At 72.7% G+C, this 56,290-nt stretch carries 54 protein-coding genes (1 of these 54 cut by a window edge); 33 read left to right on the top strand and 21 right to left on the bottom strand.

From position 1 onward, the window contains the following. Both IF20_RS38270 and IF20_RS29700 read right to left on the bottom strand, forming a co-directional pair. A partial coding sequence (locus IF20_RS38270; protein ID WP_234426870.1) for an NAD(P)-binding domain-containing protein occupies positions 1-106 on the bottom strand: 106 nt, incomplete at its 3' end. Between the two features lie 26 nt (positions 107-132). Next, entirely contained in the window at positions 133-978 is an 846-nt protein-coding gene (locus IF20_RS29700) for a TIM barrel protein (protein WP_052868467.1), read from the bottom strand. 135 nt (positions 979-1,113) lie between these two features. On the opposite strand from IF20_RS29700, the gene IF20_RS29705 reads away from it, so the two are divergent. From IF20_RS29705 to IF20_RS29745, 9 genes are all read left to right on the top strand, one after another. Next, complete coding sequence (locus tag IF20_RS29705) at positions 1,114-1,392, top strand: hypothetical protein (RefSeq protein ID WP_052868468.1); 279 nt, start codon at positions 1,114-1,116, stop codon at positions 1,390-1,392. Continuing rightward, positions 1,389-1,769: a helix-turn-helix domain-containing protein gene (locus IF20_RS29710; RefSeq protein WP_052868469.1), complete on the top strand. Its 381-nt coding sequence runs from the start codon at positions 1,389-1,391 to the stop codon at positions 1,767-1,769. Before IF20_RS29705 ends, IF20_RS29710 begins: the two co-directional genes overlap by 4 nt. A 175-nt stretch (positions 1,770-1,944) precedes the next feature. After that, complete coding sequence (gene uraD / locus IF20_RS29715; protein ID WP_052868470.1) at positions 1,945-2,457, top strand: 2-oxo-4-hydroxy-4-carboxy-5-ureidoimidazoline decarboxylase; 513 nt, start codon at positions 1,945-1,947, stop codon at positions 2,455-2,457. Continuing rightward, positions 2,454-2,870 (top strand): hydroxyisourate hydrolase, encoded by a 417-nt coding sequence (uraH, locus tag IF20_RS29720; protein WP_030613383.1) that lies wholly within the window; start codon positions 2,454-2,456, stop codon positions 2,868-2,870. The genes uraD and uraH overlap by 4 nt, the downstream gene beginning before the upstream one ends. 7 nt (positions 2,871-2,877) lie before the next feature. Beyond that, complete coding sequence (pucL, locus tag IF20_RS29725; RefSeq protein WP_052868471.1) at positions 2,878-3,825, top strand: factor-independent urate hydroxylase; 948 nt, start codon at positions 2,878-2,880, stop codon at positions 3,823-3,825. An 89-nt stretch (positions 3,826-3,914) separates the two neighbouring features. Then, positions 3,915-5,324, top strand: coding sequence for a nucleobase:cation symporter-2 family protein (locus IF20_RS29730; protein ID WP_052868472.1), 1,410 nt, complete (start codon positions 3,915-3,917; stop codon positions 5,322-5,324). A 39-nt stretch (positions 5,325-5,363) separates the two neighbouring features. Next, positions 5,364-6,764, top strand: coding sequence for an 8-oxoguanine deaminase (locus tag IF20_RS29735; RefSeq protein ID WP_052868473.1), 1,401 nt, complete (start codon positions 5,364-5,366; stop codon positions 6,762-6,764). 429 nt (positions 6,765-7,193) lie between these two features. Beyond that, entirely contained in the window at positions 7,194-8,549 is a 1,356-nt protein-coding gene (locus tag IF20_RS29740) for a nucleobase:cation symporter-2 family protein (RefSeq protein ID WP_234426871.1), read from the top strand. Positions 8,550-8,695: 146 nt separating this feature from the next. Beyond that, positions 8,696-10,096 carry a nucleobase:cation symporter-2 family protein gene (locus IF20_RS29745; protein ID WP_052868475.1) on the top strand — a complete coding sequence of 467 codons (1,401 nt, stop codon included), beginning with the start codon at positions 8,696-8,698 and terminating at the stop codon, positions 10,094-10,096. Between the two features lie 81 nt (positions 10,097-10,177). On the opposite strand, the gene IF20_RS29750 is transcribed toward IF20_RS29745, so the two are convergent. The 3 genes from IF20_RS29750 to IF20_RS29760 all read right to left on the bottom strand — a co-directional run bounded on the left by IF20_RS29750 (position 10,178) and on the right by IF20_RS29760 (position 13,788). Then, positions 10,178-11,059: a chitosanase gene (locus IF20_RS29750; RefSeq protein WP_052868476.1), complete on the bottom strand. Its 882-nt coding sequence runs from the start codon at positions 11,057-11,059 to the stop codon at positions 10,178-10,180. 187 nt (positions 11,060-11,246) lie between these two features. Next, on the bottom strand, positions 11,247-12,875 hold the full coding sequence (gene aceB, locus IF20_RS29755; RefSeq protein ID WP_052868477.1) for a malate synthase A: 1,629 nt from the start codon (positions 12,873-12,875) through the stop codon (positions 11,247-11,249). A gap of 226 nt (positions 12,876-13,101) precedes the next feature. Then, positions 13,102-13,788: a nucleotidyltransferase family protein gene (locus IF20_RS29760; RefSeq protein ID WP_110944661.1), complete on the bottom strand. Its 687-nt coding sequence runs from the start codon at positions 13,786-13,788 to the stop codon at positions 13,102-13,104. Positions 13,789-14,184: 396 nt separating this feature from the next. Between IF20_RS29760 and IF20_RS29765 the strand changes: the two genes are divergently transcribed. Next, entirely contained in the window at positions 14,185-14,505 is a 321-nt protein-coding gene (locus tag IF20_RS29765; protein WP_052868478.1) for a DUF5955 family protein, read from the top strand. Positions 14,506-14,823: 318 nt separating this feature from the next. On the opposite strand, the gene IF20_RS29770 is transcribed toward IF20_RS29765, so the two are convergent. Beyond that, positions 14,824-15,624 carry an IclR family transcriptional regulator gene (locus tag IF20_RS29770; protein ID WP_052868479.1) on the bottom strand — a complete coding sequence of 267 codons (801 nt, stop codon included), beginning with the start codon at positions 15,622-15,624 and terminating at the stop codon, positions 14,824-14,826. Between the two features lie 363 nt (positions 15,625-15,987). Between IF20_RS29770 and IF20_RS29775 the strand changes: the two genes are divergently transcribed. From IF20_RS29775 to allB, 3 genes are all read left to right on the top strand, one after another. Then, the gene (locus IF20_RS29775; protein ID WP_052868480.1) at positions 15,988-16,773 is read left to right on the top strand and encodes an aspartate/glutamate racemase family protein; all 786 of its coding nucleotides are present in this window, start codon (positions 15,988-15,990) and stop codon (positions 16,771-16,773) included. Positions 16,774-16,885: 112 nt separating this feature from the next. Continuing rightward, positions 16,886-18,418, top strand: coding sequence for an NCS1 family nucleobase:cation symporter-1 (locus IF20_RS29780; protein WP_052868481.1), 1,533 nt, complete (start codon positions 16,886-16,888; stop codon positions 18,416-18,418). 136 nt (positions 18,419-18,554) lie between these two features. Beyond that, entirely contained in the window at positions 18,555-19,889 is a 1,335-nt protein-coding gene (allB, locus tag IF20_RS29785; RefSeq protein WP_052868549.1) for an allantoinase AllB, read from the top strand. A gap of 59 nt (positions 19,890-19,948) precedes the next feature. On the opposite strand, the gene IF20_RS29790 is transcribed toward allB, so the two are convergent. Next, positions 19,949-20,440: a MarR family winged helix-turn-helix transcriptional regulator gene (locus tag IF20_RS29790; protein ID WP_052868482.1), complete on the bottom strand. Its 492-nt coding sequence runs from the start codon at positions 20,438-20,440 to the stop codon at positions 19,949-19,951. 105 nt (positions 20,441-20,545) lie between these two features. Between IF20_RS29790 and IF20_RS29795 the strand changes: the two genes are divergently transcribed. Next, on the top strand, positions 20,546-20,920 hold the full coding sequence (locus IF20_RS29795) for a cupin domain-containing protein (RefSeq protein ID WP_052868483.1): 375 nt from the start codon (positions 20,546-20,548) through the stop codon (positions 20,918-20,920). A 24-nt stretch (positions 20,921-20,944) separates the two neighbouring features. On the opposite strand, the gene IF20_RS29800 is transcribed toward IF20_RS29795, so the two are convergent. After that, on the bottom strand, positions 20,945-21,604 hold the full coding sequence (locus IF20_RS29800; RefSeq protein WP_052868484.1) for a thiaminase II/PqqC family protein: 660 nt from the start codon (positions 21,602-21,604) through the stop codon (positions 20,945-20,947). Positions 21,605-22,117: 513 nt separating this feature from the next. Between IF20_RS29800 and IF20_RS29805 the strand changes: the two genes are divergently transcribed. Then, the gene (locus tag IF20_RS29805) at positions 22,118-24,499 is read left to right on the top strand and encodes a glycosyltransferase (RefSeq protein ID WP_110944662.1); all 2,382 of its coding nucleotides are present in this window, start codon (positions 22,118-22,120) and stop codon (positions 24,497-24,499) included. Next, entirely contained in the window at positions 24,496-25,707 is a 1,212-nt protein-coding gene (locus IF20_RS29810) for an acyltransferase family protein (protein ID WP_052868485.1), read from the top strand. Before IF20_RS29805 ends, IF20_RS29810 begins: the two co-directional genes overlap by 4 nt. 7 nt (positions 25,708-25,714) lie before the next feature. On the opposite strand, the gene IF20_RS39360 is transcribed toward IF20_RS29810, so the two are convergent. Together IF20_RS39360 and IF20_RS29815 are read right to left on the bottom strand one after the other, a co-directional pair. Further along, positions 25,715-25,885, bottom strand: a complete 171-nt coding sequence (locus IF20_RS39360; RefSeq protein WP_199896788.1) for a DUF6126 family protein — start codon at positions 25,883-25,885, stop codon at positions 25,715-25,717. A gap of 42 nt (positions 25,886-25,927) precedes the next feature. Further along, on the bottom strand, positions 25,928-26,557 hold the full coding sequence (locus IF20_RS29815; RefSeq protein WP_052868486.1) for a helix-turn-helix domain-containing protein: 630 nt from the start codon (positions 26,555-26,557) through the stop codon (positions 25,928-25,930). 172 nt (positions 26,558-26,729) lie between these two features. On the opposite strand from IF20_RS29815, the gene IF20_RS29820 reads away from it, so the two are divergent. Further along, entirely contained in the window at positions 26,730-27,161 is a 432-nt protein-coding gene (locus IF20_RS29820; protein ID WP_052868551.1) for a ribonuclease domain-containing protein, read from the top strand. A 363-nt stretch (positions 27,162-27,524) separates the two neighbouring features. Further along, complete coding sequence (locus IF20_RS29825; protein ID WP_052868487.1) at positions 27,525-28,196, top strand: bifunctional 4-hydroxy-2-oxoglutarate aldolase/2-dehydro-3-deoxy-phosphogluconate aldolase; 672 nt, start codon at positions 27,525-27,527, stop codon at positions 28,194-28,196. 24 nt (positions 28,197-28,220) lie between these two features. Here the strand turns inward: IF20_RS29825 and IF20_RS29830 are convergent, their stop codons facing one another. Continuing rightward, positions 28,221-28,946, bottom strand: a complete 726-nt coding sequence (locus tag IF20_RS29830) for an IclR family transcriptional regulator (protein ID WP_052868488.1) — start codon at positions 28,944-28,946, stop codon at positions 28,221-28,223. Positions 28,947-29,084: 138 nt separating this feature from the next. On the opposite strand from IF20_RS29830, the gene IF20_RS29835 reads away from it, so the two are divergent. Genes IF20_RS29835 through dmpG form a run of 3 tightly spaced genes read left to right on the top strand, consistent with a single transcriptional unit; the run spans position 29,085 to position 31,974 of the window. Further along, positions 29,085-29,963 (top strand): 2-keto-4-pentenoate hydratase, encoded by an 879-nt coding sequence (locus tag IF20_RS29835; protein WP_052868489.1) that lies wholly within the window; start codon positions 29,085-29,087, stop codon positions 29,961-29,963. After that, positions 29,960-30,946 (top strand): acetaldehyde dehydrogenase (acetylating), encoded by a 987-nt coding sequence (locus IF20_RS29840; RefSeq protein WP_052868490.1) that lies wholly within the window; start codon positions 29,960-29,962, stop codon positions 30,944-30,946. Before IF20_RS29835 ends, IF20_RS29840 begins: the two co-directional genes overlap by 4 nt. Then, positions 30,943-31,974, top strand: coding sequence for a 4-hydroxy-2-oxovalerate aldolase (gene dmpG / locus IF20_RS29845; protein ID WP_052868491.1), 1,032 nt, complete (start codon positions 30,943-30,945; stop codon positions 31,972-31,974). The genes IF20_RS29840 and dmpG overlap by 4 nt, the downstream gene beginning before the upstream one ends. 74 nt (positions 31,975-32,048) lie before the next feature. On the opposite strand, the gene IF20_RS29850 is transcribed toward dmpG, so the two are convergent. From IF20_RS29850 to IF20_RS29860, 3 genes are all read right to left on the bottom strand, one after another. Continuing rightward, positions 32,049-32,294, bottom strand: a complete 246-nt coding sequence (locus IF20_RS29850; RefSeq protein ID WP_052868492.1) for a type II toxin-antitoxin system RelE family toxin — start codon at positions 32,292-32,294, stop codon at positions 32,049-32,051. Continuing rightward, on the bottom strand, positions 32,291-32,551 hold the full coding sequence (locus IF20_RS29855) for a type II toxin-antitoxin system Phd/YefM family antitoxin (protein ID WP_052868493.1): 261 nt from the start codon (positions 32,549-32,551) through the stop codon (positions 32,291-32,293). Before IF20_RS29855 ends, IF20_RS29850 begins: the two co-directional genes overlap by 4 nt. Before the next feature lie 112 nt (positions 32,552-32,663). Further along, on the bottom strand, positions 32,664-33,881 hold the full coding sequence (locus tag IF20_RS29860) for a macrolide family glycosyltransferase (RefSeq protein WP_324605597.1): 1,218 nt from the start codon (positions 33,879-33,881) through the stop codon (positions 32,664-32,666). A gap of 210 nt (positions 33,882-34,091) precedes the next feature. Between IF20_RS29860 and IF20_RS29865 the strand changes: the two genes are divergently transcribed. Both IF20_RS29865 and IF20_RS29870 read left to right on the top strand, forming a co-directional pair. Then, a complete protein-coding gene (locus tag IF20_RS29865; RefSeq protein WP_110944663.1) occupies positions 34,092-35,288 on the top strand; it encodes a cytochrome P450 family protein in 1,197 nt (398 codons plus the stop codon). 203 nt (positions 35,289-35,491) lie between these two features. Further along, entirely contained in the window at positions 35,492-36,364 is an 873-nt protein-coding gene (locus IF20_RS29870; RefSeq protein WP_052868495.1) for a transporter substrate-binding domain-containing protein, read from the top strand. 28 nt (positions 36,365-36,392) lie between these two features. Here the strand turns inward: IF20_RS29870 and IF20_RS29875 are convergent, their stop codons facing one another. The 4 genes from IF20_RS29875 to IF20_RS39365 form a co-directional block, all read right to left on the bottom strand. Next, positions 36,393-40,220 carry an ATP-binding protein gene (locus tag IF20_RS29875; protein WP_052868496.1) on the bottom strand — a complete coding sequence of 1,276 codons (3,828 nt, stop codon included), beginning with the start codon at positions 40,218-40,220 and terminating at the stop codon, positions 36,393-36,395. Between the two features lie 4 nt (positions 40,221-40,224). After that, entirely contained in the window at positions 40,225-41,127 is a 903-nt protein-coding gene (locus IF20_RS29880; protein ID WP_052868553.1) for an AAA family ATPase, read from the bottom strand. 153 nt (positions 41,128-41,280) lie between these two features. Further along, positions 41,281-43,635 (bottom strand): VMAP-C domain-containing protein, encoded by a 2,355-nt coding sequence (locus tag IF20_RS29885; RefSeq protein WP_052868497.1) that lies wholly within the window; start codon positions 43,633-43,635, stop codon positions 41,281-41,283. A gap of 2 nt (positions 43,636-43,637) precedes the next feature. Then, entirely contained in the window at positions 43,638-44,030 is a 393-nt protein-coding gene (locus tag IF20_RS39365; protein WP_052868498.1) for a CU044_2847 family protein, read from the bottom strand. 217 nt (positions 44,031-44,247) lie between these two features. On the opposite strand from IF20_RS39365, the gene IF20_RS29895 reads away from it, so the two are divergent. From IF20_RS29895 to IF20_RS29920, 6 genes are all read left to right on the top strand, one after another. Beyond that, positions 44,248-45,021 carry a GntR family transcriptional regulator gene (locus tag IF20_RS29895; protein WP_052868499.1) on the top strand — a complete coding sequence of 258 codons (774 nt, stop codon included), beginning with the start codon at positions 44,248-44,250 and terminating at the stop codon, positions 45,019-45,021. A gap of 140 nt (positions 45,022-45,161) precedes the next feature. Next, on the top strand, positions 45,162-46,178 hold the full coding sequence (locus IF20_RS29900; protein ID WP_052868500.1) for a sugar ABC transporter substrate-binding protein: 1,017 nt from the start codon (positions 45,162-45,164) through the stop codon (positions 46,176-46,178). Between the two features lie 131 nt (positions 46,179-46,309). Continuing rightward, positions 46,310-47,323, top strand: coding sequence for a sugar ABC transporter substrate-binding protein (locus IF20_RS29905; protein ID WP_110944665.1), 1,014 nt, complete (start codon positions 46,310-46,312; stop codon positions 47,321-47,323). Further along, complete coding sequence (locus IF20_RS29910; RefSeq protein ID WP_052868501.1) at positions 47,320-48,390, top strand: ABC transporter permease; 1,071 nt, start codon at positions 47,320-47,322, stop codon at positions 48,388-48,390. The genes IF20_RS29905 and IF20_RS29910 overlap by 4 nt, the downstream gene beginning before the upstream one ends. Next, on the top strand, positions 48,387-49,235 hold the full coding sequence (locus tag IF20_RS29915; RefSeq protein WP_052868502.1) for an ATP-binding cassette domain-containing protein: 849 nt from the start codon (positions 48,387-48,389) through the stop codon (positions 49,233-49,235). The genes IF20_RS29910 and IF20_RS29915 overlap by 4 nt, the downstream gene beginning before the upstream one ends. A 184-nt stretch (positions 49,236-49,419) precedes the next feature. Then, the gene (locus IF20_RS29920) at positions 49,420-50,403 is read left to right on the top strand and encodes an NADP-dependent oxidoreductase (protein ID WP_234426865.1); all 984 of its coding nucleotides are present in this window, start codon (positions 49,420-49,422) and stop codon (positions 50,401-50,403) included. 32 nt (positions 50,404-50,435) lie between these two features. On the opposite strand, the gene IF20_RS29925 is transcribed toward IF20_RS29920, so the two are convergent. Together IF20_RS29925 and IF20_RS29930 are read right to left on the bottom strand one after the other, a co-directional pair. Further along, the gene (locus IF20_RS29925; RefSeq protein WP_052868503.1) at positions 50,436-51,197 is read right to left on the bottom strand and encodes an MBL fold metallo-hydrolase; all 762 of its coding nucleotides are present in this window, start codon (positions 51,195-51,197) and stop codon (positions 50,436-50,438) included. A 94-nt stretch (positions 51,198-51,291) separates the two neighbouring features. Next, entirely contained in the window at positions 51,292-52,266 is a 975-nt protein-coding gene (locus IF20_RS29930; RefSeq protein ID WP_052868504.1) for an NAD(P)/FAD-dependent oxidoreductase, read from the bottom strand. Between the two features lie 91 nt (positions 52,267-52,357). Here IF20_RS29930 and IF20_RS29935 point away from each other — a divergent pair, with 91 nt between their 5' ends. Beyond that, positions 52,358-53,005 (top strand): maleylpyruvate isomerase N-terminal domain-containing protein, encoded by a 648-nt coding sequence (locus IF20_RS29935; RefSeq protein ID WP_052868505.1) that lies wholly within the window; start codon positions 52,358-52,360, stop codon positions 53,003-53,005. A gap of 110 nt (positions 53,006-53,115) precedes the next feature. Here the strand turns inward: IF20_RS29935 and IF20_RS29940 are convergent, their stop codons facing one another. Continuing rightward, the gene (locus IF20_RS29940; protein WP_052868506.1) at positions 53,116-53,349 is read right to left on the bottom strand and encodes a chaplin; all 234 of its coding nucleotides are present in this window, start codon (positions 53,347-53,349) and stop codon (positions 53,116-53,118) included. A 300-nt stretch (positions 53,350-53,649) separates the two neighbouring features. Here IF20_RS29940 and IF20_RS29945 point away from each other — a divergent pair, with 300 nt between their 5' ends. The 3 genes from IF20_RS29945 to IF20_RS29955 form a co-directional block, all read left to right on the top strand. Continuing rightward, positions 53,650-54,090, top strand: coding sequence for an RrF2 family transcriptional regulator (locus IF20_RS29945; protein WP_052868507.1), 441 nt, complete (start codon positions 53,650-53,652; stop codon positions 54,088-54,090). 94 nt (positions 54,091-54,184) lie between these two features. Next, the gene (locus IF20_RS29950; RefSeq protein ID WP_052868508.1) at positions 54,185-55,375 is read left to right on the top strand and encodes a globin domain-containing protein; all 1,191 of its coding nucleotides are present in this window, start codon (positions 54,185-54,187) and stop codon (positions 55,373-55,375) included. 229 nt (positions 55,376-55,604) lie between these two features. After that, positions 55,605-56,290, top strand: partial view of an ROK family glucokinase gene (locus IF20_RS29955; protein ID WP_052868509.1) — the 5' portion only. The gene runs 436 nt beyond the window's last position; only the first 686 of its 1,122 coding nucleotides appear in the window; its start codon is at positions 55,605-55,607; its stop codon lies off the right edge, out of view.

A 56,290-nucleotide genomic window follows, 5' to 3' on the forward strand; every position in this document is an offset into this window, starting at 1 on the left:
CCAGGGTGTAGCCGGTGACGGAGTAGCCGGCCTTGATCAGGTTCTCCGCCATCGGGGAGCCCATGATGCCCAGACCGATCCACGCAACCTTGGGAAGAGTACTCACGGGAGGGTGCCTTTCGTCGGTCGGGATCAGTGCTGGTCGGCGGCGCGCAGCGGGGCGGGCAGCCACTCGAAGGCGCCGGCGCTCGGGCGGTCGCCGGGCTTGTACTCCAGACCGACCCAGCCGTCGTAACCCGCCTTCCGCAGGCGGTTGAGCAGGTCGGCGAAGTCCAGGTGGCCGGTGCCGGGCGCGCCGCGGCCGGGGTTGTCGGCGATCTGCACGTGCCCGGTCTTGTCGGTGTACTTCTCGATGACCTCGCCCAGGTCCTCGCCGTTCATGGCCAGGTGGTACAGGTCCATCAGGAACTTCGCGTTGCCCAGTCCGGTGGCCGTGTTGACCTTGTCGACGACCTCGATGGCCTTGGGCGCGGAGACGATCGGGCAGAGCGGCGACTCGGGCTGGTTGAGCGCCTCGATCAGCAGCGTCGCGCCGATGGAGTCGGCGGCGCGGGCGGCATAGGTGAGGTTGGCGAGGGCCACCTCGTCCTGCAGGGCCGGGTCGACGCCCTCGATACGGTTGCCGTAGAGCGCGTTGAGCGCCGTGCAGCCCATCGTGCGGGCGAACTCCACCGCGACCGGCACGTTGGCGCGGAACTTCTCGGACTCCTCGCCCGGCAGGGAGAGGGCGCCGCGGTCCGGGCCCGGCAGCCGGCCGGCGTAGAAGTTCAGCCCGACCAGCTGCGTGCCGGCCTCGTTCAGCGCGTCCCGCAGGGCGTCCAGCTCGGACTGCGCGGGCACCGGCGCGTCGACCCACGGCCACCACAGCTCGACCGCGGTGAAGCCGGCGGCGGCAGCCGCGGCGGGCCGCTCCAGCAGCGGGAGCTCGGTGAAGAGGATCGACAGATTGACGTCGTAGCGCGTGTCGGTGAAGCCCATGCGGGGTAGGAGCCTTCCGTATTACGAAACTTTCTTTCTGCTTATTGGAAGACTGCCCGCGGGGAGGGGAGCTGTCAAGGGGTCCCCGGCGGCCGATTGTGGTGGCCGGCCCGAGGTCGGCAGTAGGTTGACGGTGTGCGATTGAGAGTTGAGTTCACAACGGAACCGTTCGATCTGGACGAGGCTCCGGACCACGCCGTGGTGGCCCGTGAGGTGGTCACGGGGGCCGAGCTGGACGCCGTCGATGTCGGCCCCTTCGGCAACACCGCCGAAGGCGAGGCGGAGCGGGTGCTCACCGCGGTGGACGCGCTGCTGCGGCAGTCCCTGGCGGCCGGCGCCACCCGCGTCTCGCTCCAGGTCAACGTCGTCCCCGGCGGCGCGGCCGGCGACGGCAGCGGGGAGGCGGAGCGGTGACCGAGCCTGCCGACCACCCCTTCGTCCAGGCGGTGAAGCCGCTGGTGGACGCGATGGGTGGGGAGATGGTCGCGCCCGAGCTGGCGCAGGGGGACGACGTCGTGCTGACCTGGGAGGGCGCCGACCGTGTGGCCGTCCGGCTGCCGCACCTCTCCGACTCCCTCGACCACCTGCTGGCCGACCTGGAGCGCCGGCACGGCTGCCCCCTCTCGGAGCTGGACCGCAAGACCAAACAGTCGGTCGTGCGCATCCTGGAGACCCGTGGGGCCTTCTCCGTACGGCACGGCGTGGAGACCGTCGCGAGCGCGCTCGGGGTCTCCAGGTTCACCGTTTACAACTACCTGAACAGGGAGAATGCGGCCAAGGCCGAGAGCTGACGGGCTCCCGCCGCTTACCTCGCTGCAAACCGTCACAAGCCGCCGCTCCGGGTTTCCGGAGCGGCGGCTTTTGTGTTGCCGAGTTTTCAACAAAGTGTTGACGTGGTGTTGCCGGGGGACTTAGCTATGGCCAGCCCGTTCAACGCACAGCACGACGCAGCCACGGAGGCTTCCCGTGTCTTCGAGTCCGACTCCGGGGCTTTCCCGGTTCAACGCCGCCGACGTCAGCGAGGCCAAGGCCGCGCTGCACGAGGTGTGTGCCAGCGAGGCGTGGGGGAGCAAGATCCTCGCGCAGCGCCCGTACGCCGACGCCGACGCCCTCTTCGCCGCCAGCGACGCCGCCATGGCCGAGCTGACGGCGGACGATCTGGCGGAGGCGATGGCGGGGCACCCGCCGATCGGCCGCCCCAAGCCGGGGGATCCCACCTCCTCCCGCGAACAGCGCGGGATGGCGGGGGCTTCCGAAGAGCTGAAGGCCGAAATGCTCGAACTGAACCTGGCCTACCAGGAGCGCTTCGGGCACGTCTTCCTCATCTGCGCCACCGGCCTGACGGCCGAGCAGATGCGGGACGCCGTCCGTAACCGGATCGACAACGCGCCGGAACACGAACGAGAGATCGTGCGTGGGGAGCTCGTCAAGATCAACCGCATCCGCCTGACCCGCCTCGCAGAAGGAGACGCAGCATGAGCAGCGACACGGCTGCCGACCGGACGTCGGTGTCCACGCACATCCTGGACACCAGCGTCGGCCGCCCCGCCGAGGGCGTGGCCCTCACGCTCTCGGTGCGCTCCGGCTTCGAGGGGGCGTGGACCGCACACGGCGCGTCCAAGACGGACGCGGACGGGCGCTGCAAGGACCTGCCGGCCCTGCCGGAAGGCACCACCCACGTACGCCTCGACTTCGAGACCGAGGCGTACTTCTCTGCCCACCAGCAGAGTTCGAACAAGCAAGCCGAGGAACAGCAGGACGCCCCCGCGCTACGGGACAGCGGAGCCTTCTTCCCGGAGGTGGCAATCACCTTTGCCGTCAAGCCGGGCGAGCACTACCACGTACCGCTGCTGCTCAACCCGTTCGGCTACTCCGTATACCGAGGGAGCTAGCACCGACATGCCCACGATTCTCGGCCAGAACCAGTACGGCAAGGCGGAAAACCGGGTCGTCAAGATCACCCGGGACGGCGACACCCACCACATCAAGGACGTCAACGTCTCGGTCGCCCTCTCCGGCGACCTGGAGGAGGTCCACCTCTCCGGCTCCAACGCCAACTGCCTGCCGACGGACACGACGAAGAACACCTGCTTCGCGTTCGCCAAGGAATACGGCATCGAGTCCATCGAGCAGTACGGCATCCACCTCGCCCGGCACTTCGTCGACAGCCAGCCGTCCATCCACCGGGCGCGCATCCGCCTGGAGGAGTACGCCTGGGAGCGCATCGCCGGCTCCGACGCCAACTCCAAGTTCATCGGCGCCGACGAGGTCAAGCACTCCTTCGTCCGCAAGGGCCAGGAGATCCGCCTCGCGCAGATCACCTACTCCGCCGAAGGTGACGGGGGGCCGAAGTTCGAGGTCCTCTCGGGCCTGAAGGACCTGACCGTGATGAACTCCACGAACTCCGAGTTCTGGGGCTACATCAAGGACAAGTACACGACGCTGCAGGAGGACTACGACCGTATCCTCGCGACGTCGCTGTCCACCTGGTGGCGCCACAACTGGACGTCGGACGACGAGCGGATGCCCAACTGGGAGCGGTCCTACGAGCAGGCCAAGAAGCACATCCTGCAGGCCTTCGTGGAGACCTACTCGCTCTCGCTGCAGCAGACGCTGTACCAAATGGGTTCGCGGGTCATCAACAACCGCAGCGAGATAGACGAGATCCGCTTCTCGGCCCCGAACAAGCACCACTTCCGCCAGGACCTCTCGCCCTTCGGTCTCGACAACGAGGCCAAGGACGGGGCCGTCTACTACGCGGCGGACCGCCCGTACGGGCTCATCGAAGCCACCATCCTGCGCGACGGCGTCGACGCCCGCATCCCGGTGGACATGACCAACCTCTGACGGCTCTCCCACGCCGCGAAGTGCCTCGTATCCCCCTCCCGTGATCCCGCACGGCGGGAGGGGGCCGCGAATCCTGAGGGGAACGACCCATGGCACAGCAAGCGCACGTAGAGAAACACCCCGTACCACCCGTTCCCGTCCACCCCGTGGACGAGAAGTTGGGTCCCAAGCGGCTCGTCCCCGCCGCCCTGCAGCACATCGCCGCCATGTACGCCGGTGTGGTCACCCCTCCACTCATCATCGGCCAGGCCGCCCACCTGGACTCCGCCGGGCAGACCCGGCTGATCGCCGCGAGCCTCCTCATCGCCGGGCTCGCCACGCTCCTGCAGACCCTCGGCATCCGGAAGTTCGCCGGAAACCGGCTGCCCTTCGTGAACGCCGCCTCCTCGGCCGGCATCACCCCCATGCTCGCCATCGCCGAGACCACCGCCAAAGGGCACCAACTGCCCGCGATCTACGGCGCGGTCATGGTCGCCGGCGTCTTCTGCCTCGCCGTCGGCCCGTTCTTCGGCAAGCTGCTGAGGTTCTTCCCGCCGCTGGTCACCGGTGTCGTGATCACCCTCATCGGGGTGACGCTGATGCCCGTACCGGTCGGCTGGGCCCAGGGCGGCGACAAGCAGGCCGCCGACTACGGCGACATGAAGCACCTGGCCCTCGCCGGCTTCACGCTCGTCGTCATCCTGCTGATCCAGCGCTTCACCCAAGGCTTCCTCAAGCAGATCGCGCTCCTCCTCGGCCTGGTCATCGGCACGCTCGCCGCGATCCCGTTCGGCATGGCGGACTTCTCCTCGCTGCGCGAGGCGCCCGTCGCCGCGCTGCCCACGCCCTTCGCCTTCGGCCCGCCGGAGTTCCAGCCCGCCGCGATCCTCTCGCTGTGCATCGTCATGCTCGTCCTGATGACCGAGTCCTCGGCCGGGATGCTGGCCCTCGGCGAGATCTGCGACCGCGAGTGCACCAGCCGGACCATCACCCGCGGCCTGCGCACGGACGGCATCGCCACGCTCATCGGACCGATCTTCGGCGGCTTTCCCACCAGCGCCTTCGCGCAGAACGTGGGCGTCGTGTCGCTGACGAAGGTACGCAGCCGCTACGTCGTCGCCGTCGCGGGCGGCGCCCTCATCGTGCTCGGTGCCTTCCCCGTCCTCGGCGCGGTCGTCAACCTCGTGCCCATGCCCGTCCTCGGCGGTGCCGGCATCGTCCTCTTCGGCTCCATAGCGGTCAGCGGCATCCGCACGCTCTCCGAGGCCGGCCTGGACGACAGCTCCAACATCATCCTCGTGGCCGTGTCGCTCGGCGCCGGCATCATCCCGCTCGCGGCGCCGACCTTCTACGCGGACTTCCCCGCCTGGGCGCAGACCGTGCTCGGCTCCGGGATCAGCGCCGGCGCGCTCGTCGCGGTCCTGCTCAACCTGTTCTTCCATCATCTCGGCACCCGGAGCACCACACGGGCGGCAGTACTGTCAGCTGCCTCGCCCGGTTCCGGCACTCACATCCCCTAGGGCCATGCCGTGCCCACCGCCCAGATCGAAGGAACCGCCATGGCAGCATCGGCATCCCCTGACAGCGGGATCGCGCGCCTCGTCATCGAGAACTGCGCGATCGCGACCGTCGACGCCGACGACACGGAGTACGCCTCCGGCCACGTCGTCGTCGCCGGCAACCGGATCGAGTCGGTGGGCGCGGGGCCCGCACCCGAGGGCCTGGACGGTGTCGCCCGCCGGATCGACGGCACCGGGCACCTGCTCACCCCCGGCCTGGTCAACACCCATCACCACTTCTACCAGTGGCTCACCCGCGGCCTCGCGACCGACCACAACCTCTTCAACTGGCTGGTCGCGCTGTACCCCACCTGGGCCCGCATCGACGAGCCGATGGCGGCCGCGGCGGCGCGGGGCTCGCTGGCGATGATGGCCCGCGGCGGTGTCACCACCGCCATGGACCACCACTACGTCTACCCGCGCGGTGCCGGCGACCTGTCGGGGGCCATCATCCGGGCCGCGTCCGACCTGGGCGTACGCTTCACGCTCGCGCGCGGCTCGATGGACCGCGGGGAGTCCGACGGCGGGCTGCCGCCGGACTTCGCGGTGGAGACCCTGAAGGGTGCGCTCGCCGCCACCGAGGAGACCATCGACAAGTACCACGACGCCTCCTTCGACGCGATGACGCAGGTCGCCGTCGCGCCCTGCTCGCCGTTCTCCGTCTCCACCGACCTGCTGCGACAGGGCGCCGAACTGGCCCGCCACAAGGGCGTACGCCTCCACACCCACGGCAGCGAGACCGTGGAGGAGGAGAAGTTCTGCCACGAGCTGTTCGGCATGGGCCCGACCGAGTACTTCGAGTCCACCGGCTGGCTCGGCGAGGACGTGTGGATGGCGCACTGCGTCCACATGAACGACTCCGACATCGACGCCTTCGCCCGCACCGGCACCGGCGTCGCGCACTGCCCGTCCTCCAACGCCCGGCTCGCGGCCGGCATCGCCCGGGTACCGGACATGCTCGCGGCGGGCGTCCCGGTCGGCCTCGGCGTGGACGGCACCGCCTCCAACGAGTCCGGCGAGCTGCACACCGAACTCCGCAACGCGCTGCTCATCAACCGCCTCGGCCCGCACCGCGAGGCCGCCCTGACCGCCCGTCAGGCGCTCCGCCTGGGCACGTACGGCGGCGCGCGGGTGCTCGGCCGGGCCGACCGGATCGGCTCGGTCGAGGCGGGCAAGCTCGCCGACCTGGTGCTGTGGAAGCTGGACGGTCTGGGCCACTCCACCATCGCCGATCCGGTCACCGCGCTGGTCTTAGGCGCGGCGGCCCCGGTGACCCTCTCGCTCGTCAACGGCAGGCCGGTGGTGGCGGACAACCGCCTCACCACCGTCGACGAGGACGAGATCGCCCACACCGCACGCGCCGAGGCGCAGCGGCTCGCCCGCATCGCCGCCGAGGGCTGACCTCGGCGCCACGAAGAACCCGTACGGCACGGCCCGTACGGCACACCTGAAGACTCGGCCGGGGGGGACGGCCCCCGGCTGAGCTTGTGGATCCGAGCGGGATCCACAAGCGCCGTACCCGGGGACGCGGGCACACCCGCGTCCCCGGGCCGGTTCCTTCCGCGTACCGCGTACCACGCATCTCCGCTCCGTACGTTCCGTGGCACCCCGCACAGCCCCCCACGCGCGCCAAGAGCGCCCACTCGCAGCCGCACCTGCACCGCATCCGCACTCGCACGGCAACACCAGGCAGAACCTCCGTGACAGGCTCGTGCCACCGGCCTCCGGTGGCACAGAAATCGAAGGAGGCCCGCAGTGGCCGCAACTCCCGGGCAGCACGTGGAGAGGGACCGGAAACACCCGGTCGACGAGACCCTTCCGCCCTTCAAAATGTTCACCAGTGGCCTGCAGCACGTGGCCGCGATGTACGCGGGCGTGGTGGCCCCGCCGATGATCGTCGGGCCGGCCTGCGGGCTGAGCGCCACCGAGACCGCGTTCCTCATGGGCGCCAGCCTCTTCACCGCCGGCATCGCGACCCTCCTGCAGACGCTCGGCTTCTGGAAGGTCGGCGCCAAGCTCCCGTTCGTCAACGGCGTCTCGTTCGCCGGCGTCACCCCGATGGTCGCCATCGGCAAGGCGCAGAGCCCCGAGAACGCGCTGCCGATCATCTTCGGCGCGGTGATCGTCGCGGGCGTGCTGGGGTTCCTCCTCGCCCCGTACTTCTCCAAACTGGTCCGCTTCTTCCCGCCGGTCGTCACCGGCACCGTGATCACCCTGATCGGCGTCTCGCTGCTCCCGGTGGCCTTCAACTGGTCCCAGGGCGGCAACGCGGCGGCACCCGACTACGGTTCGCTGACCAACATCGGCATGGCGGCTCTGACGTTCGTCATCGTGCTGGTGCTGCGGCGCACGCTGCGCGGCTTCCTGCAGCAGATATCCATCCTGCTCGGCCTGATCGCCGGCACCCTGATCGCGATACCCGTCGGCATCACCGACTTCGGTGTGATCACCAAGGCGGACGTCATCGGCTTCCCGACGCCGTTCCACTTCGGTGCCCCGCAGTTCGACATCGCCGCGATCATCTCGATGTGCATCGTGATGCTGGTCTGCATGACCGAGTCGACCGCCGACATGCTGGCGCTCGGGAAGATCGTCGGGCGGCCCGCCGACGAGCGGACCATCGAGGGCGGCCTGCGCGCCGACACCCTCGGCACGGCCATCAGCCCGCTCTTCAACGGCTTCGCCAACAGCGCGTTCGCGCAGAACATCGGCCTGGTCGCGATGACCAAGGTACGCAGCCGCTTCGTCGTCGCCACCGGCGGCCTGATCCTGATCGTCCTCGGCCTCTGCCCGATCGCCGCCTCCGTCATCTCCCTCGTCCCGCTGCCGGTCCTCGGCGGCGCGGGCATCGTCCTCTTCGGCTCGGTCGCGGCGAGCGGCATCCAGACGCTCTCCACCGCGGCGCTGGAGAAGGGCGAGAACGCGCTGATCGTCGCGGCGGCCGTCGGCATCGGCCTGATACCGATCGCGGCGCCCGACTTCTACCACAACTTCCCGAAGGACCTGTTGGTCGTCCTGGACTCCGGCATCTCCACCGGCTGCCTCGTCGCCATCGTCCTCAACCTCCTCTTCAACCACCTTCGCGCAGGTCGTGAAGGTGAACAGGAGACGTCGGCAGGGCTTCTGGAGGATGGCATCCCGTCGCAGCGACCGGCAGAAGGGTCTTCCGCTGCCGGGGTGCACTGACGTAACGTCGTGCCGCCCAGCGCAGACGGAAGTTACTTTCCAGTCTTGAGGCCGGTCCGCCCCGGGCTCCCCGTACGCATGCCGTACGCAGGTGGAGCCCGGAGGCGGCCGGCCGCATCCCGTACGAGACGGAAGAAGCGCCACCCATGAGTTCTGCCCGCGTCCCGTCCGACGCCCCCGCACCTCCCGCGGACGCCACCGCCGCCGTTCACCCCGTCGACGAGGTGCTGCCGGCCGGCCGCATGCTCGTCGCGAGCCTCCAGCACGTCGCCTCGATGTATGCCGGCGCCGTCTCCGTACCGCTCGTCGTCGCGGTCGCGGCCAAGATGTCCGCCGCCGACACCGCCGTCCTGATGGGCGGCAGCCTCCTGATGGCCGGCATCGCCACGCTCCTGCAGACGCTCGGCATCGGCAACTTCATCGGCTCCCGCCTGCCGTTCGTCAACGGCGTCTCCTTCGCGGGCGTCGGCGTGATGCTGACGATCCTCACCACCCAGGGGGGCGTGCAGGCGGGCATGCCCGTCGTCTTCGGCGCGATCATCGTCTCCAGCCTCTTCGGCTTCCTGGTCAGCTCCTACTTCTCCCGCCTCGTCCGCTTCTTCCCGCCGGTCGTCACCGGATCGGTCATCCTCCTCATCGGCGTCTCCCTGATCCCGGTCGCCTACGAGTGGATCGTGGACGGCGCCCCGTCCGGCACCCCGGACCCGAAGAACATCGCCCTGGCGGCGGCGACGATCGTGGTGATGCTGCTCCTCCAGCGCTTCACGCGCGGGTTCCTCAAGCAGATCAGCATGCTGTTCGCGATGCTCTTCGGCACGCTGCTGGCCATCCCGATGGGGCTCGCCGACTTCTCGAAGCTGGACGGCGCCGCCGCCTTCGGCATCCCGGCCCCGCTGCACTTCGGGGCCCCGCAGTTCTCGCTCCCCGCGATCGTCTCCATGTGCGTGGTGATGCTGGTGATCCTCACCGAGTCCACCGCCGACATGATCGCCCTGGGCAAGATCGTGGACAAGGAGGTCGACGAGCGGACCATCGCCCGCGGCCTGCGCGCCGACAGCCTCGGCTCCGCGCTGAGCCCGCTCTTCAACGCCTTCCACGCGAGCGCCTTCGCGCAGAACATCGGCCTGGTCGTCATCTCCAACGTCCGCAGCCGCTTCGTCGTCGCGCTCAGCGGCGGCCTGCTCGTCCTGATCGGCCTGAGCCCGGCCGCGGCAGCCCTGATCTCCGTCGTCCCGATGCCGGTACTGGCCGCCGTCAGCCTCTTCCTCTTCGGCTCCATCGCCGTCAGCGGCATCCAGACCCTGCTCCAGGCCGACCTGCACCGCGGTGACAACGCGCTGATCGTCGTCGTCACCCTCGGCGCCGGCCTCGCGCCCGCCCTCTCCAAGGGCTTCTACGACGCGTTCCCCTCCTGGGCGCAGATCGTCCTCGGCTCCGGCATCTCCACCGGCTGCCTGCTGGCCGTCACCCTGAACCTGGTCTTCAACCACCTGGGGAAGCGCGCCCGCGCCGCGGAAGAGCCGGCGGCAGCTGTGTCCGCACACTGACCGCCGCACGGACGCCGGCGGGCGGGGGCGCGTGGGGGTGCCCGGCCCGCCGGCGTACGCGCACGTCCGCGGCCTGACCGGTCAGCCGATGTGGTACGGGTCCCCGTACACCTTCCAGTCCAGCGGCGGGTCCAGGTTCAGGTTCCCCTTGTTCAGGAACACGCGCTGGGCGGTGTCCACCCGGCTCGTGTCGCTGTGCGCCTCCTCCTGCTTCATCGCCCAGACGCGCGCGTCCAGGAAGGCGCTCAGGTACTTCTTCTCGTCGCCGCCCTGGGCCGGCGGCTTCGCCTTGGCCAGCGCCTTCTTCCGTATGCTCCCGAAGCTGGTCGCGTCGCCCCCGTCCCCGTGCATCACGATCGCGTCGTAGTACGCGAACTGGCCGAGCGTCCCGAGCCCGTCCGCCTTCCCCTGCTTCACCGCCGGATTGAAGTACACCCGGTCCCGCTCGTCGTTCTGCGCCTGCTGGAAGGCCGTGTCCTTGGCCGCCTTCTTCCAGGCGTCGGTGAAGCCCGAGCCCAGCCCCGCGTGCGAGTCGCTGCCGTCCACCTTCCGCAGCGCGGGCAGGTACTTGGCGAGCACGTTCCCCGGCTTCCGCTTCGTGTAGAGCTCCACCAGCTCCAGCATGTCGTGCGTACCGGAGCAGAATCCGATGATGCCGCCGGTGTACCCGCGGCCGTCCCCGATGTCCTCGATGTAGCCGTACTGCGCCTTCCAGTCCAGCGAGGAGTTCTCCGCGCTGGACACCAACTGCATAGCGATCTCCTTCTTCGCCGGGTCGTCGAGCCCGGCCGCGGCCCGGGACGCGACGGCCCCGTGCCGGGCGGCGGAGTGAGTGGTGCCGTGGGCGTCACCGGGCAGCCCCGTGGCCGCCACCGCCGTGGCGGGCACGGCCAGCAACGCCAGCCCCAGCGCCACACGGGCGGCGGGCCTGCCGAACGCCGCGGTCTTCGATCGGGTGCGCATGGTGGATCGCCTCCAGTCAGGAGAGTTCCGTGGGGGGTTCCCCAATCGTTAGGAAGCTTTCCTACCAGACCCGGGAGTTGACGTATACCCGTCAGAATTAGGGGAGTTGGGTGACGCGGCTCGGCGCACGCGCACGCGGACGCCCCCGCCGCGGCGTGCGGCGGGGGCGTCGGGCGTGCGGGCGGCGTCAGACCAGCTGGTCGTAGGCCGGGAGGGTGAGGAAGGCGGCGTAGTCGGTGTCGAGGGAGACCTGGAGGAGGAGGTCGTGGGCCTGCTGCCACTTGCCGGCGGCGAAGGCCTCCTCGCCGATCTCCTTGCGGATCGCGGCGAGTTCCTCGGCGGCGACCTCGCGGGCGAGCTCGGCGGTGGCCTTCTTGCCGTTCTCGAACTCCACGCCCGCGTTGATCCACTGCCAGATCTGGGAGCGGGAGATCTCGGCGGTGGCCGCGTCCTCCATGAGGTTGAAGATGGCGACGGCGCCGAGGCCGCGCAGCCACGCCTCGATGTAACGGATGCCGACCTGGACGGCGTTGACGAGCCCGTCGTACGTGGGCTTCGCGTCGAGCGAGTCGATGGCGATCAGGTCGGCGGCCTTGACGTCGACGTCCTCGCGCAGCCGGTCCTTCTGGTTCGGCTTCTCGCCGAGGACCTTGTCGAAGGACTCCATGGCGATCGGGACCAGGTCGGGGTGGGCCACCCACGAGCCGTCGAAGCCGTCGCCGGCCTCGCGGTCCTTGTCGGCGCGGACCTTCTCGAACGCGACCTTGTTGACCTCCGCGTCCCGGCGGGACGGGATGAAGGCCGCCATGCCGCCGATCGCGTGGGCGCCGCGCTTGTGGCAGGTGCGCACGAGGAGTTCGGTGTACGCGCGCATGAACGGGGCCGTCATCGTGACCGCGTTGCGGTCCGGGAGGACGAACTTGGCGCCGCCGTCACGGAAGTTCTTGACGATGGAGAAGAGGTAGTCCCAGCGGCCCGCGTTCAGGCCCGAGGCGTGGTCGCGCAACTCGTAGAGGATCTCCTCCATCTCGTACGCCGCGGTGATCGTCTCGATGAGGACGGTGGCGCGGATGGTGCCCTGCGGGACGCCGACGTAGTCCTGCGCGAAGACGAAGATCTCGTTCCAGAGGCGGGCCTCCAGGTGCGACTCGGTCTTGGGCAGGTAGAAGTACGGGCCCTTGCCGAGGTCGAGCAGGCGCTTGGCGTTGTGGAAGAAGTACAGGCCGAAGTCGACCAGGGCGCCGGGGACGGGCTTGCCGTCGAGCTGGAGGTGGCGCTCGTCGAGGTGCCAGCCGCGGGGGCGCATCACGACGGTCGCGAGCTCCTCGGCGGGCTTCAGCGCGTACGACTTGCCGCTGCGCTCGTCGGTGAAGTCGATCCGGCGCTCGTAGGCGTCGGTCAGGTTGAGCTGGCCGGAGACGACGTTCTCCCAGGTGGGGGCCGAGGCGTCCTCGAAGTCGGCGAGCCAGACCTTGGCGCCCGAGTTGAGCGCGTTGATGGTCATCTTGCGGTCGGTGGGACCGGTGATCTCCACGCGGCGGTCGTTGAGGGCCGCGGGGGCCTCGGCGACCTTCCAGGAGTCGTCCGCGCGGATGTGCGCGGTCTCGGGCAGGAAGTCCAGCGTGCTGGTCCGGGCGATCTCCGCGCGGCGCTCGTCGCGGCGCTTCAGAAGCTCGTCGCGGCGGGGGGTGAACCGGCGGTGCAGCTCAGCCACGAAGGCCAGGGCGGCCTCGGTGAGGACCTCGTCCTGGCGCGCGGGCGCCTTGGCGGGGTCGACGTCGACGATGGCCAGCGGGGACGGCGCTGGTGCGGACATGGGCTGTCACTCCAATTCGGCGGCGGTGCCTGGCGGCCGCCGGGGCGCCCTGGCGGCACTGGGTGCCGAGGGCTCCGAGATACGGTCGCGGGCGCCGTCTGGGGTTCAGGGCGCTTCTGACCAGTGGAGAGTAGTTTCCTTATAGCGGAAGTTCAATGGTTTGTTGACGTCGAGATTCTTTTGATCGACAGATGGCGTGATCGAATGGCGCTGAGTGCCATCGCGGTCACGCTCCATCACCACCGCGCCCGGCGCACCCCGCCGCGAGTCGCGGCAGGTCCGCGGGCGTGTCGATGTCGTACGGCTCGGCCACGTCCCCGCATTCGACGAGGGTGAGCGCGTCCGCGTGTGCCGCGAGGTAGTCCCGCGCGCCGCGGTCGCCCGACGCGCTCTCCGCGATCGCCCTCCAGCGCTCCGCGCCGAACAGCACGGGGTGCCCGCGCCGCCCCTCGTACGCGGCGGCGGCCAGCTCGGCGCCCGCCTCGTACGCCGCCACCAGCCGGGCCACCGCGGCGGGCCCGATGCCCGGCTGGTCGACCAGCGAGACGAGCACGGCGCCCGCATCCGTGCCGGTCAGCGCGGCCAGGCCCGCCCGGAGGGACGTGCCCATGCCCGCCGCCCAGTCGGGGTTCTCGGTGACGGCGTACGCGGACAGCTCGGCCCGCGCGCGGACCGCGTCGGCCGCCGCGCCCAGCACGATGTGCACGGGCCCGCAGCCGCCGTCCCGCAGCACCCGCGCGGCGTTCTCCACCAGCGGCCGGCCGCGGAAGTCCAGCAGCGCCTTGGGCCGCCCGCCCAGCCGCCGGCCGCCACCGGCCGCGAGCAGCAGCCCGGCGACGGGCGGCCGGCCGGCTCCCGCGGGCGGTGCGGGCGGGGGAGTGGTGGGGTGCGGGTCCGCGCCGGAAGTCGTCATGGAGCCTGCTTACCGCATCCCGGTGCATCGCAGCACGCGGCGTCGCGCGCACCCGCCAAGCGCGCCCCGCGCACCACGGGCGCGCCCCCGAACGTCACGTCACCCGTGCGACAACGGCGATTCTGCGACAGATTTGTCCATGGAGGCGACGCGAACAGCGCCGGTCACGGTCGTGACGCCGCCGGCTGCGGGGGCGCAGGACCCGGGCCGCGCGCCGGACGTGCCGGTCGGGCGTCCTGTGGCGGCCGGGGAAAGGACCAACCGAATTTCGCTCTCCGTATGGCGCGAATAGCGCACCGTGGCGTTAACTGATCCGCGTCTTCGCAAGGGAGCGGGGTCGCGTGAGGGGGCGATGTGGTGCGGTGCGAACCAACGGCCGTGGAAGGTGCTGTCGTTGTGGAGCAGTGGCAGAGGCAGAGGTCGAAGCAGGGGGCCGGGGTCGAGGACGACCCGCGCGTCGAAGCGCTGCGCGTGTCCGTCGCCCGGCTCCGCCGTGAACTGGCCGCGTACCCGGCGGAGCTGCCCGACCGGGGCGTCGCCGAGGAGGAGCTCGCCGCGCTGGACGCCATGGTGAGCGGCGGCACGCCCGAAGTGCCGCGGTTGCGCCGCTGCCTGCTGCTGATCGCGGGCGCCGTCGGTTCGGTCAGCGCGCTGTCGCCGACGCTCACCGAGGTGCGCAAGGTCATCGACCTCTTCGGCGACCTCCCGCGGGGCTGAGCGGGGCGAACCGCCCGGGCGCCGGCCGTGCGGACCGCCCTCGCCGAAGCCCTCGGTGTCTCCCTCGCCGAAGCGCTCGGCGACGCCCTCGTCGCACGGAAGCCCTCAGCGCGCCGGACGCACCTGGCACGGACCAGCATGGATCAGTACGGACCAGCATGGATCAGCACCGCGGCACGGACCAGCACGGACCGACGAAGCGGGGCGCGGGGCTCATCGCCCCGCGCCCCGCTTCGTACGTGTCCGGGATTCCTCGATGGATCGGTTCCCCGATGGCTCGATTCCCCGACTCCCCGAGTCCGGGAATCCGCTGCGCCGCTACGCCGGATTCTGGTTCGCCAGTGCCACCGACAGCTCGCGGGCGACTTCCTGGAGGACCGGCACGATCTTGTCCGTGGCGGCCTCGGTGACCCGGCCGGTCGGGCCGGAGATCGAGATGGCCGCTGCGGTGGGCGAGTCGGGGACCGGCACGGCGATGCAGCGGACGCCGATCTCCTGCTCGTTGTCGTCCACGGCGAAGCCCTGCCCGCGCACCTCTTCGAGGGCGCTCAGGAACGCGTCCGGCTCGGTGATCGTCTTCTCGGTCGCGGCCGGCATGCCCGTCCGCCCGAGCAGCGCGCGGACCTCTTCGGGCGCGTGGTTGGCCAGCAGCGCCTTGCCCACGCCGGTGGTGTGCGGCAGCACCCGCCGGCCGACCTCGGTGAACATGCGTACCGCGTGCCGGGACGGCACCTGGGCGACGTACACGATCTCGTCACCGTCGAGCAGCGCCATGTTCGCCGTCTCGCCGGTCTCCTCGACCAGGCGGGCCAGGTACGGCCGGGCCCAGGTGCCGAGCAGCCGTGCGGCGCTCTCGCCGAGGCGGATCAGGCGGGGGCCCAGCGCGTACCGGCGGTTGGGCTGCTGCCGGACGTAGCCGCAGGCCACCAGCGTGCGCATCAGGCGGTGGATGGTGGGCAGGGGCAGTCCGCTGCTGGCCGACAGCTCGCTGAGGCCGACCTCGCCGCCGGCATCTGCCATCCGTTCCAGCAGGTCGAAGGCGCGCTCAAGGGACTGGACGCCCCCGCTCGCGGCTGCGGGCTTGGCTGCGTCGGAGGGGCTGGCGCTGGACGGCGGCACGTCTCGTTCCTTTCGGATCAGGTGGTGTCGGGCCCGGCGCGAGCAGAGGGGGGTTCCGCGTCCGACCGGGAGCAGCCTACCGTTCCCCTGCTGTCGACACACTGTCTATCGCACAGTCGTTCCCGCCGGTCAGCACGCGTTTGGGGAGTGACCGGGCGGGCGACCTGGGTTACTTGCCAGGATCCCTTGACGGTCCTGATGGGCGAAGCTACGTTCTGCAACTCGAAAGCTACTGCCCATTCTGTGGAATCCTCCAATTCACCGAAGCGCCGGGCCGTCCGCTGCCGCCGCCCCGAACCGGTTGGCCGTACCGGCCCCCCGTGCCGCTTCTCCGCGTTGGAGCCTCCGGCTTCCTGGAGTGTCATGCGCATTCTCGTCATGAACCCGAACACCACGGCCTCCATGACCGCGTCCATCCGCGCCACCGCCACCGCCGTCGCGTCACCCGACACCGAGATCATCGCCACCGAGCCGCTCTGGGGCCCGGAGTCGATCGAGGGCCACTTCGAGGGCTACCTCAGCGCAGCGGCGGTCCTGGACCGCCTCACCACCCTGGACTTCCCCTTCGACGCCCTGGTCATGGCCGGGTTCGGGGAGCCGGGCCGGGAAGGCGCCCAGGAGCTGCTGGACGTGCCCGTCCTGGACATCACCGAGAGCGCCGCCCAGATGGCGATGATGCTCGGCCACTCCTACGGCGTCGTGACCACCCTGGACCGCGCCGTCCCGCAGATCCGCGACCGGCTGCTGACCGCCGGCCTGCTGCAGCGCTGCGCCGGCGTCCGCGGCACCGGGCTCGGCGTCCTGGAGCTGGAGGAGGACGCGGAACGGACCACCCGGATCGTCGTCGAGAGCGCCCGCGAGGTCGTGCGCGACGGCGCCGAGGTGATCTGCCTGGGTTGCGGCGGTATGGCCGGGCTCCAGGAGCGGGTCTCCGCCGAGCTGGGCGTGCCGGTGGTCGACGGCGTCGCGGCGGCCGTGAAGTTCGCCGAGGCGGTGGCCGGACTCGGGCTCGCCACCAGCGCCGTGCGGAGCTTCGCGCCGCCGCGCCCCAAGCGCATCGGCTCCTGGCCGCTCAGTACGCAGCTGTCCCTTTCGACCGCCTCGTCCCCGCGTAACGTCGATTTTTCTTCCCAGACATCAGGCATCTGACATCTGAGGTCTATCTCTAGACATCAGGCATCTGACGTCTGAACATCTGGAACCACGCCCCGCACGGCACCCGACAGCAGTGAGTTCCGTTCCCATCCGCCGGGAGGATCACGTGGCAACACCTGCACCACCACCCCTGAAGCCGGACCCGCGCCTCTTCAACGAGGACCTGGCCCCGGCGCCGGAACGCAAATGGGGCACGTACAGCGTCTTCGCGCTGTGGATGTCCGACACCCACGCGATCAGCAACTACGCCTTCGCCGCCAGCCTCTTCGTCCTGGGCCTGCCGGCCTGGGAGGTGTTCCTCGCCCTGCTGGCCGGCATCACGCTCGTGTACTGGCTGATGAACCGGATGGGGCACGCGGGCCACCGCACCGGTGTCACGTACCCCGTGCTCGCCCGCGCCAGCTGGGGCGTGTACGGCGCGAACATCCCCGCGCTGCTGCGTGCCGTGATGGCGGTCGCCTGGTACGGCATCCAGACCTGGCTGGCCTCGACCGCGGTGGTGCTGCTCGCCATCCAGATCGCGCCGGGTCTGGACGCCTACCACCACAACTCGTTCCTGGGCCTGTCCACCCTGGGCTGGGTCTCCTTCATGTTCATGTGGGGGCTGCAGGCGCTGCTGCTGACCCGCGGCATGGAGTTCATCCGCAAGGTCCAGGACTTCGCGACCGGCCCCGTCGTCTGGCTCGTCGTCCTCGCGCTCGCCGTCTACCTGGTGGTGAAGGCGGGCGGCGACATCTCGCTCACCCGCAGCCTGACCGGCCTGAGCGGTGCCGAGCAGGCGCACCAGAGCCTGATCGCGGTCAGCCTCACGGTCGCCACCTTCCTCACGCTCGTCCTCAATTACGCCGACTTCGCGCGGTTCACGCCCGACCACCGCTCCTACCGGCGCGGCAACCTCATCGGCCTGCCGGTGAACTTCACCGCCTTCGCGGTCGTCGCGGTCCTCGTCACGGCGGGCACGATCTCGGTGTTCGGCGAGGCGATCTACGATCCGGTGAAGGTGATCCAGAAGATCGACAACCCCGTGGTGACGGTGGTCGGCGCGCTCTCCTTCATCGTGGCCACGATCGGCATCAACGTCGTCGCCAACTTCGTCTCGCCCGCGTACGACTTCGCCAACCTCGCGCCGAAGTACCTGAACTTCAAGCGCGGCGGGCTGATCACGGCGGTCCTCGCGGTCGTCGTGCTGCCGTGGAAGCTGTACTCCTCGGCGCTGGTGATCCAGTACTTCCTGGGCGGCCTCGGCGCGTTCCTCGGGCCGCTGGTGGCGATCCTGCTGGTGGACTACTACTTCATCCGCCGCGGGCGGATCGACGTGGACGCGCTGTTCGCGGCCGACGCGGCGGGCGCATACCACTACCGCAAGGGCTACAACCCCAAGGCCGTCCTGGCCTTCGTGCCGTCCGCCTCGGTCGCCGCGGTGATCGCCCTGGTGCCCGCCTTCCACGCCGTCGCCCCGTTCTCCTGGATCTTCGGCATGGGGGTGGCCGGCGGGCTGTACCACGCGGTGTCCCGGCGCGGCCGGGTGGCCGGCGGCGCGATCCCGGACGAGATCATCCCCTCGCAGGTCAGGGAGGTGCCCGCGGACCCCGCGCCGGCGGTGGACGAGGTGCGGGTGACGGCCGCCGAGGGCTCCTGAGGGGCTCCTGAGGGGTCTTGACGGGCCGCCGCTCGGCGGGAAAACTCTTCAACAGAACGTTGAATTCCGCACTGCGGAAAATTCATGACTGCGGTGCCGATCCGCAGTGGGCAACACCTACCGGAAAGGGGACCGGGTGTCCGACGCACAGCTGGTGCTGCGCTCCACGCGAGTCATCACACCTGAGGGGACGCGGGCCGCGTCCGTCACCGTCAAGGACGGCCGTATCGCTGCCGTGCTGCCGCACGACGCCGAGCCCTCCGCCGGGGCGCGGGTCGAGGACTTCGGTGACGACGTCCTCCTCCCCGGGCTCGTCGACACCCACGTCCACGTCAACGACCCGGGGCGTACGGAGTGGGAAGGCTTCTGGACCGCCACCCGCGCGGCCGCGGCCGGCGGCATCACCACCCTCGTGGACATGCCGCTCAACAGTCTCCCGCCGACCACCACGACCGAGAACCTCGACACCAAGCGCGAGGTCGCCCGGTCCAAGGCGCACATCGACGTCGGATTCTGGGGCGGCGCCATTCCGGGCAACGTCAAGGACCTGCGGCCGCTGTACGACGCCGGCGTCTTCGGCTTCAAGTGCTTCCTCTCGCCCTCCGGCGTGGACGAGTTCCCGCAGCTGGACCAGGAGCAGTTGGCCGCCGCGATGGGGGAGATCGCCGGCTTCGACGGGCTGCTCATCGTGCACGCGGAGGACCCGGGCCACCTGAGGAGCGCGCCGCCCGTCAGCGGCCCCAAGTACGCCGACTTCCTCGCCTCCCGCCCCCGCGTCTCCGAAAACGAGGCGATCGCCGGCCTGATCGCGCTCGCCAAGCGCCTGGACGCGCGCGTCCACGTCCTGCACCTCTCCTCCTCCGACGCGCTGCCGCTGATCGCGGCCGCCAAGGCGGAGGGCGTCAAGGTCACGGTCGAGACCTGCCCGCACTTCCTCACCCTGACCGCCGAGGAGATCCCGGACGGCGCCACGGAGTTCAAGTGCTGCCCGCCGATCCGTGAGTCCGCGAACCAGGACGCGCTGTGGCAGGGCCTGGCCGACGGCACGATCGACTGCATCGTCTCCGACCACTCGCCGTCCACCACCGACCTGAAGACCCCGGACTTCGGCAACGCCTGGGGCGGCATCTCCTCCCTCCAGCTCGGCCTGCCCGCGATCTGGACCGCGGCGCGCGCCCGCGGCCACTCCCTGGAGGACGTGGTCCGCTGGATGTCGGCGGCGCCTGCCGCGCTGGTCGGCCTGGACCGCAAGGGCGCCATCGCGCCGGGCCGCGACGCCGACTTCGCGGTGCTGGACCCGGAGGCGACCTTCACGGTCGACCCGGAGCACCTCCAGCACCGCAACAAGATCACCGCCTACGCCGGCAAGACCCTGCACGGCGTGGTCCGCTCCACCTGGCTCCGCGGCCACCGGATCAACGACGCCGGCGACCTGACCGAGCCGACGGGCGAGCTCCTCGTACGCGACTGAGCGGCACGGCTCGTACGAGCACCGGCGGGCGGTCCTCAGGGGCCGCCCGCCGCGCCGTGTCACCACACGGGGCGCAGCGGCGGAGGTGTGTCGCCCGCCATGGCCCGGACGAGCTGGGTCAGTTCGGTACGCAGGGTGGCCAGGTCGCCGGTGCCGGTGCGGCGCGCCAGCTCCGCCTCCAGGTCGTGGAGGGTGCGGCCGGCCACGGCCAGGTGCGCGTGCGCGGCGTCGGTGAGGACGACCAGCTTGCGCCGCCCGCCCTCCGGGTGCGGCTCCCGGCGTACGTAGCCGCGCTGTTCCAGGTCGTCGACGAGCTGGCCGGCGGCCTGCTTGGTCACCCCGAGCCGCTGGGCGAGCTCCGTCCCGGTGGCGCCCTCGCTCCGCAGGATCTGGAAGACCATGCCGTGCACGGGCCGTAGGTCCGCCTGGCCGGCCTCGGCCAGCCGCTCGGTGAACTCGGCGAGCAGCAACTGGAAGGCCATGCCGAGCAGGAAGGTCAGTTCGGCTTCGGGAAGCCGGTCGTCGGTGTGCACGTCCTTATCGTGACACATGCGAGTCAAGCTGCTTTACTCAGTGCGAGTAAAGCAGCTTGACTCGCTGTGTGGTCGCCGTTGACTCGTCGTGCGGTCGCTGCGGGAACGTCCGAGGGAGAAGCCATGCAGGTCGTCACGCCGTCACCGGACCACGTCACCACCACCCCCAACGCCGTCATGACCGGCCTCGCCGCGCCCAGCCGGGGCAGCACCGAACTGAGCACGTGGCAGGTCCGGATGGCGCCCGGCAGCAGCGGACCGGAGCACATCGTCGACCGCGAGCAGGTGTGGACCGTGACGGCCGGCGCGCTGGAAGTCACCGCCGGGGGCCGGACCGAGACGCTGGGCGCGGGGGACACCCTGATCCTCCCGGCGGGCGTCCTCCGCCAAGTGCGCACCGCGGCGGAAGCGGTGGAGGCGCTGGTCGCCATGCGCAGCGACGGGCAGGTGTCCGTGCCGGGTGGCGCGGAGGCACGGCCGCTGCCCTGGGCGCAGTGACCGGCGCGCCGGACCGGGGCGCGCTCACCTCTCCTCCAGCGACCCCCAGAACATCAGCTCGTAAGCCTGCAGCAGGCGGCCGTACCGGAGGGCCATGGGCTCGTTGAGGGTCTCGGAGTCCAGGGCGTGCTGGAGGGCGGCCCGGGTGCGGTCGGCCAGTTCGGGGGCGGGGGTGGCGAAGAAGTCGAAGAACGCGCAGGCCTCGTCGGTGAAGCCGTAGCGGTGGCGCATGGCCTGGCCGACGGCGCGGCAGTAGCCGCCCCAGGCGGCGAAGTTGGCGGCGAAGGCCAGTACGGCGTCGGCCGGTTCGGCGCCGAGGGCGAGCCAGGCCGCGTACGCCGGGTACGCCTGGCAGCCGGGGCGCGGCTCGTACCCGGTGATGTCCCGCTCCGTCAGGCCGCAGGCGGCGGCGAGCGTGCCGACGTGCTCCAGCGCGACGCGCTCGCCGTCGGCCAGGAACGTGAAGAACGCGGCGACCGGCGGCTCGGCGGCGGCCCGCCCGGCGAGATGCCGGAAGCTGCGCCGGTCCGAGGCGATGACGTGGTGCTGTTCCAGGGCGAGCGTGGTGAAGACCTCGCGCGGGGCCTCACCCGCGGCGATCGCCGGGACGAGGGGGTTGGCGCGGGGGTCGGGGGACAGTGCCCGTACGGCGGAGTCCAGGACGTCGGACGCGGAACGGGCCATGGGCGGCCTCCTCGGGCGGCGGGCGGGGCGGCGCCCCGCGTGGCCCCTCCAGTGTGGCGCCGACGCCCGCCGGAGGGGCGGCGACACGGACCGGTTGCCTGTGCGGGTGGCGGCCGCCGGCCAGGAGGACGCCCAACTCCCCGCGCTGTGAAGGCTCGACCGACGGGGCCTTAATCGTCGCGTCACGCGGCCGTAGGAGTGGTGTCACAGTGACGGGTGAGCCTGGTGGAGTCGACGTCGTCCCCACGGCGCCGTCGGCACGCACGAACGCATCACCCGGACAAAACGGTCCTCCCCCCACGATCCGAACAGGATGGGACCACACAGATGGTGAACACGCTGGAACGCCCTTCCCGCGCCGGTGCCCACCGCGCCGGCCCGCATGCGTCGCGCCGAAGAAGCCGAAGAACCGGCCACGCCGGCTGAGCAACCACCCTGCCCCGGTCCGGGCCGCCCGTGCTGCGGCCCGGCCCGGTTCTTCGCGCGCCCTCATGCAAGGAAGGAACCGCCACGGTGCTCATATCGCACCAGGAGAACCCCACCGACCTGCCCGCCGGACCGCCGGCCGGGCAGCTCGTCCACCCTTCGACCGAGGATGCGGCCGGCGCCCGCCGCATCCTCGCCGTCGGCCGGCCCGGACCCCGGCTCGACCGGCTCACCCACACCCTGCGGGCCACCGGCCATGAAGTGCGGCAGGCGGCGCCCGGCCGGGTGTCCACCCAGGTCCGGCAGGCCACGCCGGACGCCGTGGTCGCCCTGAACGACGAGCACGGCGGCCTGGAGGTGATCCGCGAGGTCCGTGCGGCGCCCGCCGGCCGCGCGCTGCCGCTCGTCATGGTCACCTCGGAACCCGCCCCGGCCGAGGCCGCCGACCTGCTGCGGAACGGGGCCGACGACTGCGTGCCCGAAGCCTCCGACCCGGTCGAACTCGCCGCCCGTATCGAGGCGAAGCTGCACCGCGTCCCCGTACCGGTCGAACAGTTACTGCTGGACCCGCGTACCGGGCTGTACTCCCGCCGGCACTTCCTGGACGAACTGGAGCGGGAGTTCCGGCGTCCGGGGGCCGGGCGGCGCACCGGCCCCGCCGGCGTCCTGGCCATGGTCGCCGTCGCCGAAACAGGCGCGCTGGAGCGCCGGTTGGGCCACCGTGTCCGCCGGGAGGCCGCCGAGCGCCTGGCCGGCGTCGCCGAGCGGCTGGGCAGCGCCTGCGACCGGCTCGGCCGGGACGAGGACGGGCACCTGCTGATGCTGCTGCCCGGCGTCGACGAGGAGACCGCCCGGCGCGCCCTGGAGAAGTTGGCGCACGCCGTCGCCGCCACCCGTTTCGTCATCGCCGACGAGAACGTCCGGCTCACCCCGGCCATCGGCCTCGTCCCGCTGGCCGACTGCACCGGGCCCGAGGAGGCCGTCGAGAAGGCGCTCGCGGCGGTCGCCGAGTCCACCAGCCACCGGGACCTGCGGCCGGTGGCGTACGCGCCCTGGATGCGCGCCACGCACCGCCGCCGCCACCCCTTCGGCGCGGCCCTGCGCGCCCGGCTGACCTCGCTCTCCTCGCTGATCGTCCTGCCGCTGGGCGTGGGCCTGCCGTTCCTGGTCTACCGGCAGGCCTACGGCTGGGGCTGGGACGTGGGCTCGGTGATGTACTGGGTGGTGGTGGCCGGACTGCTGATCTCCGCCGCGCTGATCGTCGTGGAGTGCCTGTTCGCGCTGGACGCGCCGCGCCGCCCGGCGGAGCCCGCGCAGCCGTACCCGCCCGCCAGCGCCGTCATCGCCGCGTACCTCCCCAACGAGGCGGCGACCATCGTCGACACCGTGGAGTCCTTCCTCCGCCTGGACTACCCGAACGACTTCGAGGTGGTGCTCGCGTACAACACGCCGCACCCGCTGCCGATCGAGGACACCCTGCGCGAGATGGCGGCGCGCGACCCCCGGTTGGTGCTGCTGCCGGTCGCGGGCTCCACCTCCAAGGCGCAGAACGTCAACGCGGCCGTGACCCGGGTGCGCGGCGAGATCGTCGGCATCTTCGACGCCGACCACCACCCGGCCCGGGACGCCTTCCAGCACGCCTGGCACTGGCTCTCGCACGGCTACGACGTCGTCCAGGGCCACTGCGTGGTCCGCAACGGCGACAGCTCCTGGGTGGCGAAGCTGGTCGCCGTGGAGTTCGAGGCGATCTACGCGGTGAGCCACCCCGGCCGCACCCGGCTGTACGGCTTCGGTGTGTTCGGCGGCTCCAACGGCTTCTGGCGCACCGACCTGCTCGCCCGCACCCGCATGCACGGCTCGATGCTCACCGAGGACATCGACTCCACGATGCGCGCGCTGGGCGAGGGCGCCCGCTTCACCGTCGACCGCACCCTGATCTCCCGCGAGCTCGCGCCGACCCTGCTCAAGCCGCTGTGGAACCAGCGCTCGCGCTGGGCGCAGGGCTGGCTCCAGGTCTCCCTCAAGCACCTGTGGCGCGGCCTGCGTTCGCCGCGGTTCACGCCCCGTCAGAAGGCGGGCCTGCTGGTCCTGCTGGGCTGGCGCGAGGTGCAGCCCTGGCTGACGCTCCAGATGTGGCCCATCCTGCTGTACTCAATGTGGAAGGCCGGCGGCCCGGCCGGCCTGGACTGGACCGTGCCGGTGTGCCTGCTGGCGATGGTGCTCACGCTCTCGGCGGGCCTGGTGCAGGCGGCGTTCGCGCGGCGGCTCGCCGTACCCGAACTGCGCCGCCGCCGCGGCTGGTTCTGGAGCTACGCGGTCCTCTCGACGTTCTTCTACACGCACTTCAAGAACACCCTCGCGCGTCAGGCCTGCATGAAGGAGGCGCTGGGGGACCGGCGCTGGCGGGTCACCCCGCGCGCGGCGGCGACGGCCGCCGCACCGGCCGCGGTGGCGGGTGAGCGCCCGTGACGGCCACCGGAACCGGGCCGCGCAGCGAGGAGTCGACGGCCGCCCGCGGCAAGGCGAAGGAGCTCCAGGGCTTCCGCGGCATCGCCGCGCTGAGCACGGTCGTCTTCCACGTCTGGCAGCAGTACCACGTGTACGACGCGGCCGGCTCCCACTCGCCGGTGGACAGCCCGTATCTCGACTCGCTGCTCTCGCTCGAAGTGATCGACTTCTTCTTCGTGGTCTCCGCGTACCTGCTCACGCTCTCGTACGCGCGGGCCGCCATCGACGGCGGTTCGACCCGGCCCGGACGGCTGTTCCTCTTCCGGCGTGCGGTGCGCATCGTGCCGCTGTACTTCCTGGCGGTGCTCGTCGTCTGGTCGACCCGGAACCCACAACTGGCCGGCAACTGGCGGGACCTGCTGGAGCACCTCACCTTCACCCACGTCTTCGACCGCGCGCAGATCTTCTACACGCTCGGCCCGGCCTGGTCGCTCTCCCTGGAGGTCGCCTTCTACCTCGCGCTCGTCGCGCTGGGGCCGCTCGCCGTACGGGCCTGCCGCCCGCTGCGCCGCCGCGGCGCGCGCGTCGCGGTGTGCGCGGGCGGCTGCCTGCTGCTGTTCGTGCTGCCGGTGGTGTGGGTGGCCGTGGCGCGGTACGGGTACGGCGTGCCGCACACCGACTGGACGGTGTACTTCGGCCCGCAGGCCCGCTTCGGCGGCTTCGCGGCCGGCATGGGCCTGGCCGTGCTGACGGTGGCGCTCGGCGGGCGGGGCCGGCTGCGGCCCGTACCGGCGACGGCGCCGGCCGTCCTGGCGCCGGCCGGGGTCTACTGGCTGTCCTGGGACTCCCGGCCGGAGAACGCCACGTTCACCTTCTACCACCCGCTCGCCTCGCTGCTGTGGGTGGTGCTGCTCTTCGCCGTCCTGCACGTGACCGGCACGGTGCGCTGGCACGCACTGCTGCGGGCGCGCTGGCTCACCCACCTCGGCCTGGTCAGCTACAGCCTCTTCATCTGGCACGAGCCGGTCATGCTGCAGCTGTTCCGGTGGGGCCTGCTGCCCGGCCGGCCGGACGGCTTCTGGTGGGCGGTGGCGATCGTGCTGCTGGTGGCCGTGCCCTTCGCGACGGCCAGCTACTGGGTCGTCGAGTACCCGTCGAGCCTGCTGTACCGGCTCAGGGACGGCAGCGGCCGGCGGCGGGACTTCTACGCGGGGGTGGTGACCCGATAGCCGTCCCTCAGGTGGCGGACTTGAGCATGACCACGATGAAGCTCAGGAACGCCAGGAGGACGTGCGTGCCGACGACGTAGAGCGCGACCCGTACGGACAGGCCGCGCGGGGCCCGGTCCTCGACATCGTTCTTACGGGCTCCGGCGGTCGCCGGCGCGGGACGGGGCTGCTCGGTCACGGTGGTGATCCTTTCTGGGAGCGGGCACGGCCCGGAGGCGGGTCACAGGCCGCGGCGGGCGCCGTCGCCCAGGCACAGCTCGGCCGTGCCGCTCTGCATGAGGGTGTGGACGAACAGCAGCTCCGTGCCGTCGGGGGAGGCCGCGGCGATGCGGTGCGGGGTGAGCGAGTCGAAGTGCGCGGCGTCGCCCGGGTCCAGGAGCTGCACCGTGTCGCCGAGGGTGAGCCGCAGCCGCCCCTTGAGGACGTACAGCCACTCCTCGCCGGGGTGCACCCGCACCAGCGTGGCCTGGCCGTCGTGCGGCGGTACGAAGACGCGCAGCGCCTGCATGGCCCGGCCGGCGCCACCCATCGGCCAGTAGGTCCAGCCGCCGGCCTCGGAGGCCTGGGCCTCGCCGCCACGGAACACCGGCTGCTGTTCCGGTGCCACTTCGCCGAGGAGGTCGGATACCGTGGTGGAGTAGGTGCGCGCCAAGGAGAGCAGCATCGGCAGCGAGGGCTGCCGGCGCCCGGTCTCCAGGCGCGAGAGGTGAGCAGGGGACAGACCGACCCGCCGGGCCGCGGTCTCCAGCGTGAGGCCGGCGCGTCGTCGCAGGTCACGCAGGCGCGGCGCGACGACGGGCAGCTCCTCGGCCGGGCTGTCGGCCGCGTGGTCGTCCACAGGTTCGGTCATATCTCTGGTATAGCCAGACCCGACCCGAGAGGCAAAAGTTTTGCCTCAGAGGCAAGAACGTCGGCGACCTCGTCCTTCCGCCCATTTCCTCCGCCCCGCTCCCGTGAACGCCCGGGAAACTTCCGGCACTTGCATTGACAGGAACATGTCTACGCGCGTCATGCTGTACGGCATGAGAATCCCCCCACGGATCACCCGCATCGGCGCGCTCGGCGCCCTCGCCTCGGCCCTGTTCCTCGCGGGCCCCGCCGTCGCCGCCACGCCCACGGCCGCCGTCCCCGCAGCGGTGGCACACGCCGCGCCCGTGCACGCGGCCGCCGTCGGCGACATCTGCTACTCCGAGCTGCCCGACGAGGCCCACCAGACGCTGGACCTCATCGACAAGGGCGGCCCCTACCCCTATCCGCAGGACGGCACCGTCTTCTCCAACCGCGAGGGCGTCCTGCCGCAGCAGTCCAGCGGCTACTACCACGAGTACACCGTCGAGACCCCGGGCTCCCCGGACCGCGGCGCCCGCCGCATCGTCACCGGCGAGAAGCAGGACGAGGACTACTACACCGCCGACCACTACGAGTCCTTCGACCTGGTGGACCGCGGCTGCTGAGCGGTCCGGGAACGAAGCGGCGGCCGGGGCGGTGCCCCGGCCGCCGCCGTTTTTTCGATCTCTTCCCGGCTCCTTCCCGGTCCCTTCCCGGCTCCTTCCCGGCCCGTCCGGCGGCGCGTACCCCGGCGTACGGCGCCGCGCGGACGTCGCCAGGCGCGCTCGTCGCACCCCCCACTGAGGGTTTGTCAGCCGTTGCCGGTAGCGTTTCGGTGGAAACAGCGACCGGGCGGGCATCGGCGGCGAAAGTGGCCTCAAGGCGGCCACCTGCGGCGGAGCCCGACCACCGGCGCACCGGAACAGTTCCCGGGGGGCACGGCGGCGACGCCGTGTGCGGGACGGATCAAGAAAGGGCGGCGAGCTGTCGTGTACCGCTGGGAGATCACCCGGGCCGCACTGGCTCAGCGCGTTTTCGCCATCGTCCGCAGCGAGACCTACGACGAGGCCAGCGCCACCGCCGACACACTGCTGTCGGCCGGCATCACCAGCCTGGAGATCTCCCTGACCACGCCTTTCGCGTTGGAGGCGGTCACCACGCTCGCCCGTGAGCTGGGCGACGACGCGATCATAGGCGCGGGCACCGTCCTGGACGCGGCCTCCGCGCGGATGGCCGTGGACGCCGGTGCCCGCTTCCTCGTCTCCCCCCATCTGGACGCCGAGGTGATCCGTACGGGCCACCGCTACGGCATCCCGGTCTTCGCCGGCGTCGCCTCGCCCACCGAAATGGTGCGCGGCCTGGAGCTGGGCGCCGACGCCCTCAAGCTCTTCCCGGCCGCCGGCCACAGCCCCGGCTGGCTCCGGGACGTCCGCGCGGCGCTGCCGCAGGCGCCGCTGGTGCCGACGGGCGGCGTGACCGTCGAGAACGCCCCGGAGTGGATCGCCGCCGGCGCCGTGGCGGTCGGCATGGGCGCCGCGCTCTCCGCGGGCGACCGCGACACGGTCACCAAGCGCGCCGCCGCCCTCCTCCCGCTCCTCGCCGACGCCGCCCCGCCGTCCATGACGCCCGGCCTCGGCTCCCTGGACCTGTACGAGGCCTGAGCCCACCGGTACGCGGCGCCCGGCTCAGATCCCCCCGCGCAGCATCCGCGACAGCCCCAGGGCCGCCGTACGGACCGCCGGGGCGAGCGGGGCCGGGCGGAAGCGGGCGCGCGGCACGGCGACCGAGAGCGCGGCCACGGCGTCGCCGCCCGCGAAGACCGGCGCCGCGATGCAGCTGACCCCGAGCACCGCCTCCTGCTCCTCGTAGGCCAGCCCGGACACCTGCGTCTTCTCCAAGGCCGTCCGCAGGCGCGCCGGAGCGGTGATCGAGTGCGCCGTCAGGCTCGGCAGCGGGCACGACAGCACCTCCTCGGTCAGCTCGGTCCCGCCGAAGGCCAGCAGCGCCTTGCCCACCCCCGTGCAGCTCAGCGGCAGGCTGTGGCCGATGTGCGAGGGCAGTTGGAGCGCGTCGTGCCCGTGGATGCGCTCCAGGTAGACCACCTTCATGCCCTCGCGCACCCCCAGGTGCACGGTCTCCCGGGTGGCCTCGAAGAGGTCCTGGAGGAACGGCAGCGCCGCCTCGCGCAGGTCCCGCCGCCGCGGCACCAGCGAGCCCAGCTCGAACAGCCGGCCGCCGAGCCGGTAGCGGCCCTCGTCGGTGCGCTCCAGCCAGCCCAGCCGGACGAGTTCGGCCGCCAGCCGGTGGACGGTCGGCTTGGGCAGCCCCGACCGCTGTGCCAGTTCCGCCAGCCGGTACGGACCGCCGGTCGGACGGAAGGACTCCACGATCAGCGCGGCCTTGTCGAGCATGCTGGTGCCCGTCTCGTTCCGTGTCACGGAACGAACATTGTCCCTTCCGCGGCGCCACGTCTATACCGGAGCCACCGATCGGGGCCCCGCGTCCGGGAACCCCGCCTCCTTCTCGCCCGTTCGACCAGGAGACCGCGCATGCCGATCCCGCCCGAGTCCGTACCGCCGGACGACGCGCCGCCCGCCGTCGTCAAGGCCGCCGACATCCTGGCGGAGGCCGCCCGAACCGGCGTCGCCTGCCCGCCCGTTCGCGGCCTGCTGCCCGAAGGCGACCTCGATGCCGCGTACGCCGTCCAGCGGCTCACCGTGCGGCGCGAGGTCGCCGCCGGCGGCCGGATCGTCGGCCGCAAGACCGGACTGACCTCCCCCGCCGTACAGGCCCAGCTCGGCGTGGACCGCCCGGACTTCGGGGCGCTGTTCGCCGGCGCGGCGGTGCCCGAGGGCACGCCCGTAGTGGCCGGCCGGCTGCTCCAGCCCAAGGTCGAGGCCGAGGTCGCGCTCGTCCTCGCCGAGGACCTGCCGCACCGGGACTGCACGATCGCCGACGTGCTGCGCGCGACGGACTTCGCGCTGGCCGCGCTGGAGATCGTGGACAGCCGGGTGGCCGGCTGGGACATCTCCATCGTCGACACCATCGCCGACAACGCCTCCTCCGGCCTCTTCGTCCTGGGCAGCGCGCCCGTGCCGGTGACCCGGCTGGACCTGCGCGGCATACGGATGACCCTGACCCGCAACGGCGCGCAGGCGTCCGCGGGGACCGGCGCCGACTGCCTCGGCAGCCCGCTCAACGCCGCCGCGTGGCTGGCCTCCTCGCTCGCCGCCGCCGGCGACCCGCTGCGCGCCGGCGACCTCGTGCTGACCGGCGCGCTCGGCCCGATGGTGGCCGCCGCGCCCGGCGACCTGTTCGAGGCGCACCTCTCCGGCCTCGGCTCCGTACAGGCGTACTTCGCGGCGGAGACCGAAGAGGCGGGGACCGAGGTCACCACGGCCGACGAGACGGCAGGGGAGCGCCGATGACCACCGACAGCCTCGCCGGCCCCGGTACGCCCCGGGCGCGCACCAAGGTCGCGATCATCGGCTCCGGCAACATCGGCACCGACCTGATGATCAAGGTGTTGCGGCTCTCCGACAGCCTGGAGATCGTCGCCCTGGCCGGCATCGACCCGGACTCCGACGGCCTCGCCAGGGCCCGCCGCCTCAACGTTGCCACCACCCACGAGGGCGTCGAGGGGCTGGTGAGGCTCCCCGAGTTCGCCGACGTGGAGATCGTCTTCGAGGCGACCTCCGCCGGCGCCCACCGCCGCCACGACGAGACGCTGCGCGCCCTCGGCCGCACGGTCGTGGACCTGACCTTCGCCGCGCTCGGCCCGTACGTCGTGCCGCCGGTCAACCTCGACGCGCACCTGGACGCGCCCAACGTCAACATGGTCACCTGCGGCGGCCAGGCCACCATCCCGGTCGTCGCCGCCGTCTCGGCCGTCACGCCCGTCCACTACGGCGAGATCGTCGCCGCCATCTCCTCGCGCTCCGCCGGGCCCGGCACCCGCGCCAACATCGACGAGTTCACCGAGACCACCGCCGCCGCCATCGAGCAGGTCGGCGGCGCGGCCCGCGGCAAGGCGGTGATCGTCCTCAACCCCGCCGAGCCGCCGCTCCTCATGCGCGACACCGTGCACTGCCTGGTCTCGGCGTGCGACCGCGACGCCGTCACCGCGTCCGTCGAAGAGATGATCGCCCGCGTCCGGGCGTACGTACCCGGCTACCGGCTCAAGCAGCGCGTGCAGTTCGAGGCCGTGGACACCGGCGACCCGCTGCGCGGACTGCTGCCGCCGGCCGCGGCGGCCGGCGACGCCACGAAGGTCTCCGTCTTCCTCGAAGTGGCGGGCGCGGCCCACTACCTCCCGGCCTACGCGGGGAACCTCGACATCATGACCTCGGCCGCGCTGCGCACCGCTGAGCGCATCGCCGCACACCGCTCCAGCGAGGTGGCAGCACGATGACCACGCAACCGGCCGCGGCACGCACCCTCTACGTCCAGGACGTCACCCTCCGGGACGGCATGCACGCCGTCCGGCACCGCTACACGGTCGACCAGGCCCGCGCCATCGCCGCGGCGTTGGACGCGGCCGGCGTCGCCGCCATCGAGATCGCCCACGGCGACGGCCTGTCCGGCTCCAGCATCACCTACGGCGTCGGCGCGCACACCGACTGGGAGTGGATCGAGGCCGTCGCGGACGCGGCGCGCACCGCCGTGCCGACCACGCTCCTGCTCCCCGGCATCGGCACCGTCCAGGACCTTCGGCAGGCGCACGCGCTCGGCATCCGCTCCGTGCGCGTGGCCACCCACTGCACCGAGGCCGACGTCTCGGCCCAGCACATCGCGGCAGCCCGCGAGCTGGGCATGGACGTGGCCGGCTTCCTGATGATGTCCCATATGGCCGAGCCCGCCGAACTCGCCCGCCAGGCCGGGCTCATGGAGTCCTACGGCGCCCACTGCGTCTACGTCACCGACTCCGGCGGCCGGCTGACCATGGACGGCGTACGGGACCGCTGCCGCGCCTACCGCGACGTCCTCGACCCGGCCACCGAACTGGGCATCCACGCCCACCACAACCTCGCGCTCGGCGTGGCCAACACCGTCGTCGCCGTGGAGAACGGCGTGACCCGCGTGGACGCCTCGCTGGCCGGCCAGGGAGCGGGCGCGGGCAACTGCCCCCTGGAGGCATTCGTGGCCGTCGCCGACCTGATGGGCTGGAAACACGGCTGCGCCCTCTTCCCGCTGATGGACGCAGCCGACGACCTCGTGCGCCCGCTCCAGGACCGCGAGGTGCGGGTGGACCGGGAGACGCTGACCCTGGGGTACGCGGGCGTCTACTCCAGCTTCCTGCGGCACGCCGAGGCCGCCGCCGAACGGTACGGCCTGGACACCCGCGCCGTCCTGGTCGAGGTGGGCCGCCGGGGTCTGGTCGGCGGCCAGGAGGACATGATCACCGACGTCGCCCTGGACCTGGCGGCGACGCGGGGCTGAGGCCGCGGGGGAGGGGCCGCCGGCCCGCTCCGGACGTGCCCAGCCGGAGCGGGCGACAGCCGCAGCCAGTGCGGTCAGCGCATGCGGCCGAGGTGGATGACACTGATGCGGACCTGCCGATCGATGACCTCGTACATCACGCGGTAGCGGCCGACGTGGATGCGCAGCACGCCGGTGCCGCCGGACGCGCCCTCGGGTCTCGGGTCCTCGGTGAGACGGTCGACGGTGCTGAACACCTGCCGTATGCCGGTCGGATCATCCTTGGCGAACCGCTCTGCCTGGGCGAGAGCCTCGGGCTCCCAAATGATCTCGTAGCTCACGCCTCATCTCCGCCGAATACTCGGCGGTACGCCTCGGCCTGTGGGACACCGGCGCTCTCACCCCGGGCCTGACGCGCGCGGTAGGCGGACAGTGCCCGCAGCTCCTCCAGCTCCAGGGCATCGGCGGGGCTGACCAGTATGGCAATGGTCTGCCCGTGGTCGGTGATCGCGACCGGTTCGCGGGTGGCGCTGACCTCGCGTGCGATGGCGCCCAGCCGGGCACGGGCCTCCACGATCGAGTAGGTGCTCTCCGTCATGCGCACTACCTTACAATAGTGTGCACTTTCTTCCCGGGTGTCCGAGTCTTTCGGCGGTGACAGCTTCTGACGTCGCGGGTGGGCCGGCGCCCGGGCGCCGGCCCCCGTGGGGTCACGGCAGCAGCGACTCCGCCACGTCGGCGGCGCGGGCCGTGCCGCCCTCGGCGCGGAGTTCGGTCCGCAGTGCGGCCGACCGGCGGGCCACCTCCGGGTCGGAGGTCAGCTCCAGCAGCGCGGTGCGCAGCGCCTCGGGCGTGGCGTCCGCGGTGTCGATCCGCCGGGCCACGCCCAGCGACACCAGCTGGTCGGCGTTGCCGAACTGATCGGCGCTCTGCGGTACCGCGATCATCGGCACGCCCGCGTGCAGCCCTTCACTGGAGCCGCCCATGCCGGCGTGCGTGACGAACGCGTCGGCCTGCTCCAGGATCGCCAACTGCGGAACCCACGAGTGCACTTCGACGTTGGACGGAACGGTGCCCAGCTCCGCCGGATCGGTGTCCTTCCCGATCTGCAGGACGACGTGCCAGTCCGGCAGGTCCCCGAAGGCGGCCAGGCACCGCCGGTAGAAGTCCGGCAGCCGGGTGTAGGCCGAGCCCAGCGAGATCAGCAGGACTTTTCGGGCGCCGGCGGGGCGGGTCCAGGTGCCCTGGTCGCTCCGGTCGCCGAAACACGGGCCGACGAAGGTCACGGCGTCGTGGTCCACGGCGTCGGCGTGCGGCTGCATGGCCCGCGGGATCATGGCCACCGCGCGCACCGGCCGGCCGGAGAAGTCGCCCGGGTCCGGCGTGGTGGCCCCGTTGCCGGCCAGCCAGGCGGCGAACTTCGCGAAGTAGGCGTCGGCCCCGGGCAGCGCGCGGATCCGCGCGCCGATGTCGTCCGCTTCGCTCCGCCACCCCACGTACGTCGGCGAGAGCTGGAGCGTGGGACGCCCCTGGGACTCGGCCAGCGCGCGGCCCGCGTAGCCGCCGATGTCGTACAGGTACAGGTCGGCGGGGTCGTCGTCGTACAGCTCGTGCAGCTGCGGCAGCATCTCGATGGCGTCGTCGAGGAAGGTGGTCATCCCCGCGACCGGCTCCTCGGGCCAGGCGCTGCCGGTCACCGGGGGAAGGGTGGAGCGGTACGGGCGCAGCTCGGCGCCGGTGGCGGTGACCACGTCGCGCAGGAACGGGTCGTTGGCGTAGGTGACGCGGTGACCGCGGGCCACCAGCTCCCGGATGATCTCGATGCCGGGCAGGGTGTGGCTGATCACGGGGTTGCCGATCATCGCGATGTGGGCGCGGCGCGGCGACGTGCCGGAGGCGGGGGAGGCCCCGGGGGTACGGGAACGCATGAAGGATCACTCGATTCAGGTCTACGGAAGAGCAGGACACGGCGGCCCGTCGCCTGTCAGAAGGCGCGGGCGGGGGCGCGGCGGCAGCGAACCGCCGGCGGGGCCGTGTCAGCCGTAGAGCTGGACCTGGTGGTAACCCATGGCCCCACCGTAGCCTGATGTGACGGAAGTGACCAACTGAATTACGCATGCCCGGCAAGGGGGAGCCACGTGACGGACACCGTCGAACTAACCGCACTCGTACCGGACTTCAACACCGACCCGTACCCGCACTACGCCGCGCTGCGCGACCGGGGTCCGGTGCACCGGGTGCGGCTGCCCGACGGCCGGGAGGTCTGGCTGATCGTCGGCCACGACGAGGGCAGAGCCGCCCTCGTCGACCCGCGGCTGCGGAAGGACTGGTCGGCGCACCCCCAATGGCAGCCCGCCGAAGGCAGCGGCCAGCTCCTCGCCAACATGCTGCAGAGCGACCCGCCCCGCCACACCCGGCTGCGCAAGCTGGTCACCAGGGCGTTCACCGCCCGCGCCGTCGAGGCCCTGCGCCCCGCCGTCCAGCGGATCACCGACGACCTGATCGACGCCATGCTCGCGAAGGCCGGCGACGGCCGCGCCGACCTCGTCGAAGGGCTCGCCTACCCGCTGCCCATGACGGTGATCTGCGAGCTGCTGGGCGTGCCCGACCTGGACCGGGAGCGGTTCCGGCGCTGGTCGGACGCGTTCGTCACCACCGACGGGCCGGGCGGCACCGAGAACACGGAGGCCGAGCTCGCGCGCTACGTCGGGCAGCTCGTCGAGGACAAGCGGCGCTCCCCGGGCGCGGACCTCTTCAGTACGCTCGTCCGCACCACCGACGAGGACGGCGACCGGCTCTCCGGCGACGAACTGGTGGGCATGGCCTTCCTCTTGTTGGTTGCCGGGCACGAGACGACCGTCGGACTGATCGCCAACGGCGTGCTCGCGCTGCTCCGCCACCCCGACCAGCTCGCCGCGCTGCGCGCCGACTGGGGGCTGCTGGACAACGCCGTCGAGGAGATGCTGCGGTACGACGGGCCCGTGGAGACCACCACCTGGCGGTACGCCGCCGAGCCGGTCGAGATCGGCGGCACGGTGCTGCCGGCCGGGGACACCGTGGTCGTCGCGCTGGGCTCGGCCGACCGGGAGAGCAGCCGGTTCGCCGCCGCCGACCGCTTCGACATCACCCGCGACACCCGCGGCCACCTGGCCTTCGGCCACGGCATCCACTACTGCCTGGGCGCCCCGCTGGCCCGCATGGAGGCGCGCATCGCCGTCCGCACGCTCCTGGAGCGCTGCCCGGACCTGGCCCTGGACGCCGACCCCGCCGCGCTGGCCTGGCGCCCCGGCATCCTCATGCGCGGTCCGGTCCGCCTCCCGGTGCGGGTGCGCTGAACGGCACTCCGTACGCCGGGACCACTCCGTACGCCGGGACCACCGGCTCCGGGACGGGCCGCGTGGCCCGTCTCCGTATCCGGGCGCCGCGTTTCAGTCACTGGGCCACCCCTTCACCGACCGGGCCGCATCTGCCAGCCTTAAGCTCTTGATCTTGCCAGTCTCGATCTCGCCGCAGCCCCCGCCGCGTCACAGGAGCCGTCATGAAGCGTGCCGTCACGCTGTCCGCCCTCGCCTGCCTTCTCGCCGCCACCGCGGCGGCGCCCACCGTGTTCGCCGACGGCGCCACGCCGGACGCGTCCGGCGCGCCGACCGCCAAGGCCGCCAAGGCCGCCAAGGTGAGGACGAAGGTCGTGTACCGGACCGCGCCCACCCTGCTGGACACCGTGCCGCGCCGCGGCACCCTGCGGGTCTGCACCACCGGCGACTACCGCCCCTTCACGTCCCGGGACCGCAAGACCGAGAAGTACAGCGGCATCGACATCGACATGGCGCGGGACCTGGCGAAGAGCCTGGACGCCAAGGCGACCTTCGTGCCCACCACCTGGGCGAGCCTGGTCGCCGACCTCGACGGCGGGCGCTGCGACATAGCCGTGGGCGGCGTCTCGGTCACCCTGCCGCGCGCCCGCAAGCTCGCCTTCAGCGAGCCGACCCGGACCGACGGCAAGACGCCCATCGTGCGCTGCGACGACAAGAAGAAGTACCGCACGCTGAAGGACATCGACAAGCCGGAGACGACCGTCGTCGTCAACCCGGGCGGCACCAACGAGGAGTTCGCCAGGGCCCAGCTCGACAAGGCGAAGATCAAGGTCCACAAGGACAACAACACGATCTTCGACGAGATCGTCGAGGGCCGCGCCGACGTGATGATGACCGACGCCAGCGAGACGCTCTACCAGGCCAAGCTCCACCCCGAGCTGTGCTCCGTGCACCCGGACAAGCCCTTCACCTTCGCCGAGAAGGCCTACGCGCTGCCGCGCGACGACACCCGGTTCAAGGAGTACGTCGATCAGTTCGTGCACCTGGCGACCCACGACGGCACGTACGAGAAGTACGAGGACGAGTGGATGAAGTGACACCGGGGCCCGTCGCCCCGGCGCGGCATCAGCCGTCCGTGTCGTAGAGCATCGCGCACGTCGCGCCCCAGCCGCCCGGGTAGTGGTCGTCGAGGGCGGTGAGCGCGTGCCTGAGGGCGGGGAGCAGCGTGCCGTACGGGTCGGTCAGCGGGTCGAAGTAGGGGTGGCCGGGCAGGGCGCCCGGCCGCCCGCCGGGCGTCCCGGACCCGGCCGGGAACCGGGCCGGCTCCGGGCCGAGCCAGGCGGCGCCCAGCGCCCGCGCCATCGCCGCCGTCGGGTCGGACGGGGCGAGCGGCCGGACGAGACGGTGGTACCGGCGGACCGGCGAGTCCTCGGAGAAGAGCACGTAGTCGCGTACGGGCGCGTGCCGCACCAGGTGGAACGCCTCGTTCCTGGCGGCCGGGTCGGCGGTCTGCTCGAAGACCCGGCCGAGGAACGCCGCTGCCGCCGGCAGGTCGCCCAGCGCCAGCGCGTGGTACGCGGCCACCGCGCCCTGCCCGTGGTCGCGGGCGCGCAGCCGCAGTGCGTCGTGCGAGTGCCACCAGGTGAACCCGGCGGTCTCCGGCCGCCCCGCCAGGTCGCGCAGCAGCAGGTGGCGCAGCAGGGGATGCAGCTGGTCGGACTGGCTGTCCTGCACCGGCGGGGTGAGCAGGCCGTGCGAGCGGAAGTGCGCCAGGGCGCCCTGCGTGCCCGTGCCGGCGTCGCCCCACAGCCCCCAGGCGGTGAAGGCGTGGTCCAGGTCGACCGCGGCGGCGACCCGCGGCAGCAGCTCCCGCACCTCCGGTGGCACGTCCCGCAGCAGCGTGTCGAGCAGGTCCCCGGCCAGGTCCCAGCCGTCCCCGGCGGGCCGCTGCCCGGCCGGCGTGAGCAGGCGGCGCAGCCGGTACGCCCAGTCGGTGTCCTCCGGGAAGAGGGGCAGCGCGTCCAGCAGCGCGGCGACCGCGCCGGGGTGGCCGCGGGTCAGGTCGTGCACGATACGGCCGAGCCAGGCGGCCGGGCGGGCCACCGGCGGCCGGGGCAGGCCGCGGGTGCCGTCGAGCGTCTCGGCGGCCAGCTCGGTGACCTCCTGCAGGGTGGCCCCGGCGAGCTGCGCGACGACCAGATCGTCCGCCGTCCGCGTCTCCTGGCGGTGCGTCAGGCGCCAGTGGGTCAGCTGGTAGCGCAGGTCGGACCCGGCCAGCTGCTCGGGGTCGACCTGCCGGGGCACGGTCCCGGCGGTGGCCACGGCCAGCAGTGGGTCCCAGGCCGGGGTGGTGCCGCTGTCCAGCGCCCGCGCCTCGGCCAGCGCCTGCAGGAACCTCTCGCCCACCGGGCAGTCGGCGTTGTCCAGCAACAGGAGGCTGTGCACGGCGCGATCGGAGGCGCGGTAGGCGGCACGGAGGTCCGACAGCAGCGCCCGCAGCAGCACCTCGTCCACGACGGCGGCGTCCCCCGGCCGGTCCGCCAGCTGCCGCCGCAGGAACCGCAGCAGGTCGTGGTGGGTGCCGGTGCTGCGCCGGGCGACGCCGGCCAGCGCCCGTTCCAGGGAGCGCAGCCGCAGCCGGGGCTCGCCGAGCAGCGGCAGCAGCGTCCCGATGCCGGGCGGCGGCCGGTCGTCGCCGAGCGTGTCGAGGGCGTGCTGCAGGCCCCTGCGTACGGTGCCGGTGACGTCGCCGAGCGGGAAGCGGCCGAGCGCCCCGCGTGCCGCCTCGCCCAGTTCCCGTACGGACCGCGGTGCGGGCGCCAGCGCGAAGGCGATGAGCAGCCCGGTGAAGGAGGGGAAGGTCAGCGCCGGGTGCCGGGGGACCGGGAGGTGGAGCTGGCGGGCCGCCTCCAGCGCCAGTTCGGTGACCGAGGCGTACGTGCCGTCGGGGCCGTCCAGGTCGAGCCAGGCCAGCGGCGCGGACAGCTCCTGGGCGCGCGCCGCCAACTGCCGCAGCAACGTGGTCTTGCCACCGCCCGGCGGCCCGAGGAAGAGGTACGAGGGCAGCTCGCTGTGCGCGTGCGGGCCGCGGTCCAGCGACTCCAGCACCGCGGCCTTGAGGAGCCGTTCGCCGCGCGCGTCGGCCAGGTCGACGGCGCCCGGCCAGGGCACGGAGGCGGCGTGGTCGGGAACGCGCGGGCCGGCCAGGACGCCACGGGCGGGGGCGCCCTGCCGGCCCCCGGGCCGCCCGGGGGAAGCGGGCCGGGCGGCGGGGGCCGTCCCGCCGCCCGGCTCCGGCCGCCGCGGCAGCGGGGTGTCGGTGCGCCCGATCCCCAGCCGCACCAGCAGCGCGTCGTTCACCCAGGCGAACGCCCTGGCGTGGTCCGGCAGCCGGTCCGGGCCGTCCGGGTGGGCCAGCCAGGCCGGGAAGTCCGGGGAGCGGCCGACCAGTTCGTCCATCCGGCGGCCCACCGACAGCCCGGTCTCCAGCAGTTCGGCGGTGGGCACGGTGTCGAAGAGTATGGCCTTCGTCGCGGCGGGGAAGTCGAACTGCCGCAGCCGCTCGGGCACGTCGTACTCCACCGGGTGCGGCACCGCGCGCAGCAGCCCGCCGGAGAACACCTCCGCCAGGTGCGCGGTCTCTGCGGGCCACGGCACCGACTCCTGCACCAGCCGCATGGCCGGTACCGACACCGGCGCGAGCGCCGCGAGGTGGGCGGCGAGCCGGTACGCCGCGGGCGAGACGGTGTCCCGGAACCGCAGCACGGCCGCGGCGGCGGCGTCGGCGGTCGGGGGCGGTGCCGGCGCCGCCGCGGCGACCTCGCCCAGCCCGTCGTCCGCGGCCGGTGCGGTGCGCAGCAAAGGCAGTACGGCCGTGCCGCCGGGCGAGGCGACGAGGCGGGCCCACTCCGCGACCGAGGCCGGGCGCGGCGCCAGCACGGGGATCGGCACGCCGCGGAAGGACGCCAGCTCCGGCGGCAGTCCGGAGGCGGTGACCTGCCAGGTGGCGTTGGCCGAGGCCCGGCCGCGCGAGGTCACCTCCCAGCGGTCGGCGCGCACCCCCGAGCCCTTCCACATCTGCGGCGGCAGCACCTGCAGCACCGCCGTCGGGCCGCACCGTCCCCACCCGGCGAGCACCTCCTGCGCCCGGCCGCTGCGCCAGGCCGAGCCGATGCCGTCGGTGACGACGAGCACCATCGTGGCGCCGGAGGGGTCGGCGAGCACGGCCGGGTCGCCGTTGGCCGGGCCGTCCCCGAAGGGGCTGCCGCGCAGCGCCGGCCGGCCGCCGCCGCGGGTGTGCAGCCCGTACACCCGTACGTCGCGGAAGGCGCCGAGTCGTTCCAGCACGCCGCGCAGCTCGCCGCAGAGCCGCTGCCACAGCAGCATGGACGTGCCGTCGTCGATGACCAGCGCCAGGTCCAGCCAGCGTTCGCGGGCCGGCAGGATCGCCACGTCCGGGAGCCCGGTCTCGGCCATCGCGTCCACCGTCGCGGCCTCGTCGACCTCCGTACGGACCGGGCTGGGGCGCTGCTGCTGGAGCGGGCGCAGCGCGCGGGAGAGGGCGAGCGCGTCGGTGACGGCCTTGCCCTCGGGGGCGCGGACGGACACGGCCGGGCGGCCGCCGTCCCTGCCGCGCGTGACGGTGTGCTGCGAGCCCCCGTGCAGGCCGTGTCCGGCGTCCGCGCGACGGGGCGTGCGGGCGGGCGGCGAGGGGTGGGCCGTGCGGCCCGGGGCGCGGCTGGGCGGCACGGACGCCGGCCCGGCGGGACCGGCCGGGCGTGCGGTGTCGCCGGGCTCCGGTGGCGGGGCGCCGTCCTCGGGTGGCGACTCCGGGGGAGCGGCGTCCGCCGCCGGCGCGGGCAGCCGGGTGGCCAGCCAGAGCGCGTCCAGCAACTCCTGGGGCGACAGCGGCAGTCCGCTGTCGTCCAGGATGCGGCGGGCACGCTCGGGCACGGCGCTACACCGTCCCGCCGAGCCGGTGCAGTACGGCCTTGCGTACCGCCTCGGCGTCGATGTCCACGCCGCCCGCACGCAGGAAGACGGCGTTGAGGAGCTGGTCGGTGGCGAGTTCGCCGAGCGCGCGGCGGTTGAGGAACGCGGTGAGCAGGTCGTCGACCTCGGGCAGGACGTCAGGGCCGAGGTGGGCCGCGATGATCTCGCGCAGCCGGGTCTCGTCCGGGTCGGGCAGGTCCAGCCGGACGCAGCGGCGCAGGAAGGCGGGCGGGAAGTCCCGCTCGCCGTTGCTGGTGATCACCACGACCGGGAACTCCCGGCAGCGGACCCGGCCGCGGTGCACCGGCTCGGTGACGCCGGGGTCGGCGGTGAGCACGTCCACGTCGGCCTGGTCCTCGGGCAGCCGGGCCAGCTCCGGGATCTCGAACTCGCCGCTCTCGAAGACCGCGAGCAGGTCGTTGGGCAGGTCCACGTCGCCCTTGTCCAGCTCGTCGACGAGCAGGACGCGCGGCCGGTCGCGGGGCGCGAGGGCCGTGCCGAGCGGGCCGAGTCGGACGAACGTGCCGATGCCCGGCTCCGGTTCGTCCCGGTCCCGGCGGAGCGACGCCTCGCGCAGCCGGCCCACCGCGTCGTACCGGTAGAGCGCGTCCTGCAGCGTGGCGCGGCTGTTGACCGGCCAGTGCAGCACCGGGCCGAGGGACAGCTCGTGCGCGACGGCCTGCGCGAGCGAGGACTTGCCCGTACCGGGGTGGCCGGTGACCAGCAGCGGGCGGCGCAGGTGCAGCGCGGCGCTCACCACGTCGGCCTGCTCGGGGCCGATCAGGTACGGGCTGCCGCCCGGGCCCGCGCCGCCGGGCGGCGCCGTATCGGCGTGCCCGAACCGGCGCCAGGGCGGCGCCTCGGGCATCGCGGGCCGGCGGGCCGTACCGTCGCCGCGGAACAGCCGCCAGCCGTCCGCTGTGCCGGCGCCGCCGGTCGGCCGGGCGGGCCCGGGGACGGCGGCGTCCGGGGTGTGGGGGTCGGCGGATGCGTTCTCGGTGCTCATGGCTCCCTGGGCTTCCTACAGTTCCGCTCGCTCGGAGGGGTCGGTCAGATGGGCGGTCAGCGGCAGCGGGCGGCCCGGATCGTCCCACACCAGGACCGGCCGGGCCCGGTGCTCGTCGGGGGAGCTGCGGGCCTTGGCGCGGTACTCCCGTACCGCTTCCGGCAATCGGTGCACCCGCGAGGGCGGTTCCAGCCGGAAGGTGCCGACGCCGTCGGGGGCGTGCTCGGCGCGGTCCCACAGCAGCACCGGAACCCCGCAGGCCAGGCACCAGGTGGCGGTCCTGGCGCGGGTGCCGTGCGGGGTGCCGACCACGACGACGGACGCGTCCAGGTCCTCGTCCAGCAGCCCGGCCACCCGGCCCGGGTCGTCGTGCGTGTCGTCCAGCCGCATCGCGCTCTTCCTGCCCAGCGCCCGCCAGCGCCGCCGCCACACCCCGTCGCTGTCGGCCAGCCGCCGGATGCTGGGGCAGCGCAGCACCATCGGGTAGCGGGTGCCGACGACCTTGGGCGGCAGCGGGCCCGCGTCCGCCGCGCCCAGGGAGTCCAGGTCGATCTCCAGGTCGCCGTGTTCCACGATCAGTTCGACGGTCGGCCAGGCCTGCCCGACGGAGGCGCCGGCCAGCCGGTCGAGGTGCCTGTGCAGGATCTTGACGATCTCGGCCGGGGCCAGCGGGTCGGCGCCCGCGCCCGCCGCCGGCTGCAGCCGCCCGTCGCCCACGTCCGTCCAGAAGCCCGCGTCGTACCGGCGGGTGCGGCCGTGGCCCGTGCCGCCGGTCAGCTCGACCACCAGCCGGGGCGGGGCGCTCACCGCGGCCTGCGCCCACTGGTCGGCGTCGGCGCGCCGGTCGGCCAGCGTGGCGCCGTCGATGCCGAGGTGGGCGGCCATCCGCTCGTTCCACTGCCGCAGTTCGGTGCGCCGGTCGAGCGGGTTGCTGAGGGCCGCGACGAACTCCACCGCGCGCAGCAGCGCCGGTACGCCCGGCGTGCCGGCGGGGACCTGCCGCCCGTCGCCGGCCCGGCACTCCAGCGCGGCCACCCAGCGCCGCGTGTAGGCGGCGAAGACCTTCGGGTCGCTGAGGCCCGTGGCGTCGACCACCTCGTCGGGCAGCGGATACGGGAACGCGCTGCGGGTGGCTTCGGGGACGCGCCGCCGTACGTCGTCGGGGAGCGTGTCCAGCAGCTGCAGCAGCGCCCGCTCCTCCCACGGCGACATCCAGTGGGCGGTCAGCCGCGGGGTGAGGCGGGCCAGGTCGCGCAGCTTGCGGGCGTGCGCGGGGTCGTAGGGCGCGAGCACCTCGGCGAGCGCGGGCACCGCCCGCTCGACGGTGAGGAGCACCTCCGTCCACTCCTCCAGGGACGGCAGCGAGCCGTCCTCGGGGTGCGGCAGCAGGCACCGTTCGGCGAAGCGCGTGGCGTGCTTGCGGACGTGCGCCTCGTCGGGCAGCGCCCGGTCCAGCAGGAGGCGCAGGTCCTCGCGGAGCCGGTCGGGGGCGCGCTGCCGGTGCACCTGGTCCGCGCACTCCGGCAGCAGGCCGTCGGCGCCCGCCGCGGTCAGCTCGTCCTTGACGGCCTGCCAGGAGAAGGACCAGCTCAGCCGGGTGGTCATGGTGGGGTCGTAGGGCCCGGCGCCGTGCGTGACCATGGCGGCGACCAGACCGACCGCGCGCTGCTCCGCCACCGACCAGACCGGGCCGCCGCTGTAACCGCCGCGGATCGCCGCGCCGGTGGGTCCCCCGTGCACGTAGCCGATGCCGTCCTCGAAGGAGGCGACGCGGCCGTACGCGGTGTGCTCGGGGTCGCCGGTGCCGTACCGGGCGCGCACGCGCTGGGAGCCGGCCATCGGGGCCCAGCGAAGCGGTACGACGCCGGGCGGCGGGTCGCAGGTCAGCTCCAGTACGGCGAGGTCGCCGCGCCAGCGCCGGGCGCCGTGCGGCACGGCGCAGTGGCGCTCGGGGGACCGCTCGGCACGCGGCGGTATCCAGTGCGTGAGCCGGGCGGTGGAGCGGGCGACCCCGTCGGCGCCGGGGAAGCCGACCGTCAGCTCCACCGCACCCGGGTGCGCGTACGCCAACTTGTCCCGGCCGACCGCGAGGTTGACGACGTGTGCGCAGGTGAGGACGTGCCGCGGGGTGAGGCAGGCGCCGGCGCCGACGGTGCGCAGGGCGCTCCGGGGAATCGCGCGGGAGGGGGCGGGTTGGGTGCCGAGCGCGGCGCCGCCGAGGGGGGCGGCCGCGTACGCCGTGCCGGCGGTCGGGGGTCGCTCGCCGGCAGCCGGGCCGTCCTCGCTGCCGTACACCGTGACCAGCCCGGCCCGCTCGTCCGGCGCCCCGTCCTCCCCGGCCCCGTCCGGGCCCGCGCCGAACCACCGCACGCTCAGCCGTCCTGAGGGGCCGCGCCCGGCAGCTGCCAGCTGGCGGTGATCTTCATGGCGGCCTGGGCGCTGCCACCGGCGATGCCGAGCTTGAGGTCCTGCCCGATCTGCACGCCGAACTCGACGGAGAGCTCCTGCGGGGGGTTCTCCGTGTGCGCGACGGAGTCGTGCACTTCCTGGAGGAGCGGGCCGAGCGGGCTGAGGACCGCGCGCAGCCCGTCCCCGGCGAGCGCGGCCACCCGTTCCCGGCCCCGGCCCACCGGTTCGACGGTGCCGGCGCCGTCGGGCAGATCCGCGCGTGCGGCGGGCACGACGGGCGCCGGCGCCCCGACGGGGGCGAGGGCGAGGCGGACCAACGTGCGGTCGGACAATTGCAGTTCGGCGTACTCCGGCATTCGTCCATTGTGCCGTCCGGTACCCCTGTGGCCACCCGTTTCTCACGATCCGGGCGCGTCCGTACGCGGACATGACCGTCAGGGCGGCGGGCGGCGGCGCGACGCCGGAGCCGGACGTCCGTACCGAGCCGGAGCAGCGGCACGCCTTCCGTTTCATGTCCTGACAATGTGACCTCTGGACTTCCCGTCATGGACCTGGGCGGATACCCTCAACCACGTGGGGAAACAAGAAGCAGTCACCGAGGGCGCCGAAAGCCCTGTCCAGTTCAGCGTCGACCGGAGCAGCCCGGTCCCGCTGTACTTCCAGCTGTCCCAGCAGCTGGAGGCCGCGATCGAGACCGGCAAGCTGGCCCCGGGCAGTCTGCTCGGCAACGAGATCGAGCTGGCGGGCCGGCTGGGCCTGTCCCGGCCGACCGTCCGGCAGGCCATCCAGTCGCTGGTCGACAAGGGGCTGCTCGTCCGCCGCCGGGGCATCGGCACCCAGGTCGTACACAGCCAGGTCAAGCGTCCGCTGGAGCTGAGCAGCCTCTACGACGACCTGGAGGCGGCCGGCCAGAAGCCCGCCACGAAGGTGCTGCTGAACACCACCACGGAGGCCACCGCCGAGGTCGCCGCCGCGCTCGGCGTCGCCGAGGGCGCGGAGGTCGCGCTCGTCGAGCGGCTCCGGCTCACCCACGGCGAGCCCATGGCCCACCTGCGCAACCACCTCCCGCTCGGCCTGATCGACCTGGAGACCGAGCAGCTGGAGACCACCGGCCTGTACCGGCTCATGCGCGGCGCCGGCATCACCCTGCACAGCGCCCGCCAGACGGTCGGCGCCCGGGTCGCCGACGCGGCCGAGGCCGAGCGGCTCGCCGAGGAGGCGGGCGCCCCGCTGCTCACCATGCAGCGCACGACCTTCGACGACACCGGCCGCGCCGTCGAATTCGGCTCCCACGTCTACCGCGCCTCCCGCTACGCCTTCGAGTTCCAGCTCCTGGTGCGCCCCTGAGGTGCGGTGTCGCCCGCGGGCCTGAGCGCGGCACCGCCCGCGGGTCAGGATGTTCTGACAAACCATTGACGTGGTGTGTCGTACGCCGCTAGAACTCCTCCTGCCGCCATCGGGCGGCGGGGGAACGGAGGCGGTTCACGATGCGTACCGTGCGCAGGACCCGTACGGCCCATCCGCGGGGACGCGCCGCCGCGGCCGCGCTCGCGGCGCTCGCGCTGGCCGCCGGCTGCAGCGGCTCGGGCGGCAGGAACGCCGAGGATGCCGCGTCCGACGCCGCGGGGAGGACCGCGGACACCCCGCGCACGACCATCGGCATGGTCAGCCACTCCGGGGAGGGCGACACCTTCTGGGACATCGTCCAGACCGGCGCCGAGCAGGCGGCGAAGAAGGACAATGTGAAATTTCTCTACGCCAACGACAAGGAGGGGTCGCGCCAGGCCGAGCTGGTCCGCAGCATGACGGACCAGAAGGTCGACGGGCTGATCGTGACGCTCGCCAAGCCGCAGGCGCTGAAGTCGGCGGTGCAGGCGGCCGTCCGGGCCGGGATACCGGTGATCACCATCAACTCCGGCGGCGAGTTCTCCAAGGCGTACGGCGCGCTCACCCACATCGGCCAGGACGAGACCGTCGCGGGCCGGGCGGTCGGTGACGAGCTGACCGCGCGCCACCGCAAGAAGGCGCTCTGCATCGTCCACGAACAGGGGAACGTCTCGCTGGAGGACCGTTGCGCCGGGGTGCAGAAAGCATTCCGCGGTACGGTCGAGAATCTGAACGTCGACGGGGCCAACGCACCGTCCTCCCAGTCGTCGATCGAGGCCAAGCTCCAGTCGGACGAGGACATCGACGCGATCGTCACGCTCGGCGCACCCATGGCCGCGATCTCGATCAAGGCCAGGGAGCAGGCCGGCAGTGCCGCACAACTGGCGACCTTCGACCTGAACGCCGCCGTGGTGAAGGGCCTCAAGGCGAAGGACATCACCTTCGCCGTCGACCAGCAGCCCTACCTCCAGGGGTACGAAGCGGTCGATCTGCTCTGGCTGAACCGGACCAATGCGAACGTACTGGGCGGCGGCCGTCCGGTGCTCACCGGCCCCGCAGTCGTCACCGGGAAGGACGTACCCGAGCTGGCGGAGTACACCGCTCGCGGGACCCGCTGACCCCGCGACGAACAGGCATAACGGATACTTGGCGGTTGGGCCCGATGCGTCGGGCCCCGCAGAACGACTACGCACAGTGAGATCCGCGGGATCCCATCGATCCAGCGCTCCAACGAGAAGGGCACGACCTCGTGGCAAGGGTTCGGACAGGGGCACGCGCGCTCGGCGCGGTGCTGGCAGGGGTGCTCGGCCTGGCCCTGGCGGGCTGCAGCGCCACCGGCGGCAAGCGGGCCGAGGAGGCGCGCAACGCCCAGGTGGCCGGCGGCCGGGCGGCCGTGAACACCCCGAAGTGGACCTTCGCCATGGTCAGCCACTCGGGTGACGGCGACACCTTCTGGGACATCGTGCAGAACGGTGCCAAGCAGGCCGCGGCCAAGGACAACATCAAGTTCGTCTACGGCCACGACGAGGAGGGCAGCCGCCAGGCCCAGCTCGTGCAGTCCTACATCGACCAGAAGGTCGACGGGCTGATCGTCACGCTCGCCAAGCCCGACGCCATGAAGGGCGTACTGGCCAAGGCCGAGAAGGCCGGCATCCCGGTGATCACCGTGAACTCCGGCTCCGAGGTCTCCGAGAAGTACGGCGCGCTCTCCCACATCGGCCAGGACGAGTCCATCGCCGGCGAGGCGGTCGGCGAGGAGCTGAACAAGCGGCACAAGAAGAAGGCCCTGTGCGTCCTGCACGAGCAGGGCAACGTCGGCCACGAGCAGCGCTGCGACGGCGCCGCGAAGACCTTCAAGGGCAAGCTGAAGCGGCTCTACGTCGAGGGCACCAACATGCCCGACGTGCAGTCCTCCATCGAGTCCCAGCTCCAGGCCGACCCGAAGATCGACTCCGTGGTCACCCTCGGCGCGCCCTTCGCGCCCACCGCCGTGAAGGCCAAGGAGCAGGCGAACAGCGACGCCGAGATCGACACCTTCGACCTGAACGCGCAGGTCGCCGACGGGCTGAAGGACGGCTCGCTCGGCTTCGCCGTCGACCAGCAGCCCTACCTCCAGGGCTACCAGGCGGTGGACCTGCTCTGGCTGTACAAGTACAACTCCGACGTCCTGGGCGGCGGCCGTCCCGTGCTCACCGGACCTCAGGTGGTCACCAAGAAGGACGCCGGCGCGCTGGCCGAATACACGAAGCGGGGGACCCGATGAGCACCGCCGCACCACCCGCGGAACCGCAGCCCGCCAAGCCGACCGAGGGCCCGGACGAGCGCCTCGTGCACCGCTCGCTCGCCCGCCGCCTGATGGGCCGCCCCGAGCTGGGCGCGGTGGTCGGCGCGATCGCCGTGTTCCTGTTCTTCTCGTTCGCGGCCGACACCTTCCTGCAGGCGGACAGCCTCTCGACGGTGCTGTACGCGTCCTCCACGATCGGCATCATGGCCGTACCGGTCGCGCTGCTGATGATCGGCGGCGAGTTCGACCTGTCGGCCGGCGTGATGGTCGTCAGCTCGGCGCTGATCTCCTCGATGTTCAGCTACCAGATGACGGCGAACACCTGGGTGGGCGTCGGGGTGTCCCTGCTGGTCACCCTCGCCATCGGCGTCTTCAACGGGTTCCTCCTCACCCGTACGAAGCTGCCCAGCTTCATCATCACGCTCGGCACGTTCTTCATGCTGACCGGCCTGAACCTCGGCTTCACCAAGCTGATCAGCGGCACGGTCTCCACGAAGTCCATCGCCGACATGGAGGGCTTCGAGTCGGCCCGGGTGCTCTTCGCCTCGCACCTCACGATCGGCGGCGTGGACATCCAGGTCACGATCCTGTGGTGGATCGCGCTGATCGCGCTCGCCACCTGGATCCTGCTGCGCACCCGCGTCGGCAACTGGATCTTCGCGGTGGGCGGCAACGCGGACGCGGCCCGCGCGGTCGGCGTCCCGGTCACCAAGACCAAGATCGGCCTGTACATGGGCGTCGCCTTCGCCGCCTGGATCTCGGGTCAGCACCTGCTGTTCTCCTACGACGCGATCCAGTCCGGCGACGGCGTCGGCAACGAATTCCTCTACATCATCGCGGCGGCCGTCGGCGGCTGCCTGATGACCGGCGGCTACGGCTCGGCGATCGGCGCCGCGGTCGGCGCCTTCATCTTCGGCATGACCAGCAAGGGCATCGTGTACGCCCAGTGGAACCCGGACTGGTACAAGTTCTTCCTCGGGGCGATGCTGCTGCTCGCCACGCTGCTGAACGCCTGGGTACGCAAGCGCGCGGAGGCGAGCAAATGAGTACCGCGACCGACCGTGACCCCGTCGACGAGACCCGTACGCCACTGGTCGAGCTGAGCGACGTCAGCAAGTTCTACGGCAACGTCAAGGCCCTCGAAGGGGTCTCGCTGGAGGTGCACCCGGGGGAGATCTCCTGCGTGCTCGGCGACAACGGCGCCGGCAAGTCCACCCTCATCAAGATCATCGCGGGGCTGCACCAGCACGACGCCGGCACCTTCACCATCGAGGGCGAGGAGGCCCGGCTCTCCTCCCCGCGCGAGGCCCTGGACCGCGGCATCGCCACCGTCTACCAGGACCTCGCCGTCGTCCCCCTGATGCCGGTCTGGCGGAACTTCTTCCTCGGCTCCGAGCCCACGAAGGGGTTCGGCCCCTTCAAACACCTCGACGCCCGCGCGATGCGCGAGACCACCCGGTCCGAGCTGGCGCGGATGGGCATCGACCTGCGCGACGTGGACCAGCCGATCGGCACGCTCTCCGGCGGTGAGCGGCAGTGCGTGGCCATCGCCCGCGCGGTCTACTTCGGCGCGAAGGTCCTCGTCCTGGACGAGCCGACCGCGGCGCTCGGCGTCAAGCAGTCCGGCGTGGTCCTCAAGTACGTGGCCGCCGCCCGGGACGCGGGCCTCGGCGTCGTGCTGATCACCCACAACCCGCACCACGCCTACCTGGTCGGCGACCGCTTCGTGCTCCTCAAGCGCGGCACGATGGCCGGCAGCCACCTGAAGTCGGAGATCGCGCTGGAGGAGCTGACCCGCCAGATGGCCGGCGGCAGCGAGCTGGAGCAGCTCAGCCACGAGCTGGAGCGCGCGCCGTCCCCGGAACACCTGGGCGGCCACCCCCGGCACTGAGCGGTTTCCGGGAGGGGTGTGCGGAAACGCGAAAAACCGAAAAAGCGGAAAAGGGGACACGGGTACCGGTGCGGCGCGCGGGGCGGCTTCCGCGGGGGCACCGGTTCCCGGCGGTAGCTTCGCGGTGCGGGCGTCCGCGCTCCGCGGCACCCGCCCCGTACCGCCCACGCACAGGAGGCCCGACATGACCAGCGCCCCGAGCGGCGAGACCACCATGCGCGCGATCACCCAGGACGCACTCGGCGGACCCGACGTGCTGCGGATGACCGAGGTGCCGCGGCCCGCGCCGCTGCCGACCGAGGTGCTCGTACGGGTGCACGCGGCGGGCGTGAACCCGGTGGACTGGAAGACCCGCCAGGGCGGCGGCATGGCGGCCGTGCTCGGCGATCCGCCGTTCACCGTGGGCTGGGACGTCTCCGGCGTGGTCGAGGAGGTCGGCTTCGGCGTGCACACCCTCGCCGTGGGCGACGAGGTGTACGGCATGCCGTGGTTCCCGCGCCAGGCCGCCGCGTACGCGGAGTACGTCACGGCCCCCTCCCGGCACTTCGCCCGCAAGCCGGCGCTGCTGGACCACGAGCACGCGGCCGCGGTGCCGCTCGCCGCGCTCACCGCCTGGCAGACGCTGGTCGACGCGGCGCAGGTGACGGCCGGCCAGCGGGTGCTGATCCACGCGGCGGCCGGCGGCGTCGGCCACTTCGCCGTGCAGTTCGCCAAGTACCTGGGCGCCCATGTCATCGGCACGGCGAGCGCGGCCAAGCACGACTGGCTGCGCGGCCTGGGCGCGGACGAACTGGTCGACTACACCGCCGTCCGGTTCGAGGAGGCGGTCAGCGACGTCGACGTCGTCATCGACCTGGTCGGCGACGACAAGGACGACACCAGCACCCGGTCGCTGGGCACCCTCCGCTCCGGCGGCCTGCTGATCGCCGTGCCCTCCGGCGTCGCGCCCGAGCTGGTGGACACCGCCCGCCAGCTGGGGCTGCGGGCGTGCGGCTTCCTCGTGGAGCCGGACGGCGCAGCGCTCACCCGGATCGCCGAGCTGATCGACGGGGGCGTGGTGAAGGCCGAGGTGGAGGACGTGCTCCCGCTGGAGCACGCGGCCGAGGCGCACCGCCGCGGCGAGGCGGGCCGCACCCGCGGCAAGCTCGTCCTGCGCGTCGCGGGCTGACGGCCGCGGGGGCGCGACCCGCGAAGGCGCGGTCAGCGCCCCGACAGCGCCAGCTCCCTGGCGTGGCGCGCCGCCGCCGCGGCCTCGCCCCGGTGCACCGGACCGTGCCCGGGCAGCACGACGTCCGCGTCCAGCTTCTCCACGATCGACAGCGACTCCAGCGCCCGCGCGCGGTCGGTGTCGAACATCCGGGGGAGCAGCTGCGGGCCACGCAGCCGCGCGGCGGTGGGGTGACCGGTGACCAGCCCGTCGCCGGTGATCACCACGCCGGCGTCCGGGAGGTGGTACGCGCAGTGCCCGCCGGTGTGCCCCGGCGTGTGCACGGGCACGGGACGGCCCGGCAGGTCCAGCGCACCGTCCCGCGGGAACGGCTGCGGGTCGGTCATCCGTACGTCCGTGAGACCGCCCGACCGTACGGCGTGCACGAGCCACGGGAGGACGCCGGGCCGCCAGGCGTTCTTCAGCACGTCGCCCACCGCCACCTGGTGCAGGAACTCGCGCCGCGCGTGCGGCACCTCCGCCGCGTGCATCAGCACCGGCACCTTGTGCTCGCGCGCGAACCGATCGGCCGAGCCGATGTGGTCGCTGTGCGCGTGGGTGATCAGGATCGCCGCCACGGCGGACGGCCGGTGCCCCAGCGCGGCCAGCGACGCCACCACCTGGTCGTGGTCGCCGGGGTAGCCGGTGTCCACCAGCGTCACGGCGTCGCCGTCCGCCATGATCACCCAGTTGGTGTTCGAGCCGTGCACCAGATACGTGCCGGTGCCGACCTGTACGAGCGCGTCGTCGCGCATCGTCCGCCCCCTCCGTGCCCTGAAGGGCCGTATGGATCTTGTGGTCGTCCCGAGCGTAGACGTCCGGTCGCGAACGGCGGAACCGGGATGCCGGTCAGCCGCGGCGCCGGTACGCGGCGACCGCGCGCCGGGTGTCCTCCTCCACCAGGTCCGAGTTGATCGCCTGGGCGGCCTGCACGCCGGCCGCCGCGGCGCCGATCACCTGGTCGCTCAGGGAGGTGACGTTGCCGGCCACCCAGACCCCGGGGACGTCCGTGGCCCCCGAGGGCGCCGCCGCGACCGAGCTGCCCACCACCTCGCCGGCCGACCGCTCCTCCGCGGCGGCCAGCCCCAGGGCCGCGAGGGCCTCGGCGCGTGCGGTGAACCGCGGCTCGACCACGAGGGCCCGGCAGGCAAGCCGCCGGCCGTCCGCCAGCCGCACGCCGGCCAGCCGGTCGTCCGCCACCTCCAGCTCAGCCACCCGGCCCGGCACCACGTCGACGGAGCGGGCGGCGAGCCGCTCGCGCTCCTCGGCGCCGGGCTCCGGCGAGCCGTGCAGCAACAGCGTCACCGTCGCGCTCCACTGGCGCCACATCAGGGCCTGCCGGGCGGCGAGCGGCCCGGTGGCCAGCACGCCGATCGCCCGGTCGCGGGCCTCCCAGCCGTGGCAGTAAGGACAGTGCAGCACGTCCCGTCCCCACCGCTCCGCGAGTCCCGGCACGTCGGGCAGCTCGTCGACGAGGCCGGTGGCCACCAGCAGCCGGCGGGCCACGACCGGCGGGCCCGACGCCAGGGAGACGCGGAAGCCGTCGGGGCACCGTTCCGCCGCCACCACCACGCCCGCTTCGATTCCGCCGCCGTAGGCGGTCACCTCCGCCCGCCCGGCCGCCAGCAGCTCGGCCGGCGGGGTGCCGTCCCGGGTCAGGAAGTTGTGGGTACGGTCGGCCATCGCGTTGCGCGGCCGGCCGTCGTCCAGCACCAGCACGGAGCGGCGCGCCCGTACGAGGGCCAGCGCACCGCTCAGTCCGGCCGCGCCACCGCCGACGACCACGACGTCGTACCGGCGTTCCGCCCGTCCGTGCTCACCCATGGTCCGACTCTCCTCCGGGCCCGCGCCGGGCACCACCTGACGGCTGGTAAAACACGTACTCCCGACGGGTGATCGTTGGTACCGTCCGGGCATGTCCGACAGCCCCGGAACACCCACCGGTCCCGTCACCGCAGCCGATGTCGAGCAGGCCGTCCGGCTGGCGGTCAGCACCCTGCGCGAGGCGGTCACCGCCGACTGGAGCGGGCCCGCCGGCACCCTGGAATGGGACTGCTGGGAGACCACCGAGCACCTCGCCGACGATCTCTTCTGCTACGCGGCCCAAGTGGGCCCGGAGAATCCGCCGGTGGACACGCACGTGCCGTTCCAGTGGGCGCAGGCGCGGCCCGGCGGCCCGGGGAACGCCTTCTTCGCGGACCGCGCGGCGGGCCCGGCCGGGCTGCTCGTGCTGCTGGAGGCCAGCGGCGCGATCCTGACGGCCGTCGTCCGCGCGGCGCCGCCGGACAGGCGCGCCTTCCACGTCTTCGGGGTGTCGGACCCCGAGGGGTTCGCGGCGATGGGGGTCGTCGAGACCCTGGTCCACGTGCACGACATCGCCGAGGGCCTGGGCCTCGGCTGGACGCCGCCGGCGGACCTGTGCGACCGGGCGCTGGCCCGGCTCTTCCCGGACGCCCCCGAGGTCCCGGACCGCTGGGCCGCGTTGCTGTGGTGCACGGGCCGTACGGAGCTGCCGGGCCTCCCGCTGCGCAAGGAATGGCGCTGGGACGGCGTGCCGCGGTGACCGTGCGGCTCCGGCACGGGGCCGGGCGCGGGCGCACCGGACGGGTCCGGACATGAGGCCGGTGCCGGCCCCGCGAGGGGACCGGCACCGGCGGTGAGTTCCGGGTTACGTCACTTGTTGTGGCACTGCCCGTTTGCGGGGTTCAGCAGCGCGACCACGTCGACGGTGGTGCCGCAGACGTTGACCGGCACGTGGACCGGTACCTGGATGGTGTCGCCGGACAGGAGACCCGGCGAGTTGTTGCTGCTTCCCTGAGCGCCCGAGTCGGCAGCGGCGGCGCCGGCGCCGCCGACGATGGCGGCAGTGGCCAGAACGGCCGCGGCTGCGGTGGTACGGATGCGCATAGCGTTCTCCTCACAGAGGGCGGAACATCAACGGCTCCCATCACAACCCAACTCGGCCACGGGGGCCCGCCGGGTTGGGCCGTAAGGGGCACACCGGTCCGAAAAAACGCCTGTGACCTGGGCGTTCGTCAACGTCCCCAACGGTGGGGCGGCCCTGCCGAGCGGCGCTGTGCCCGTTCTCCGCCCGTTCGCCGCCCGTTCTCTCCGGCCGTCCGCACGTCCGCCGCGGGGCGAAACGGTGTATTCGTCCTCACCCACCCTTAAGGCGATTCTTATATCCGTATTTGGTAGCGTACAAGGGTGCGGCTGACGAAGTTCACCGACCTGGCGCTCCGTGCCGTGATGCGTCTGGCGGTCGAAGAGGACGCGTACCCGACCACGCGTGAGGTCGCGGACGCGATGAACGTTCCGTACACCCACACGGCGAAGGCCGTCACCCGTCTCCAGCATCTCGGCGTGGTCGAGGCCCGCCGGGGCCGCGGCGGCGGGCTCGGGCTGACGAGCCTCGGCCGGCGGGCCTCGGTCGGCTGGCTGGTGCGCGAGCTGGAGGGCCCCGGCGAGGTCGTGACCTGCGAGGGTGACGCGCCCTGCCCGCTGCGCGGCGCCTGCCGGCTGCGGCGCGCGCTGCGCGCGGCGCAGGAGGCGTTCTACGCCGGCCTCGACCCGCTCACCGTGGCCGATCTGGTCTCCTCGCCGACCGGCCCCGTGCTGGTCGGCCTGGCGAGCCGCCCACCGGAGTGATCCGGGCGCGGTCCCCTGCTCCGCGGGTCCACCGCAGTGGTGCGGCCACCCGCATAGATAAATACGAATTTAAGAAGCAAGTTAAGGAGTCGCCGTGCTCTCGGAACAGTCCCGTCCCGTCGTCCGTGCCACCCTGCCCGCGGTCGGCGCGGCCATCGGTGAGATCACCGAGCTCTTCTACCGCAAGCTCTTCGCCGACCGGCCGGAACTGCTGCGCGACCTCTTCAACCGCGGGAACCAGGCCACCGGCGAGCAGCAGCAGGCCCTCGCCGGGTCGATCGCGGCCTTCGCCGGCCTGCTCCTGGAGCGCCCGGAGGCACGCCCCGACGCGCTGCTCGGCCGCATAGCTCACAAGCACGCCTCCCTCGGCATCACCTCCGAGCAGTACAAACTCGTCCACCAGCACCTTTTCGCCGCCATCGGCGAGGTGCTCGGCGACGCCGTCACCCCCGAGGTGGCCGCCGCCTGGGACGAGGTCTACTGGCTGATGGCCAACGCCCTGATCGCCACCGAGGCCCGCCTCTACCAGGAGGCCGGCGTGCCCGAGGGCTCCACCTGGCGCCCCATGGAGATCACCGAGCGGCACGAGGAGACGGCCGACGCGGTCTCCTTCCTCCTGCGGCCCGCCGACGGCGGCCCCGCCGGCCCCTTCACCCCGGGCCAGTACGTCAGCGTCCAGGTGGCGCTGCCGGACGGCGCGCGCCAGATCCGCCAGTACAGCCTGTCCGCGGCGCCCGGCGGCGCGCAGTGGCGGATCACCGTCAAGCGGGCGGCGGGCGACCCGGCGGGCGAGGTCTCCTCCTGGCTGCACGCCCACGCGCGCGCCGGTGACGTCCTCTCCGTGTCCCGGCCCTTCGGCGACGTGGTGCTGCCCGAAGGCGACGGGCCGCTGCTGCTGGCCTCCGCCGGCATCGGCACCACGCCCGTCCTGGCGATCCTCGGCCACCTCGCCGCCACCGGCGCCACCCGCCGCGTGCTCGTCCTGCACGGCGACCGCACCCCGGCCGACCACGCCCACCGCGCGGAACTGCGCGCGCTGGTCGACGCGCTCCCCGGCGCCGAGCTGCACCTCTGGTACGAGGAGCCCGGCGACGCCGCCCCCGAAGCCGCGCCGGGCCGCCCCACCGTCGCGGACCTGGCCCTGCCGGCGGACCTGACCGCCTACCTGTGCGGCCCGCTGCCCTTCCTGCGCGCCGTCCGCGGCGACCTGCTCCGCGCCGGGGTCCCCGCCGAGGCGGTGCACTACGAGGTCTTCGGCCCCGACCTCTGGCTCGGCCAGGACTGAGACCGCTGGCTCGGCCAGGACCGACGGACGCCGTCGGAGCAGGCCGCGGCGCACCGGCGGGTGCGGTTCCCGAAATCCCGGACTTTGAGAAAGCCCACAGGTCAGAGGGTTGCGGTGCGCCGTAGGGCGGCTTTGATGCACAATCGCACGGCGGGTGGGCTGCGCCTGCCCGGACGTGACCCGAGGCCAAGGCCTCCCGAGACCGCAACAGGGACGTGACGAGCCGAGCATGAGTACGTACCGGGACAGGGTGCACCGTGGATCGGCGCGGGCGACCGTGCTGCGCACGGTCGGCACCCGGGAACGCCGTTCGCACCTCAGCGCGCCCCGCGTGCCCACCGTCGGCATCGACATCGGCGGTACGAAGGTCATGGCAGGCGTGGTGGACGCCGACGGGAACATCCTGGAGAAGGTCCGCACCGAGACGCCGGACAAGTCCAAGAGCCCCAAGGTGGTCGAGGACACCATCACCGAACTGGTGCTGGACCTTTCCGACCGGCACGATGTGCACGCCGTGGGCATCGGCGCGGCCGGCTGGGTCGACGCCGACCGCAGCCGGGTCCTCTTCGCCCCGCACCTGAACTGGCGCAACGAGCCGCTGCGCGAGCGCCTCGCGGGCCGCCTCGCGGTGCCCGTCATGGTGGACAACGACGCGAACACCGCGGCCTGGGCCGAGTGGCGCTTCGGCGCCGGACGCAACGAGGACCACCTCGTGATGATCACGCTCGGTACCGGCATCGGCGGCGCGATCCTGGAGGACGGCCAGGTCAAGCGCGGCAAGTACGGCGTGGCCGGGGAGTTCGGGCACATGCAGGTGGTGCCCGCCGGCCACCGCTGCCCGTGCGGCAACCGCGGCTGCTGGGAGCAGTACAGCTCCGGCAACGCGCTGGTGCGCGAGGCCCGCGAGCTGGCCGC

The sequence above is a fragment of the Streptomyces niger genome (assembly GCF_000718305.1).
GTDB lineage: Bacteria > Actinomycetota > Actinomycetes > Streptomycetales > Streptomycetaceae > Streptomyces > Streptomyces niger.

Bases quoted from the DNA above. Each gene is read 5' to 3' on its own strand.
- IF20_RS29935 (WP_052868505.1), top strand. From the start codon at position 52,358: ATGTCCGACAGCCCCGGAACACCCACCGGTCCCGTCACCGCAGCCGAT.
- IF20_RS29855 (WP_052868493.1), bottom strand. From the start codon at position 32,551: ATGACGGAGAGCACCTACTCGATCGTGGAGGCCCGTGCCCGGCTGGGC.
- dmpG (WP_052868491.1), top strand. From the start codon at position 30,943: ATGACCACGCAACCGGCCGCGGCACGCACCCTCTACGTCCAGGACGTC.
- IF20_RS29815 (WP_052868486.1), bottom strand. From the start codon at position 26,557: ATGACCGAACCTGTGGACGACCACGCGGCCGACAGCCCGGCCGAGGAG.
- IF20_RS29750 (WP_052868476.1), bottom strand. From the start codon at position 11,059: ATGCGCACCCGATCGAAGACCGCGGCGTTCGGCAGGCCCGCCGCCCGT.
- uraH (WP_030613383.1), top strand. From the start codon at position 2,454: ATGAGCAGCGACACGGCTGCCGACCGGACGTCGGTGTCCACGCACATC.
- IF20_RS29880 (WP_052868553.1), bottom strand. From the start codon at position 41,127: ATGCCCGAGGCGCCGCCCTGGCGCCGGTTCGGGCACGCCGATACGGCG.
- IF20_RS29915 (WP_052868502.1), top strand. From the start codon at position 48,387: ATGAGTACCGCGACCGACCGTGACCCCGTCGACGAGACCCGTACGCCA.
- IF20_RS29795 (WP_052868483.1), top strand. From the start codon at position 20,546: ATGCAGGTCGTCACGCCGTCACCGGACCACGTCACCACCACCCCCAAC.
- pucL (WP_052868471.1), top strand. From the start codon at position 2,878: ATGCCCACGATTCTCGGCCAGAACCAGTACGGCAAGGCGGAAAACCGG.
- IF20_RS39365 (WP_052868498.1), bottom strand. From the start codon at position 44,030: ATGCCGGAGTACGCCGAACTGCAATTGTCCGACCGCACGTTGGTCCGC.
- IF20_RS29700 (WP_052868467.1), bottom strand. From the start codon at position 978: ATGGGCTTCACCGACACGCGCTACGACGTCAATCTGTCGATCCTCTTC.
- IF20_RS29760 (WP_110944661.1), bottom strand. From the start codon at position 13,788: ATGACGACTTCCGGCGCGGACCCGCACCCCACCACTCCCCCGCCCGCA.
- IF20_RS29775 (WP_052868480.1), top strand. From the start codon at position 15,988: ATGCGCATTCTCGTCATGAACCCGAACACCACGGCCTCCATGACCGCG.
- IF20_RS29800 (WP_052868484.1), bottom strand. From the start codon at position 21,604: ATGGCCCGTTCCGCGTCCGACGTCCTGGACTCCGCCGTACGGGCACTG.
- IF20_RS29870 (WP_052868495.1), top strand. From the start codon at position 35,492: ATGAAGCGTGCCGTCACGCTGTCCGCCCTCGCCTGCCTTCTCGCCGCC.
- IF20_RS29830 (WP_052868488.1), bottom strand. From the start codon at position 28,946: ATGCTCGACAAGGCCGCGCTGATCGTGGAGTCCTTCCGTCCGACCGGC.
- aceB (WP_052868477.1), bottom strand. From the start codon at position 12,875: ATGTCCGCACCAGCGCCGTCCCCGCTGGCCATCGTCGACGTCGACCCC.
- IF20_RS29735 (WP_052868473.1), top strand. From the start codon at position 5,364: ATGGCAGCATCGGCATCCCCTGACAGCGGGATCGCGCGCCTCGTCATC.
- IF20_RS29930 (WP_052868504.1), bottom strand. From the start codon at position 52,266: ATGGGTGAGCACGGACGGGCGGAACGCCGGTACGACGTCGTGGTCGTC.
- IF20_RS29910 (WP_052868501.1), top strand. From the start codon at position 47,320: ATGAGCACCGCCGCACCACCCGCGGAACCGCAGCCCGCCAAGCCGACC.
- IF20_RS29940 (WP_052868506.1), bottom strand. From the start codon at position 53,349: ATGCGCATCCGTACCACCGCAGCCGCGGCCGTTCTGGCCACTGCCGCC.
- IF20_RS29835 (WP_052868489.1), top strand. From the start codon at position 29,085: ATGCCGATCCCGCCCGAGTCCGTACCGCCGGACGACGCGCCGCCCGCC.
- IF20_RS29745 (WP_052868475.1), top strand. From the start codon at position 8,696: ATGAGTTCTGCCCGCGTCCCGTCCGACGCCCCCGCACCTCCCGCGGAC.
- IF20_RS29860 (WP_324605597.1), bottom strand. From the start codon at position 33,881: ATGCGTTCCCGTACCCCCGGGGCCTCCCCCGCCTCCGGCACGTCGCCG.
- IF20_RS29730 (WP_052868472.1), top strand. From the start codon at position 3,915: ATGGCACAGCAAGCGCACGTAGAGAAACACCCCGTACCACCCGTTCCC.
- IF20_RS29840 (WP_052868490.1), top strand. From the start codon at position 29,960: ATGACCACCGACAGCCTCGCCGGCCCCGGTACGCCCCGGGCGCGCACC.
- IF20_RS29920 (WP_234426865.1), top strand. From the start codon at position 49,420: ATGACCAGCGCCCCGAGCGGCGAGACCACCATGCGCGCGATCACCCAG.
- IF20_RS29820 (WP_052868551.1), top strand. From the start codon at position 26,730: ATGAGAATCCCCCCACGGATCACCCGCATCGGCGCGCTCGGCGCCCTC.
- IF20_RS29925 (WP_052868503.1), bottom strand. From the start codon at position 51,197: ATGCGCGACGACGCGCTCGTACAGGTCGGCACCGGCACGTATCTGGTG.
- IF20_RS29900 (WP_052868500.1), top strand. From the start codon at position 45,162: ATGCGTACCGTGCGCAGGACCCGTACGGCCCATCCGCGGGGACGCGCC.
- IF20_RS29740 (WP_234426871.1), top strand. From the start codon at position 7,194: ATGTTCACCAGTGGCCTGCAGCACGTGGCCGCGATGTACGCGGGCGTG.
- IF20_RS29790 (WP_052868482.1), bottom strand. From the start codon at position 20,440: ATGTGTCACGATAAGGACGTGCACACCGACGACCGGCTTCCCGAAGCC.